Here is a 57,671-nt window from a genome sequence, read left to right as displayed (position 1 = left end):
ACATCAAATAACTATCAACCCCATGCACTAAGGAGGCATATAAAATACTTAAACATAGGTGAAGGTATTGATATCCGTTCATTAAATGAGTCGTACATTTATAATGTGTTGAACGCTAGTCGAGAAGCTAATGTTGGTGATGTCGATATATTGAAATCTCTGCAAAAGCTTACAGGTCTTACAACTAATAGCTTGAGGTCAAAAGTAATACGCAGAGACACAACCGTCCTTGCTACAGTTAAAGCAATGTACGAGAATTTATGAAACTTTGTTGTTTACATATTGTAAACCTAATTTAAGTGCGCTATGGTTTACATAATGTAAACTACATAAGAAGTTTAATGCACGTTATTTCAAAAAAACCGTTTGAAGATGCCGCGAATAAATACCCAAAGTATGCAAAGGCAATCATGCAAGCTTATGACCTATTAAGAAGGGTTGAATGCAAAACACCAGAGGAATTGAAAGCGTATTTTAGTAGCTTAGATAATTTCAAATATAAAGATAAATGGCACGTGATCGATATTTCAGGTAATAACATTCGCTTAATGGCATTCATTGAGTTTAGAGCTGGTAAGATGTTTGTTAAACATGTAGTTAACCACCCTGATTACGATAAATTATGCGAACGATATGCAAAAGGTGATTTATGAATTTACAACGAATTGAAGAAGGATTAAGCCATATAGCAGCGGAAGCGAGTTTCATTTTAAGGATTAACAACGAAGATGAACATGCTCAAGCATTAGAGCTTATGGAGCAGCTTATTGAAGATTATGATCTGCATGAGCCATTGATTGATATGTTATGTATTAGTATTGAAAAGTATGAAGATACAGCCGAAGAATTCAAAGACTTTAATGATAAATTAAAGCAATTGAATTCAGGCGTTGCGGCCTTATCTGTTCTAATGGATCAGCACAAACTTAACACGACTGATTTTGAAAATGAAATTGGTAAAAAAAGCCTTGTTTCTCTGATACTAAATGAAAAACGTCCGTTGAATCTTAATCATATTCGTAAGTTATCAGAACGTTTTAACGTTCCACCACAAACTTTTATTTAAGGGGAAAAGAAATGGAGTTGTACTCTCTGAAAAAGGATAAATTTATTGAGAAAACCATCATCTATAAATAAAGCTAAAGCTTGGATAGACGTATGTAAAGAAGAGTTCGGAAAAGGCACTAAAGCTGGAATGCAGCAAGTAGGAAAAGAGCTTTTTAAAAAAGGTGTTACTAAAGTGTTTTTGAGTGATGATTAATCACTCAAGACTAATAGAGGGAAAATACCAGTATGATCCTTTATTACTTTAAATGAGCGCTATTATTGCGTTTATTTTGTTTTAGTATGACACCTTATTCGGCCTCACCTTTATGAAATATACCGACAACCAGCTCTTTATTAATTGAAGCGATTTATTTATCACAATAGTCGCTTTTTTTTGTGGTAACACTATTACCTGTTAACCCTGTTAAATGATGATTGTTAATACAAATAGATCAGGTTAGAGTGCTCCCACGGTAACTATAATTGGATGGATATTATGAAAACAATTGGTCTTTTAGGTGGTATGAGTTGGGAAAGTACTGTTGGCTATTATCGAGCGATTAATGAAGGTATTAAAGACTCGTTAGGGGGCTTGCATTCAGCCAAAATTGCCATGTATAGCGTAGATTTTGATACAATAGAGCAATTACAACATAGTGGTGACTGGGAAGAGACGGCCAAAATACTCTGCACAGCTGCAATGAATGTGCAACTCGCAGGTGCTGATTTTTTACTTATCTGCACAAATACCATGCATAAAGTCGCTCCCCAAATAGAAAATACCCTTAATATTCCGTTGCTGCATATTGCTGACGCCACAGCAGAAGTGCTTGTGACCAAGGGAATTAAAAAGGTTGGGTTATTAGGTACCGCTTTTACCATGGAGCAAGACTTCTACAAAGGTCGACTCAAGGACAAATATGGCCTAACAGTTCTAGTGCCTGATCAAACAGATCGTGAAATTGTACATAGTGTGATTTATCAGGAGCTGTGTTTAGGGCAATCAATTCCGTCTTCAAAAATTGAATTCTTAAGGATTATTGAGTCATTAGCTAATCAAGGCGCTGAAGCTGTTATTCTTGGCTGTACTGAAATAGGTATGTTAGTAGAACAAGCCGATACAAATATAACGCTTTTAGATACAACTTATATTCATGCCCAAAAAGCTGTCGAGTGGGCTATCTAACACATAACAATTAACCATAAACTAAAGCTAAGTTACTCGTTCAATAATAGCGACACCTTGTCTGTAACCTAAACCTCCATTACCGTGAACTAGACCAACGCTTTCTTTTTCATTTGTTAAGCGTTGGTGCATCACTATCAAGGCGTTTAATGCTGGGTTATTCCATGCAGCTCTTGCTAAGTTCATTCCACCGGTAAGGGTGATAGTATGTTTAGCGAGAAAACTAGACATTTCATCTAAAGTATCAACAAGCCCACTAACTAATAAAAATGCCATAGGCACTACCGGGTAGCAAGTATACGCTTCGAGTAGTGCTTCACCATTTTTGAACAAGTGCGCAAAGTCAATTTTCGCTTGATTACAAGCCTGATGATACGCTTGATGTAAATGTTGGTATCGAGCAATTTCATCAATATAGTGTGCTCCGTCGCCTTCGATACGACCAAGCCCAACTGCTGATACCTTTACCCACTGGCTTTTATCAACGTCTAGTTGCTCGGCAATATCGGCACTGGTTAATATTAATTTTCCGCTAAAGTCGACCATAGGGTTGGCGCAATCAACCCCTCTAAATAACTCGGTTATTGAATTATACCAGCGTGATTCTGGTAATAACTCTGGATGAAATTGTTCAGCCATCGTTTTTTTATAGCTTGTTATATAGTTTTCAAATAAGGCGTTAGCGATGCTTTTAAATTGTTGAGCTGATATGCCATTGTTTTCACTAAAAGTACGCGCTAAATCAGTGTAGGCTTGCGTTAATGGGTATTCTTGACCATACACTGCCATTTTTTCTAACCGTTGTGCGCGATTGTAGGCTGTTTTTATATGATCTTCGCCTGCTATGATCACCGCAGGGCTGCCATTTTCGATTAATTGTTTGGCTTTAGCTAATGCTTCTATTGGTGCGCAACCACTTCTGAAATGGTACTTTGCTTCCGGGCTATGCCAATCTACCTGTAATGGATCTATTATCAACTGCTGAGGCTTTATCCCCTTAGCTAGAAGCTTTGATTCGAGTAATAAAACCTGTTTTAGGCTCCCTACCCCATCTTCTGTTTTGGCTGCGCCAATAATGTATGCTGATCGATCTTTCATTAGCGGTTCATTCCAATTTATTTAATAAACGACAGTTTAAACTATAATGAGTGAAAAATAATCCCTCATTGCCACAGAAATGCCAACCTAAATGGAGTGAGTTAACTAAACTTTTTCAGACTGAAGTCCAACCTACATCTACTGATGATAATCTTACTTTGTCAGGCTGAAGTCTAACCTACATCTACTGATGATAATCTTGCTTTGTCAGACTGAAGTCTAACCTACATCTACTGATGATAATCTTGCTTTGTCAGACTGAAGTCTAACCTACATTGACTGATGATAATCTTGCTTTGTCAGACTGAAGTCTAACCTACATTTACTGATGATAATCTTACTTTGTCGGACTGAAGTCTAACCTACATTGGGTGATGATAACTTTGCTGTGTCGGACGAAGTCCAATCTACATTGACTGAGGTTCAATTTATAAGGACGGGTGTAAACTTTTGAGAGGATAAAAAAACGCCCTGTTACATACTATAACAGGGCGTTGATAATTAAGTTCACTAAACCTAGTGGATACTTTGAAAGTATTAACCTTTCTTTTTAGTCGCTTGAATAACGCGTAGTTGCGCTACCGCACGAGCTAATTCAGCAGCAACAGCAGCATAGTCAACATCAGTGCCATGGGCATTCATGTTTTCTTCAGCGCGCTGTTTTGCTTCTAAAGCGGCTTGTTCATCTAAATCATGACCGCGTGTTGCTACATCAGCAAGCACAGTTACATGATTAGGTTGAACTTCTAGCATACCACCTGAAAGATAAATAACTTCTTCGCTACCATCTTTTCTAGTAATCAGTGCCATACCAGGTTTTAGTGAGGTCAGTAAAGGTGCGTGACCAGGCATAATACCTAACTCACCTTCACTACCTGTGATCTGTAATGATTTAATGCTACCAGAAAATAAGCTCTCTTCTGCACTAACCACATCCAGATTTACAGTTAATAATGCCATTTGACTCGACCTCTATAATTGTAAGCACTTTATTTGATAACAAGGTGCTTACCAGATGATTACATCTTGTTAGCTTTCTCTACGGCTTCTTCAATAGAACCAACCATGTAGAATGCTTGTTCAGGCATATCATCATGTTCGCCAGCTAAAATACCTTTAAAGCCTGCGATGGTGTCTTTTAATGAAACATATTTACCTGGAGAACCAGTAAATACTTCAGCAACGAAGAACGGTTGAGATAAGAAACGTTGAATCTTACGTGCGCGAGATACTGTTTGCTTATCTTCTTCAGAAAGCTCATCCATACCTAAGATAGCAATGATATCTTTAAGTTCTTTATAACGTTGTAATACTGTTTGAACACCACGAGCAACTTCATAATGTTCAGTACCAACCACTAATGGGTCAAGCTGACGTGAAGTTGAATCTAGTGGGTCAATCGCTGGGTAAATACCTAGCTCAGCAATAGAACGTGAAAGTACAACAGTTGCATCTAAGTGAGCAAAGGTTGTTGCTGGACTTGGATCGGTCAAATCATCCGCAGGTACGTATACCGCTTGGATTGAAGTGATTGAACCTTTATTAGTTGAAGTAATACGCTCTTGTAATACACCCATTTCTTCAGCAAGTGTTGGTTGATAACCAACCGCTGATGGCATACGACCAAGTAGTGCAGATACTTCAGTACCCGCAAGTGTGTAACGGTAGATGTTATCTACGAAAAATAGTACGTCACGACCTTCGTCACGGAATTTTTCAGCCATAGTCAAACCTGTCATCGCAACACGAAGACGGTTTCCTGGAGGCTCGTTCATCTGACCGTATACTAACGATACTTTATCAAGTACGTTAGAATCGTTCATTTCATGATAGAAATCGTTACCTTCACGTGTACGCTCACCAACACCAGCAAATACTGAGTAACCACTGTGCTCGATAGCGATGTTACGGATAAGTTCCATCATGTTTACAGTTTTACCAACACCAGCACCACCGAATAGACCAACTTTACCACCCTTAGCGAATGGACAAACTAAATCGATTACTTTGATACCTGTTTCTAACAACTCGTTAGACATGGCTTGTTCTGCGTAAGCTGGCGCTTCGCGGTGAATAGACCAACGGTCTTTTTCGCCAATTGGGCCTGCTTCATCAATAGGGTCACCCAAAACGTTCATGATGCGACCTAAAGTCTCAACACCAACTGGAACTTGGATTGCATTCCCTGTATTTACTACATTCAGTCCACGACGCAAACCGTCTGAGGTACCCATTGCGATAGTACGCACAACGCCGCCACCAAGCTGCTGTTGTACTTCTAGTACTAAACCGTCAAGGTCACCTTCGGTTATGTTTAGTGCGTCATATACCTGAGGTACGGCATCTTGTGGAAATTCAACATCCACAACTGCGCCAATGATTTGGACGACTTTACCTGTACTCATGTTTATTCCTCTTAATTTAAGTTTACTGACTATCCAGTAAACTCTAAGTTAAATTACGAAATTTCTTATTTTTACTAATTAGTAAAAGTAATTACTCTTTAACCTACCGCAGCAGCACCGGCAACAATTTCACCCAACTCTTGAGTGATTGCTGCTTGACGCGCTTTGTTAAATACCAATTGTAAATCATCAATTAATTCGCCAGCATTATCTGTTGCGGCTTTCATTGCGATCATACGTGCAGCTTGCTCACAAGCTAGGTTTTCAACAACACCTTGGTATACCTGCGATTCAACATAACGAACTAATAATTGATCTAACAATACGTTAGCATCAGGTTCGTAGATGTAATCCCAACGATGTTTAATTTCTTCATCGTCAGATTTAGGTAAAGGTAACATTTGATCAACTGTTGGTTGTTGTGTCATGGTATTTACAAACTTGTTGTAAACCACAAACAACTTATCAATTTCACCGTCATCATAAGCTTTAAGCATAACCTGTACGCTACCAACTAAGTCAGTAACAGAAGGGTTATCACCTAAACCAGATATTTGTGCAGTTACTTTAGCGCCCATGTTATTGAAAAATGAGGTAGCTTTTGAGCCAACTACCGCAAATTCAACTTCAGCATCTTCTGACTGCCATTTAGCAGCATCAGCAAGCACTTTCTTAAATAAGTTAATATTTAAGCCACCACACAAACCACGGTCTGTTGATACAACAATATAGCCAACACGCTTAACTTGGCGTTCTTCCATATAAGGATGACGATATTCCAAGTTACCAAGCGCGATATGACCGATCACATTTCGTATATTTGTCGCATATGGACGAGAGGCTGCCATACTATCTTGCGCTCTGCGCATTTTAGAGGCGGCAACCATTTCCATAGCGTTTGTGATCTTTTGAGTGTTTTGAACACTCGCAATCTTGGTTTTTATTTCTTTACCAACGGCCATGACTCTTTCTCCGAAAAGGTTACTTAATTAAAAACGTCTTACCAAGTTTGTGTCGACTTGAATGATTCAAGTGCTGACGTTAAACTTGCTTCGATGTCTTTATCGTAGTTACCAGATTCGTCAATAGTAGCCATCAACTCAGCTTGGTTACTGTTCATATAGGTTTGCAACGCATCTTCAAAATCATTGATTTTGTTAATTTCTACGTCGTTAAGGAAACCTTTTTCAGCTGCAAATAAAGAGACAGCTGTTTCAGCAACAGATAACGGGCTGTATTGTTTTTGCTTCATTAATTCAGTTACACGTTGTCCATGCTCTAATTGAGCACGAGTCGCGTCATCTAAATCTGAGGCAAACTGGGCGAAAGCCGCTAATTCACGATATTGAGCTAAAGCTAGACGAATACCACCACCTAATTTCTTGATGATTTTCGTTTGCGCTGCACCACCAACACGAGATACTGATAAACCAGCATTTACTGCAGGACGAATACCTGAGTTGAATAAATCAGACTCTAGGAATATTTGACCATCAGTAATTGAAATTACGTTCGTTGGTACGAATGCAGATACATCACCTGCTTGCGTTTCAATGATCGGTAGTGCTGTTAATGAACCAGTTTTACCTTTCACTTCACCGTTGGTGAATTTTTCAACGTATGCTTCGTTAACACGAGCAGCACGTTCTAATAAACGACTGTGAAGATAGAAAACATCACCAGGATAAGCTTCACGACCTGGCGGACGACGAAGTAGTAATGAAATTTGACGGTAAGCAACAGCTTGCTTAGACAAATCATCATATACGATCAACGCATCTTCACCGCGGTCACGGAAGTATTCACCCATTGAACAACCAGAATATGGTGCTAGGTATTGTAGTGCTGCTGCTTCAGAAGCAGACGCTACTACTACAATAGTATTTGATAACGCGCCGTGCTCTTCTAAGCTACGTACTACGTTAGCAACTGTTGACGCTTTTTGGCCAATAGCTACATAAATACTTTTGATACCTGTGTTCTTTTGGTTAATGATGGCGTCAAGTGCAATCGCTGATTTACCGATTTGACGGTCACCAATGATTAATTCACGTTGGCCACGACCAATTGGAATCATAGAGTCAATTGACTTAATACCTGTTTGTACAGGTTGGTCAACAGATTTACGTTCGATAACACCCGGTGCAACAACTTCTACAGGAGAGAAGCCATCATTATCAATTGGGCCTTTGCCATCAATTGGTTCACCTAAGGTGTTAACTACGCGACCTAATAAGCCACGACCTACAGGTACTTCCAAAATACGGCCAGTACCTTTAACTTTTTGTCCTTCGGCTAAATCAGCGTAAGGACCCATAACTACCGCACCGACCGAATCACGGTCAAGGTTTAACGCGATAGCATAACGACTACCAGGAAGTTCGATCATTTCACCTTGCATTACATCGGCAAGGCCATTAATTCGAATGATACCATCTGTTACAGAAACGATAGTACCTTCGTTACGAGCTTCGCTGACAACGTCAAACTGTTCAATACGACTCTTGATCAGTTCAGCGATTTCAGTGGAATTCAGTTGCATGCTCTGTTCCCTTATCTAAGATTGTAGTGTTGTTGCTAAACGGCTCAATTTACCTTGTACAGAGCCATCAATTACCATGTCACCAGCTTGTATTATCAAACCAGAAACAATTTTTTTATCAACAGTACAATTAAGCTTTACTTTACGTGCCAAGCGCTTTTCAAGCGCGGCGCTTAATGTTTTTGTCTGTGCTACTTTTAATTTAACAGCAGAGGTAACATCCACAGTGATTTCTTGTTCATATTCCGCTTTTAATGCGATAAATTGTTCAAGCACTTGTGGTAGCACCAACAAACGTTCGTTTTCTGCCATAATTTTTAAAAAATTTTGGCCTTCACTGTCTACTTGCTCACCACAAACATTTAAAAATAATGCTTGTGATTTTTCAGCTGAAGTACCACCAGAAATAAAATCTATAATGGTTTCATCTTTAGCAACTTCTGCAGCAAAAGATAACTGGTTAAGCCAATTATCTAATGCGCCAGCTTCAACAGCACTCTTTTCTAGAGCGAAATCAAACGCAGCTTTAGCGTAAGGACGAGCGACAGTTGTCAATTCAGACATAGCTCTTTCCTCTTAAAGTTCAGCGACGAGTTTATCTAAAATGTCGCTATGTGCAGCGGCATCTATTGAACGCTCAAGAATTTTCTCAGCACCAACAACAGCTAGAACAGCCACTTGTTGGCGAAGTTCTTCTTTAGCGCGATTACGTTCAGTTTCTATTTCTGCATGACCTGTAGCTAAGATTCTTTCTTTCTCAACTTGTGCCTTACTTGCAGCTTCTTCAACTATTTTAGCTTCATGCTTTTTAGCAGCATCAACAATAGATGCAGCTTCAAGTTTAGCTTCTTTAAGTTGAGCGGTAGCTTTTTCTTGAGCAAGCTCAAGATCTTTAGCAGCACGGTCTGAAGCAGCAAGTCCGTCAGCAATAGTTGCTTGACGAGCTTCGATGGCAGCCATAATAGGTGGCCATACAAACTTCATACAGAAAATTACAAATACGACAAACGCAATTAATTGGCCAATAATCGTGGCATTAATATTCATTTGTGTACCTCCTAATCAATTATTCGTTTAAAAAATAAAGTGGGTAAATTAACCAATTTTAACGAATAAGATGTATAAGCCCATAGCTACACCGATCATCGCGATAGCATCAATAAGACCCGCTACGATGAACATTTTAACTTGTAGTTGTGGTGCTAATTCTGGTTGACGAGCAGCAGATTCTAAGAATTTACCACCTAATAGACCAAAACCAATAGCTGTACCTAAAGCACCAAAGCCAATAAGTAGCGCCGCAGCAATATACATTAAGCCAATGTTTTCCATTTTTATCTCCGATTGTTTAAAGTTAAAGTTTAAAAATTAATAAATATTTCGGGCTTCCTGCCCTAAACCCTTCGGGGCCGGCTAATGCCGTTCTAACTTATTCCCGAAAAGTTAGTGATCTTCGTGAGCTAAACTAAGGTATACAATAGTTAGCATCATAAAAATAAACGCTTGTAATGGGATTACCAATAAGTGGAAGGCAGCCCAAATAAAGTGTACTGGCAACTGGAAGAATCCAAGAGTTGCAATAAGTAAGAATATCAACTCACCCGCATATAAGTTACCAAATAAACGTAACGATAATGCTAAAGGACGAGCCAATAAAGTTACTACTTCAAGTAAAAAGTTTACTGGATAAAGTGACCAATGACCGAAAGGCTGTGTTGTTAGCTCTTTCATAAATCCGCCAACACCTTTTACTTTGATTGAATAATAGATGATAAGGAAGAATACGCCACCTGCCAATGCAAATGTTAAGTTAGGATCTGTCGTTGGTACTGGTTTCATATAGATATGAGCCATTTCTACACCAGACACTAGGCTAATTAACCAAGGTAATAAGTCAACTGGCACCCAATCCATGGCGTTCATTAAGAAGATCCAAACAAACACAGTAAGTGATAATGGAGCAATTAACGCGTTTTTACCATGAAAGGTCCCTTTAACACTGTCATCTACAAATTCCATGATCATTTCAACTGCACATTGCAGTTTACCTGGCACGCCAGTGGTTGCAGATTTAGCGACCGTTCTAAAAATATAAAGAAATACCAAGCCTAAAAACACCGACCAACCTAACGTATCAAGGTTCCAGCTCCAAAAGCCTTCACCAACAGTTAAATTGGTTAAATGATGTTTAATATATTCTTGGCTGGTTAATTCAGCAGCTGCAGACATATTAATGTTCCTAATGATTAAAGTTTAAATTAAATTTTGAATTCTTTTCATTTACTGATGTTTAAATAAATAGGGCGTTACTAAAGGTAACCATAATGCGCCACTAAACATCATAAAAAATGGTATTGGCAGCACCGCAACAAACTTAAAGGTCAGTGCTAATAATATTGCCATGATAGCCATTTTGAATTTTACACCACTAAAAAAGGAATCAACCACTTTTTTAGAGGATTGTGCCCCAGCATATCTAAATGCTTTTAAGGCAAAAAACATATTGGGTATTATCACAATAATGCCACCCGCAAATGTTGACTTTGCGTGCGTAACACCCCAAATTAAATAAGTTATTAACGTCGAAATTAACACTATAAAAAGGGTAAATAATATTTGCGAAAATGCAAATTTTCGCCCTACTTTTGTTAATTTATTATTCATTATTTATAGTTAAAAAATCATCACTCGTTACTTTTGCTTTAAATACGAATAAAATCGTAGGCTAGCGAGTTTTTTAAAGTGAAAACTTTAACGCTAAAAAGTTTGCGCAAGTATACCCATTTTGTCTTTTTTTGCAAGAAAATAGGGCAGTGAACGCCCCTTATTTGTGCGAATATCTGATATTTATTTGATAAATACAACTAAAGGACTAGACGGTTTAACTTCAAATTTAACAGCGGCATAAAATCACAGTTGTTTTGTGATCAACACCTCGGATGTGTGTTGTTGAATATAATGAATAATAAAAAGTCACAAAAGACTTATTTGGTCATTATTTTCAGTGCAGTTTGCTCGTTGAATTGTTAACGGCCGCCTACAGGTTTGTAACAGCCGTTTAAATAATGATTATTATTAAATTTGCTTCTGAAAGGTTGCTTATTTAATTTTTGCTAAAAAGCTTTCTAATTCGGTTAAATTAGCATAAGAAACAACTAATTTCCCTTTGCCTTTTTTATTGTGGTTTACAGCAACTTTAAGGCCAAGCTTATTCGAAAGGTCTTGCTCAAGAGAAACGCTCGCTTGATCTTTTTCTTTGACGACTTTTTCTTCACTCGGATTTTGCATCTTTTTAATTAACGCTTCGGTTTCTCTTACCGTTAACTCTTTCGCTGATATCGTCCTAGCTGCTTCGGCCTGTAATGAATCATCAAGTGCTAATAATGCTCGCGCATGACCCATTTCAATATCACCATTTTCTAAAAAGGTTTTAACTTCGCCGTTTAAGTTATTTAAACGTAATAGGTTAGTGACTGTGGTTCTCGATTTACCAACCGCTAAGGCAACTTCTTGATGGGTTAAATCAAATTCATGTAACAGTCTTTCTAAGGCAATGGCTTCTTCCATTGCGTTTAAATCTTCACGTTGAATATTTTCAATTAAGGCAATAGCGACTGCTGATTCATCAGGAACATCTTTAATCAAGCAAGGTACTTCAGTTAATTGAGCCAATTGAGCTGCACGCCAACGACGTTCACCGGCAATAATTTCATATTGACCTTCTTCTGCTAGCGGTCTAACCACAATAGGTTGAATAATACCTTGTGATTGTATCGACAGAGACAGTTCCTCTAACGCTGCATCTGACATATCTTTTCGCGGTTGATACTTACCCGGCGACAAGTTGTTGATTGCTAATTTATTTAAATCACCGTCTTTTGGCTTTGTATTAGCATTTTCTTTTTCGGTATTATCCGCAGGTTTGTGCGCTTGGGGTGTCAGAAGGGCATCAAGACCTCTGCCTAAACCTCTTTTTTTTGCTGGGCTCATAATATTCCTTGGCTTATTGTGCAGTGTCTTGAGACGGCGTTGTTAATTGTTCTTTGCTTTGATCGGTTTTAGCCGATTTTTCTATGCTATTTTTGCGTAAAACCTCACCAGCTAACGCTAAATACGCTTTTGCCCCAGTTGATGATTTATCATAATACATTGCCGGAGAGCCAAAACTAGGCGCTTCAGCTAATCGAACATTACGAGGAATTACACTGCGATAAACTTTATCACCAAAGTGACGTTTTAATTGCTCAGATACATCATTGGCTAAACGATTACGAGGATCGTACATGGTACGTAAAATCCCTTCTATATGTAAGGTGCCATTAACCACAGAAGTGAGTTTAGATATGGTATCCATTAAAGCGGTTAAGCCTTCCAAAGCATAATACTCACATTGCATTGGCACTAAAACAGAATCAGCCGCTGTCATCGCATTAACTGTTAACATATTGAGTGAAGGAGGGCAGTCAATAATAATAAAATCGTAATAATTTTTTACCGGCGCAAGGGCTGTTTTTAATCGTTGCTCGCGGGCAAAAACTTCCATTAATTTAATTTCAGCAGCGGTAACATCTGTATTTGCAGCAATTAAATCATATAAACCTGACGTTTCACTTTGAACAACCTCGGCTACAGATTTTTCTTCAATTAGTAATTCATAACAAGTGGCCGGTACTTCATATTTGTCAACACCACTAGCCATTGTGGCGTTGCCTTGAGGATCTAAATCTATTAGTAAAACTTTACGTTTGGTCGCGGCTAATGAGGCGGCCAAATTAACAGCCGTTGTTGTTTTACCAACACCACCTTTTTGATTTGCAACAGCTATTATTTTTCCCACAAGCGCCTCTATTATTATTTATATTTTATTAAGCTAATTTTTTTAATATAAGCACATGACGTTCACCTACTAATTCGGGTACTTTTACTTCATGGCTTGATACTAAACTTATATTTTCTGGTAATTGTGTTAGTTCTTCTGTTGGGTATTGCCCTTTTAACGCAAAAAATTGTCCATGCTCACAAGTAATTAAATGTGAACACCAACTCACCATATCACTAAGCGATGAAAAAGCTCTACTTAAAACACCATCAAAAGGCCTGTCACTTTGGTATTCATCAACTCGAGATTTTACCGGCTCAACATTAGTCAGCTTTAGCTGAAAAACCACTTGTCTCAAAAAAGTAATACGTTTTCCTAAACTATCTAATAATACAAAACTTCGTTCAGGATACAAAATAGCCAGTGGAATACCAGGTAACCCAGGACCAGTTCCAACATCAATAAAGTGAGTCCCTTGTAAGTGTTCACCTACCATCAAACTATCCATAATATGCTTTACTAGCATTTCATGGGGATCTCGTACCGAGGTTAAATTATAGGCTTTATTCCATTTATGCAATAATTCTACATATTGAACCAACAATTGTACTTGGTTTTCAGATATTTGTAGTGATGTTTTAGCGATTAAACCTTGTAAATTTGAAGTTAATGTCATTTTTATTCTTTATCTTAATGAAAAATAGGTGTTTTACGCGGTTTTTTTACTAAGCAAGCCGTGTTTTTTTAAGTACACCAATAATAACGAAATTGCTGCAGGAGTAATACCAGAAATTCTAGAGGCTTTTCCAATGGTTTCTGGGCGAGCGTCTTCAAGTTTTGCGACTACTTCGTTTGATAATCCTGAGAGTTTTTTATAATCGAACTCTAGTGGAATTACGGTATCTTCATTGCGCTTTTTCTTTGCAATTTCATCTATTTGTCGGTCAATATAACCCGCATATTTTGTTTGAATTTCTATTTGTTCAGCCGCTTGCGAATCTGTGATTGCAGGACCTAAACCTTCGATTTTCATTAAGTCTTGATAGCGTACTTCAGGACGACGAATAAGCTCTTCAAGGCTAGCCTCTTTGCTCATGGGTGTTTTAAGCAGTTTATTCACTTGCTCGACATTATTTTGATCTTTTTGTACCCATGTATCTTTTAAGCGTTGACGTTCTACTTCAATATTTTCCATTTTTTCATTAAAACGTTGCCAGCGTTGATCATCTACTAATCCAACTTGTCTGCCTTTTTCTGTTAAACGGATATCAGCATTATCTTCACGTAATAATAAACGATATTCAGCACGAGAAGTAAACATTCGATACGGCTCTTTTGTTCCTAATGTGGCTAAATCATCTATCAATACCCCCATGTAGGCTTGATCTCGACCTAAGGTAAACTCTGCTAAACCTTTAACACGACAAGCGGCATTAGTTGCTGCAATAAGTCCTTGTGCACCGGCTTCTTCATAACCTGTAGTACCATTTATTTGTCCCGCAAAATATAGATTTTCAACAAATTTACTTTCTAATGATTGTTTTAAATCTCTTGGATCAAAATAATCATACTCAATGGCATAACCAGGGCGAGTAATAAAAGCATTTTCAAAACCTTTAATTGATCTAACTAAATTCAGCTGTACATCAAAAGGTAAACTGGTTGAAATACCATTTGGATAAATTTCATGGCTGGTTAATCCTTCAGGTTCAACAAATATTTGATGCGATGTTTTATCGGCAAAACGGGTTATTTTATCTTCGATAGAAGGGCAGTACCGCGGACCAACACCTTCAATAACGCCAGTATACATAGGTGATCTGTCTAAACCATCACGAATATGTTGATGGGTTTGCTCATTGGTATGCGTGATGAAACAAGATACTTGTTTTGGATGATCTTGCTGTGAACCCATAAATGAGAATACTGGTCTTGGATCGTCGCCTGGTTGCTCTTCCATCACAGAAAAGTCTAATGATCTTGCATCTAATCGAGGTGGTGTTCCTGTTTTTAAACGATCTATCCTAAAGGGCATATCTCGCATTTTAGCTGCAAGATTTAAACTCGCAGGATCACCTGCACGACCGCCTTGATAGTTATTTAAACCAATATGAATTTGACCCGCAAGGAAAGTACCTACGGTTAGTACCACGGTTTTGCCTTTAAATTTCAACCCCATTTGAGTAGACACGCCAACGACACGATCATTTTCTAGGATCAGATCATCACAAGGCTGTTGAAAAATAGTTAGGTTTTCTTGGTTTTCTAAAAATTGACGGACATAAGATCGATACAAAACACGATCGGCTTGAGCTCTAGTAGCCCTAACTGCTGGGCCCTTGCTGGCATTAAGGGTTCTAAATTGAATCGCACTATGATCAATTGCTGTTGCCATTAATCCGCCTAAGGCATCTATTTCTTTCACTAGATGTCCTTTGCCAATGCCACCTATAGCGGGGTTACAAGACATTTGTCCTAGGGTATCAATGTTGTGTGTAAGCAGCAGCGTTTTACAACCCATTCGTGCTGATGCTAATGCAGCCTCAGTGCCTGCATGACCACCACCAACAACGATTACATCATAAAACTCTTGATACCACATAAATTTTTAGCCTTAGTAAAAAATATTAATTAACGCAAAATTGCATTAATAAAAATTGGAGACATATTTTAGCGCTTTTTTGTCACGAGGGAAATGATCAAATGAGTAAAAAGATCGAAGCTCGATCTCTCTAATATATAAAAAGATCTTTATAAAGATCTTGTTATTATTACTTATTAAGGGCTTTGTTTTCTGTGAGTAAGTACTTTTTTATATAATATTACAATAAGTTAGTTAAATGATAACTATGTGATCAAACTTTGATCAAAGCTATTTAAAGCGGTGATCAAAGTACTTAGTTATACACAGGAGAAATTACTAACAAAGATAACTACTGAATAATAATAGTAAATTAATAGCTTGTTCATACTTTTATTCACAATGCGGTTTTATTTTAATGGTTTTTGTGTATAACTTATGTGTAAGTGTTTATAAAAGATCTTTGTTTTCATTTAGCCAACACTGAGCAAGATCTTCTGGATCTATATCTTGACTCATATCTAAGGTTTTTATTGATACTAGTTCCTCACAACCTTTTGATAACATGACTTTATTTATATCGTAGCCTGCTTTACAGAAAGTGTCGTAGCTTGAATCACCTATAGCTATGATCATAAAATTTATTGAGGATAGATCTTGTTCACAGTTGGTAAGATCACTAACAAATTTTTGGATATTATCAGGAAATTCACCGGCGCCATGGGTTGAGGTGCAAATCAACCAAGTGCTAGCTATTTCGTTTTTTTGTGAAAAACTTGCATTTAGGATCGATGAAAAGTTTGGTTTTAAGTGTAATTCAACCTGGTGATTGAGTACTTTTAGTTGTTCCTCACATGCTTCGCCAACGTATTCTGTTGCGCCAAGCATACTGCCAACAATTATTTGAAATGAACTCATATTATACCTTGCTAGTCGTTATAGATTATTGCTTATAAATTAATAAAAGCATTGTATTCGTTAGTGTCATTACTGTCATTGATATATTTATTAATTGCTCTTTATAAGTGCATTGGCTGAATTAACTTTGTGCATATTTTAATTACTCAGGGGTTATATAATTTTTTTAAAATAAATTAACCTTAATAATCAATTGTTTGATGTTTGTTTAACATGATATGTAACTTGGTATCATTTTTGCGATTACTTAACATATAAATGTAAGTTACATGTATGTTAGGCCAAATTAATGAGTAAAAAAGAGTTACTGGAAAAGCAAAACGTTATTGTTGTAGGTAATGGTATGGTGGGTCATCACTTTATTGAGCAACTAAATAAAATCAATAACAGTAATTTTGATATTGCTACTTTTAGTGAAGAATCTCGCCTTGCTTATAATAGAGTAATGTTAACCAGCTATTTTACTGGTAGTAGCGCCGATGATTTAGCATTAACAACAGCACAAAATTATGATAATCAAGGGGTTAAATATTACCTTGATGAAGAAGTTGTTTCGATTAATCGTGATGCTAAAACGCTGACGACAAAATCAGCTAAAGCGCTAAGTTATGACAAGCTGGTTTTAGCTACAGGGTCATTTCCTTTTGTTCCACCTGTGCCCGGTAATGATCAAGAACATATTCATGTGTATCGCACTATTGATGATTTGGATGCAATCGCTGGTTCTGCAACATCATCTCAAGTTGGTGTTGTTATTGGTGGTGGTTTATTAGGATTAGAAGCTGCAAATGCTATTAAGCAGCTAGGGCTTGAAACCCATGTAGTCGAGTTTGCTCCGCGCTTAATGGCGGTACAATTAGATCAGGAAGGGGGAGACCTATTACGTGAAAAAATATCGGCACTAGATGTAACGGTCCATACACAAAAGAACACATCGGAAATCGTAAAAGGAGAAAGCTGCCGCTATCGCATGAACTTTGCCGATGGTTCATTTTTAGAAGCCGATATTATTGTTTTTTCAGCGGGGATTAGGCCGCAAGATAATTTAGCTCGCCAATGTGGGTTAACTATTGGAGAGCGTGGTGGCATTGTTATTAATGATCAGTGTTTAACCAGTGATGAATCTATTTATGCTATTGGTGAGTGTGCATTATGGGATAACAAGATATTTGGCTTGGTTGCACCAGGTTATGCTATGGCTAAAGCAGCAGTTAGTCACTTAACTAACCTAGGCAGTAAAAAATTTACTGGTGCTGATATGAGTACTAAATTAAAGCTTTTAGGTGTTGAGGTGGGCAGTATTGGTGATGCTCATGGTAATACACCTGATTCACAAAGTTATAGTTTCGTTGACTCAGTGGCTGGTACATATAAAAAAATTGTTGTCAGTGGGGATGGTAAAACTTTATTAGGGGCAGTTTTGGTAGGCGATACCAGTGACTATAGCCAATGGTTACCCTTAGTGTTAAATAAAACGCAATTAAAACAGCCTCCGGAATTTTTACTATTGCCCCAAACCGAAGGGGCAAGCACATCAACACTTGATGATTTAACGGACAACGCGCAGTTATGTGCTTGCTATGACGTTACCAAATCAACATTTTGTCAAGCAATTGAGCAAGGCGCACACGATATTACCGCGATAAAATCATGCACTAATGCAGGTACTGGCTGTGGTGGTTGTATTCCCTTACTAACGCAAGTATTAAGCCATGAATTAGCAACAAAAACGGTTAATGCTAACAATAATAAAAGCACTACTGATACCAGTAATACTTTTTATATTTTTCCTAACACACCTGATGGTGACTTAACCCCCCAACATTTAATTTATATTGGTGAATTAGCTGAGCAATATAATTTGTTTACCAAAATATCGGTGGCAAAGCGCATTGACTTGCTTGGATTGCAGTCAAATCAACTCGCAGTAATTAAACAAAAAGTGGCTGAAGTGGGTTTAGCCGCTACCGATGTTATCAATCAAAATTAATTGGTTGTTATTTTTCTGTCATTGAGGTGATAAATCCTTAGCAGCATAGCGTAAAAACATTTTTTAAATTTATAAAAGGCAAAGTAATGAAAATTATAACTCTGAGTAAAGAGATTAATAGCAGATATTATTCAATAGATGGAGGAGAAACCCTATGAGTTCATCAAAGTTCAGCTTGTTTTCATTGAGTGAAAATATGAAAGTGCTGCATTACAGTTGGGTCGCCTTCTTTATCACTTTTGTTGTCTGGTTTAACCATGCACCTTTGCTTGGTTTAATCGCACAATCGCTAGACTTAAGTGCAGAGGAAATTAAAACCCTATTGATATTGAATGTTGCTTTAACGATACCAGCGCGAATATTTATTGGTATGGCAACAGATCAATACGGACCGAGAAAAACCTTCAGTGTTTTATTATTACTGTGTTCAATTCCTTGTGCCATGTTTGCCTTGAGTGATAGTTTTGAACAACTTGCCTTAGCCCGTTTTCTATTAGGCTTTATTGGCGCAGGTTTTGTCATAGGTATTCGATTAGTTAGTGAATGGTTTCCTGCAAACCAACTTGGTACGGCAGAAGGTATTTATGGTGGTTGGGGTAATTTCGGCTCTGCAGCAGCTGCCATTGCACTTCCAGCATTAGCTTTATTATTTGGTGGCGATGATGGCTGGCGTTATGCTGTTGGTTTAACAGCTATTATTAGTTTTGTTTATTCATTTATTTTTTATTTTGGCGTGCGTGATACGCCAAAAGGGGCTACTTATTTCAAACCTAAGAGCTCTAAGGCAATGGAAGTGACCAGTGTTGGTGATTTCTTTTTACTGTTAGTAATGAAGATACCTTTATTTGGTGCACTAGCGTTATTAAACTGGAAATTATCCCCTGAAGGGGTGAGTTTAATCAACGAAAACATGACATTAGTAATATATATAGGTTTGGTGGCTTGGTTTGTTTATGAGGTATTTAGCGCTTATCAAGTTAACAAAGATATTTTTAACACCCCTGTTGATCCTATTCATCAATATTCTTTTAAACAAGTTGCAGTGTTAAATGTTTTATATTTTGCCACCTTTGGTAGTGAACTAGCGGTCGTGTCAATGTTGCCGTTATTTTTTAGTGAAACGTTTGATTTAAATATTGTATATGCGGGCTTGTTAGCATCAAGTTATGCTTTTATGAATTTAATGTCTCGTCCTTTAGGGGGTTGGATAAGCGATAAATATGGCCGTAAAAAAACCTTAATGATTTTAACAACAGGGCTAAGTTTGGGTTATGCAACCATGGCATCTATCACTGGAGATTGGCCACTTGTTTTAGCGGTAGTTGCTGCTATGAGTTGTTCTTTCTTTGTGCAAGCAGGTGAGGGCGCTGTGTTTGCAGCTGTTCCACTTATTAAGCGTCGCTTAACCGGGCAAATAGCTGGTATGACAGGTGCTTATGGTAATGTTGGTGCAGTTTGTTATTTAACCGTACTATCTTTTGTCAGTTATTCACTATTTTTCTGGGTGATTGCTTTTAGTGCTTTTGTTGGCTTAATGATGTTATTTTTCATGAAAGAGCCTAAAGGCAGTATGGCAGAAATAATGCCAGATGGTAGTGTAGAATTAATATCGGTGGATTAACCCTTGACCAACACTCAGCAACTAGACTCATTACAAGATTGTTCACACAAGAACCATAACGACTGTCTTGTTATCTCTTTTGGTGGTTATTCCACCAAAGGCGATAAAAGTGAAAATCAAGATGCCTTCGCGCTAAAAATGGCTGATGGTATTGATCTAGAAATTAAAGGACATGCGGCCGTTATTGCCGATGGTTTATCTAGCGCTAATTGTGCGGCGCAAGCAAGTCAAATGAGTGTTTGTCACTTTATTGAAGAATATTTAGCTACACCAGAAACATGGTCAGTGAAGAAATCCGCAGCTAAAGTGATTTCTTCACTGAATAAATGGCTTTATTCTAGGCAGTTAATAGCAGATGAAAAAGGCTTATCTGAGCAATGGTTTAGTACTTTTTCAGCGATAGTACTCAAAGGAGATCGAGGATATGTATTTCATGTAGGTGATTGCCAAATTGTTAAAATAAATGATGATGGCTATCAAGCTTTAACAAAAGATCATGCCACAGTCTCGGGTACTTTAACCCGTGCTTTAGGCGCTGATTCTCATATTGAAGTTGACTACAAAACAACTTCTTTAGCACCTCAAGATATATTAATGCTAAGTTGTGATGGAGTTCACCATTTCGTTAAACCTAAGCAAATTAAACAAATACTGAAAGAAAATAGTAATTTAGAACAGGCCAGTAAAGTTATTTGCCAATTAGCCAGTGAGCAAGGATCTCAAGATAATTTAACCTGCTTATTAATTAACGTTGAGCAATTACCGCAACAAGCCTTTAGCCAATTAGTGTTTACCCGGCTACAACAAGTAATCCCGCCAGCATTGCGTCCTGGTAGTAAATTAGATCATTTTGAAATAATTGATGTTTTGCATCAAACAAGTCGATCTCATGTTTATTTAGCACGAGATTTACTTGTTAAAAAGTTGGTCGTCATTAAGGCTCCTTCAGTTAATTTTACTGATGATAATGATTACCTCAGTAGTTTTATTAGAGAAGGTTGGATCGGTGATAAACTCACTCATCCGGCCATCATGAAAATATACCCTAGACTAGCTACTAGTAAATTTTTATATCATGTCTGTGAGTATATTGAAGGACAAACATTATCAGCCTGGATTAGAGATAATCCTAATCCTTCTTTAATTAAAGTAAGGGATATTTTAGAACAGCTTATCAAAGCATTGCGGGTATTGCAGCGCCAAGACATTATTCATTGTGATATTAAAGGCGATAACTTTATTATTGATAGTGATGGACGTATTAAGCTAATTGATTTTGGCAGCTGCTTTGCTGGTGCCATTATGGATAACACGGTTGGGTTGGCATCGGACAAATTTAGTTTTAATCAAGGTACATTGAATTTTAGCGCTCCAGAACTATTTTATGGACAAGCAAATAATCATCAAAGTGAGTTATACTCTTTAGCAGTACTTGTTTATCAAATGCTTACTAACCGCCTGCCTTATAAAGAAATAAATCAATTAGATGACGCTCCCAAGCATTTCGCTTTATGGCGTTATCATCCTATAAAAACCTTCCGAAAAGATTTACCTAATTATTTGGATAGGGTTTTGTCAAAAGCCTTAGCAGCCAATCCAACCAATAGATTTGAACATTATTCAGAATTTATTGCTGAATTTAATATTAAAGATAAAAACCAATTAAATGTACAAGGCAATTTACCTTTGCTAGAGCGTGACCCGGTCAAGTTCTGGCAAGGAATGAGTGGTGTTTTATTCTTTATATTACTTAGTGTCTTGTTCTTTAAGTAAAAAAGTTAAATTGGCTGAAACACTTGCACAATAAACTTTCATTGTTTGCACAATAGCAGTTCATTGAGCTACTCTCAATGTTTATCTTTTTGAAAAGTGGTTATTAAACAGTTGGTTATATTGTTGTTGATACTGGCGCAGCTGTTGCAACACAGCTTATGTGCTAGATAATGTGTTTTTTGTAGGGGGTAATTTATTGCCCGTTTGTCGGATTAAAATCCAACCTACATTGGATAATTTAGGGGGATTATTTAACCCTGTCAACGAAGAGTAATAAATATGACCGATAAAGAACTACCTGCAACAGTAGCTAAAAAACTTCTTAATAATGATATTAATACAACCTGCCCTTATTGTGGGGTAGGTTGTGGTATTACTGTTTCTCGTAGCTCAAGTCAGTCTGCCTATCCTGTCGTTATAAATGGTGATAAACACCATAGAGCAAACTTTGGAAAATTATGCATTAAAGGTAAAAACTTAGCTGAAACTTTAGATAATAATAATCGCCTTAAAGCGCCACAAATCTATAATAAGGTGCAGAAATGGTCGCGTGCCCTTGATTTTGTTGCTAGTAAAATAAATAAAAGTATTGAACAACACGGTAAAGAGTCTGTTGGCTTTTATGTTTCAGGACAATTACTAACAGAAGATTACTATGTGGCTAATAAGTTAATGAAGGGCTTTATTGGTAGTGGTAACATCGATACAAATTCTCGTTTATGTATGTCATCTGCTGTTTCTGCGCATAAACGAGCTTTTGGTGAAGATATCGTACCGATGAGTTATTCCGATATCACTAAGGCTGATTTAATTGTGTTAGTTGGATCCAATCTTGCGTGGTGTCACCCTGTTCTTTATCAACAAATTCGTGAAGAAAAATCACGAAGGCCAGCACTGACACTAGTAGTTATCGATCCAAGAGAAACAGCATCTACAGAATTAGCTGATTTGCACCTGCCCATTAAAGCGGGCCAAGATATTACCCTATTTAATGGATTATTAAACTATTTGCATCAACACGGCTATATTAATACCGCCTTGTTGACCTCGGTAGATAAGTCGGGATTAGCACAAGCGCTCATAAATGCAGCGCAAGATAGCCAGTTACTTGCTGCTACGGGCATACCTAAGCATGCTATTGAGCAGTTTTATCAATTATTTGCTAACAATAGTAAGGTTGTTACGCTATTTTCTCAGGGCATCAATCAGTCGAAGCAAGGAACTGATCAAGTCAATGGGATTATTAATTGTCACTTAGTGACTAACAAAATTGGCCAACTTGGCAGTGGTATATTTTCAATAACCGGTCAACCAAATGCAATGGGTGGACGTGAAGTTGGCGCATTAGCAAATACTTTAGCCAGTCATATCGAGTTTACTGACACTCACTTGCATGCTGCACTAGCGACATTTTGGCAAACCAATAATTTGGCTAAGAGTGAAGGCTATAAAGCCGTAGATTTGTTTGATGCCGTTGAATCAGGAAAAATAAAGGTGCTGTGGATAATGGCGACTAACCCTTTAGTGAGTATGCCTGGTCATGAAAAAATCAAGCAAGCACTAAAAAAATGCCCTTTGGTCATTGTCAGTGACTGTGTCGCCAGCAATGACACTCTAAATTATGCAGATGTGATCCTGCCAGCCCAAACTTGGGGAGAAAAGTCGGGCACTGTGACAAATTCAGAACGAAGAATCTCTAGACAGCGTTCATTTTTATCGCCGTTCGGGCAAGCAAAACCTGATTGGTGGATTATTAGTGAAGTAGCAAAAAGAATGGGCTTTTGTTCACAATTTTCTTATGAATCAGTTGATAAAATATTTGCAGAGCATGCTCGGTTATCGGGTTTAAATAATAAGGGCAATCGTGCATTTGATATTTCAGCATTTGGTGCAATTACAGCACAACAATATCAACGTCTACAACCAGTACAATGGCCACAGCCTGAAGGGCGTGCTATTAGGATAAGTGATCAAAGCTTTTTTGCTGATGGTCATTATTATCATAAAAATAATCAAGCTAAAGTGATCGCGATTAAAAGTGATGTCCAAGAAAGTAATCCAGATATATTTACCTTAAATACAGGTAGAAATAGAGATCAGTGGCATACGCAAACACGAACCGGTAAATCAGCCTTATTATCACAACGTCACCCTGAGCCAGAAGTTGAAATTAATCAAGCCGATGCTGAACGACTAAAAATATCTAATGGACAGTTAGTGAATTTGGAAGCAGGTGATAATCAAATCAAAACACAATTTTTGCTACGAGCAAGGATAACTAATACTCAACGTCAAAAAGAGTTGTTTATTGCCATTCATTGGTCTGCGAGTAACTTTAATCAAGGTTGTGTGAGTAAATTTGTAAAAGCAACCACTGATGCAATTTCTGGACAACCTGCATTTAAACATAGCAAAGTAACACTTAAACCTTGGCAAACTAACAGTGAAGCTATGTTAGTTGTAAAAAACCTGATTAATGAAAACTTAGCAACTTATCAGGTAGCACAAAAAATTACCGGAGGTTATTGTTATTACTTGGCGAGTGAAGAAACACCTTTAGCTTTTTTTGAGCGTCTTAACCGTTTTGTTAAAACTCATCCTCAGCAGTTATATATACAACAGCAAAACATGGTACTCAATGCCAGCGATCCGGTTAAAAAGTATTTTAGAAAGAGTTATTTTGTTCAAGGAGAAATGCAGGCAACCATTTTAGTTGCATCACATAAAGATGACTTACCTCAAGGCTGGATCAGCCAAATATTCACGTTTACAAATAGTAATGAAGGTAAGTTAAATGTACTTTCTGCTGATAGTAAGCGTTTACAATCAAAAAGAACCTTTTGTCACTGTTTAAATATAGATTTCAATGATATTGAACAGGCTATTGCCTCAGGAACTGTTACGGTTGACAGTATCAGAGCTAAAACTAATGCGGGCAATGGTTGTGGTAGTTGTATTGGCGATATTATGCTTAAACTTAAACAGTGTGGTGTTTGATATATATCCAAGCCACCTCAATATGCTCGTTTCAGGATCGTTGGGGTATTATAACAAAGAGACTTAAACTATTAAGATGAACTTTACCTTTAGAGCGCGCTAGAATCATGCGGTTGGTTTTATTTAATGAAGTTCATCTCCATTATTCCTAAAATAATAGGCTCTGATATTTTTGTTAGCTGATACTCCTGAGATGAATAAATAGCGCCCGCTTTATTACCAAGTGCTATTTCGACATGCTCAGGCTTACTATCATGAAGGAGTAATACTATTTTTTTATCAAGGCTAACACAATCAATGGTGATAGCATCAGCTTGCATACCTTGTTTACGTAGTGTTTTATCCATTATACCCATTAAAGTATCAAGGTTATCATGTTTGTTGTAGAACAAGTCATTAGCTCTAGCTACAACCTCAGATAGCTTACTTAGTTTATTTTTCATTTAATCCCTTATTTTCCGATACAAAAAGAGCTGAAAATTTTGCTTAATAGATCGTCACTAGTGAATTCACCGGTGATTTGATCTAATTCCAACTGACAAAGGCGTAGCTCTTCTGCCAAAATTTCACCCGCAACATAAGACTCTAGTTGTTCTAGCCCTGTCAATAAATGTTGATGCGTGTTGTCTAAAGCCGTTAAATGACGTCTTCTAGCCATAAAACCACCTTCAGTACTACCTTGATAGCCCATAATTGCTTTTAAGTGCTCTTTTAGGCTGTTAACGCCTGCTCCGGTTTTAGCTGATAGTGTTACAACCGTGTGCTTTTGTTGAGCGTTGTCAGTAAATTCAGCCAATCCAATCTGGCTGTCATTTTTATCATTAACTAGAGCTTGATTAAGATCCGCTTTGTTCCTTATTAACGTAAGGCCAATATTGCTAGGAAGTTTCTCGAAGAACTCAGGGTAGTAATCTTTAATTTCTTGTTCATCTTCTAGTACACTATGGTTTTCACTGGCATCAACCATCAGTAATACCCGATCTGCTTTAGCTATTTCTTGCCATGCCCGTTCAATGCCTATTTGTTCTACTTTATCATCACTTTCACGCAAACCTGCAGTGTCAATAATATGCAAAGGCATACCATCAATATGCACTTGCTCAGTGAGCACATCTCGAGTTGTGCCAGCGATATCGGTCACTATGGCGCTTTCTTTGCCACTTAATGCATTTAATAAGCTTGATTTTCCAGCATTTGGTCGACCGGCAATAACCACACGCATACCTTCTCGGATAATACAGCCCTGTTGTGCTTGCTTGCGTACGTTTTCAACTTGGTCAATGATGGTTTTCAGATCGGTTACTATTTTTTTATCGGCAAGAAAGTCTATTTCTTCTTCAGGAAAGTCTATAGCTGCTTCAACATACATGCGCAGATGAATAACACTGGCTACCATGTCGTTTACTAATCTTGAAAAATCGCCTTGAAGAGAGTGCAGGGCAGAGCGAGCTGCTTGCTCTGAACTTGAATTAATTAAATCGGCAATTGCTTCTGCTTGGGTTAAGTCAAGTTTGTCATTTAAAAAAGCTTGTTCACTGAACTCGCCTGGCTTAGCCATTACTACCTTAGGTTGTGCCAGAATTGCTTTCAACAACATGTCTAAAATAATCGGTCCACCATGACCTTGGAATTCTATGACATCTTCACCGGTAAAAGAGTTTGGTGCTTTAAAAAACAATGCTATCCCTTGGTCTAACACAGTATTATTGGCATCTGAAAAAGGTAAATATTCAGCCATTCTAACCGCAGGAACTTTACCTAAAATAGCCTTAGCAACATTACTTGCTTCTGGTCCTGAAACTCTAATAATGCCAACGCCACCACGTCCGGGAGCTGTGGCTTGGGCGGCAATAGTGCCTTGTTTTGAAAAAGAAGTCATGAGGTGTTTATCAGTAAATTAAAGAAAAATAGACAATGCTGCACATTTTACTTTATTTCGTTGCAACTAACAAAAAAGCGATTTCTTATTGAAGAAATCGCTTTTATGATGATTTTTTGTAAGGGCTGAGGTTTATTTACCTTTAGCCAATTTTTGTTTTTCAATGCCACTGAAAATAATTTTCATTTGTACAATAGAAATCATGTTACTAACAAACCAATAAAGTACTAATCCTGATGGGAACCATGCCATAAATATTGAGAATACCACTGGCATGTATTGCATAATTTTCTGCTGCATAGGATCTTGAATGGTCATTGGTTGCATCTTTTGCATTACATACATACTAATACCCATTAATATCGGTAATACAAAGAAAGGGTCCATTGCTGATAAATCTTGAATCCAGAAAACAAAGGGTGCATGGCGCAACTCAACACTCTCTAAAAACACCCAGTACAATGCTAAGAAAATTGGCATTTGCAACAGCAACGGTAAACAACCACCTGCAGGGTTTACTTTTTCTTTTCGATACATTTCCATGGTTGCTTGTGACATTTTCTGTCTGTCATCACCAAAACGTTCTTTTAGCTGTGCCATTTTAGGTGCAAGTTCACGCATTTTAGCCATAGAGGTATACTGCGCTTTAGTCAGTGGATACATACCGCCTTTTACAATTAGGGTAATAATAATAATTGCTACCCCCCAGTTAGTAACAAAACTTTGAATTTTTAGCAGTAACCAGAATAAAGGTTGGCTAATCATAAACAAGAAGCCGTAATCAATGGTTAAGTCTAAATTTGGTGCTATTTTTTCCAACACTTCTTGGTCTTTCGGGCCAACATAAAATATCGCAGCAGTACTCCCTTGCTGCCCAGCATCAATGGTAATAGCTGGCGCTTTAAAACCAACTACAGCTTCTTGGTTGTTACTAAAGCTTGTATAAAGTTGATTGTTATCTTTAGCACCAGGCACCCATGCAGAAACAAAATAATGCTCAAGCATGGCAACCCAACCACCTGGTGTGGTTTTATTTAGGTTTGCTTCGGCAATATCATCAAAATCATATTTCTCGTAACGATCTTCAGAAGTTGAAAAAGCAGCGCCCCGATACGTTGGTAACATTCCTGATGAAGTATCAGTAAGTGTTGACTGTTTAAGTTGGCCATACATTTGTACAGAAACAGTATTAGCACTATTATTATTGATTATATATTCAATACCAACGCTGTAGCTGTTGGCATTAAAAGTAAAACGCTTAGTTACATTTAACCCGTTGGGGTCTTCGAAGGTTAAATCCACCGTCAGGTTGTCACCATTAAGTTGGTAGCTGCTTTGTGGGCTAGTATAAATAGGGCGACCTTTTATTACTCGGTCTATGCCGTTGGCACCGGTTAAACCAGATTGAGCAACATACTTCTGGTTGCCGTTTTGCATGACAGTATATGGAATACCATTGCCTTGCTCAGTATCAAATTTCAGCAGCTTAGCTTCAACAATATCACCACCTTGGGTGTTAATTTTTAATGCTAATGTATCAGTTGTTACGCCGATTAATTTAGCGCCAGACGCTAGTGTATTTGCAATGGGGGTTGATGAATCAGTAGGTTCAGGAACAAAGTCTGCTCCAGCAGTTTGTTCTAACGTATTACTTTGACTGGTCGTTGGTTGTTCAACTGCTGGTGCATTTTCAAGTTGCCACTGACTAAATAATAAGTAAGTAACCACCATAAGCGCAATAAAAAGCAGACTGCGTTGAGATTCCATAAGATTCATTTCTCTTGTTTTTGAGTTGGCATGAGGTATTCACCTCTTGCATAAAATTAATAGCAAGGCATTTTAGACTACGTTAAGCATCAAACCAACTCTCTTTTAGTCTTAGAGTATAAAAATTGATCTGTTTTTAGCTTTACTTGCTCTTATTCGCTGTTATTTTGGAGGAACTGGGTCATCCCCACCCTCATTGAGTGGGTGACACTTGACAATACGTTTGCTTGCTAACCAACCACCTTTAATAACGCCAAATCGTTCAATTGCTTGTTTAGCATAACAGGAGCAAGTTGGCTGAAATCGGCAATTTGATCCTAATACAGGGCTAAGAAAGCGCTGATAGCCTGTAATTAATGAGATTGCTAATTTTTGTGGCGCTGAATTATTTTTCGCCATATTTTTGCTAATTCTTTATTAATTTCTTTATTATCGAGTTGATCAATCCCTGATTTTACCATAACAACCATATCTATAGCGGGTAATTCATGTTGATTTAATCGAAAACTTTCTCTAATAATTCTTTTGATGCGATTACGTTGAACGGCCAGTTTTACTCGCTTTTTAGCGATAGCTAAGCCAAGTCGATTAGATTTATTTGAGTCATTTGACAAATTTGTCGGAACAATAAGGATAGTAAAGTGGCGAGAGCCAAATCTGATGGGTTTGGTGAAAACATATTGAAATTGACCGGGAGTCAACAAACGTGACTCCCGATTAAATTCATAAGTAACCTTGTTGGTTACCATCTTAATTCTATTTCTTAGTAGAAAAAGAGTTAAGATTAAGCGCTAAGTCTAGCACGACCTTTAGCACGGCGACGTGCTATAACAGCACGGCCATTTTTAGTTGCCATACGTGCACGGAATCCGTGGTTACGCTTACGCTTTAATACGCTAGGTTGAAATGTTCTTTTCATTACGCTAATCCGTCGGTTGTTGTTGCCCTGACAAAAAAGCCAATTGAGCATACAGGTCTAAAAAATGAGGCCGAATTCTAAAACTTACTCAGCTTATTGTCAATGGCTTATCGTTTATTTTTTACAAAAGATCCGACAATGATCCTTTTGATCGCCGTTGTTTTAACCACGACTTAACAATAATGGCACGATATATCCACAGGTTTGTATCATTTATTGGTTTTCATCAGCGATATATCGCTATAAACAAATATACTAAGCAGCTTTTTTTAGTATTTATTTAATCTAAATAGTTATCAATAACCCATTTTAACAATGGTTTAGCTATTTATTTTGATTTTTATTAATAATACTTGTCTGACAACATTGCACTTGTGGATAAGTATAGAGATAATAGCGCTACATAATAAAAATTTTGCTTGTGCAACTTCGTTAGATCATTTTTGCTTGTTTTTCTTCTTGCGATGATCTCTTTCTCATGATTATTTTTCTGCTTCCCAAAATAAGGAAACATTAAGGCAGTCTGAATTATTATCACAAGTAGACATAATCTTTTCTTTTGGAGTTTTTGTTGGAACATTCCCTTTGGCAGCGATGCCTTTCTGTTCTTCAAGAAGAATTGCCGGCACAGCAATTTAGTATGTGGATTCGTCCACTACAGTGTGTTGTTACAGATAATATATTGACACTCTATGCACCTAATCGTTTTGTGCTTGATTGGGTGCGGGATAAATATGTCAATAGAATTAACGAATTGATCACCATGACAGACGGTGAAGATGCTTATCTTCTTCGTTTTGATGTTGGCAGTAAGCCAATTTCTACTTCGGGTCAATCTTCTACTGTTGCAGCTTCGGCTAACTTTAGTAAAAACGCTAATTCTGTCCCCGTTACTGACAACGAGACTAATTTACCGAAAAAAGCAAACGTTCGTGTTAAATATACTTTTGATAATTTTGTTGAAGGTAAATCAAACCAACTTGCTCGTGCGGCAGCGTCGCAAGTAGCTGATAATCCAGGTGCTGCATATAACCCTTTATTTATTTATGGAGCGACTGGTCTAGGTAAAACACACTTACTGCATGCGGTAGGTAATGGTATTTTACAAAACAATCCAAATGCTAAAATAGCCTATATGCACTCTGAGCGCTTTGTTCAAGACATGGTTAAAGCCCTTCAAAATAATAGCATGGAAAAATTTAAACAGTATTATCGTAGTGTTGACGCTTTACTTATTGATGATATTCAATTCTTTGCTGGCAAAGACAGAACACAGGAAGAGTTTTTCCATACTTTTAATGCCTTACTTGAAGGCAATCAACAAATTATTTTAACCAGTGATCGTTATCCAAAAGAAGTTGCAGTTGAAGATCGATTAAAATCCCGTTTTGGTTGGGGTTTAACTATTGCTATTGAGCCACCAGAACTTGAAACCCGTGTTGCCATTCTCAAAAGAAAAGCACAAGAAAGTAATATTAACCTTGCTGACGAAGTTGCTTTTTTTATTGCCAAACGTTTACGCTCAAATGTTCGTGAATTAGAAGGTGCGCTCAATCGAGTGATCGCTAATGCAAACTTTACTGGCAGAGCCATCACCATTGATTTTGTTCGTGAAGCATTACGAGATTTATTAGCACTGCAAGATAAGCTTGTTACTATTGATAATATTCAAAGAACTGTTGCAGAATACTATAAGATTAAGGTGTCAGATTTACTCTCTAAACGAAGAAATCGATCTGTTGCTAGACCTAGACAGCTTGCAATGGCATTATCTAAAGAGCTAACGAATCATAGTTTGCCTGAAATTGGCGATGCATTTGGTGGAAGAGATCATACAACGGTATTACATGCCTGTCGTAAAGTTAAGTCGCTACGAGAGGAATTACATGATATTAAAGAAGATTATTCTAACTTGATTAGAACACTTTCCTCTTAACCGAGGATTTTTTGTTGTATCACCATATTCGTTTATCATGTTACATTTACATAATAATAAAATTGTTCAAAGCAGGGACATAGATGAAATTTTCACTTAATAGAGAATTATTACTTAAGCCATTATTGCTAGTTTCAGGTGCTGTTGAGCGTAAAAGTACCTTACCTATTTTAGGAAATATCCTTTTCGATATTAATGGTCAATCTCTAACATTAACTGCAACAGATCTCGAACTTGAAATGGTTGCTTATGCGGATATTGAAAATCATGGCGAAGCGGGTAAAACCACAATACCTGCGCGTAAACTGCTCGATATATGTAAAAGCTTACCAGAGAATGCAATTATTAACTTTGATGTTGAAGCTGATAATGTCACGTTAAGTTCTGGCCGTAGTAAATATTCTTTATCTACTTTATCAGCTGATGATTTTCCAAATATTGAAGAATGGAAAGGCGATGTTGAGTTTAAATTGCTTAAGTCTGAGTTACTTAGATTGATTGAAAGTACTCATTTTTCTATGGCAAATCAAGATGTTAGGTACTACCTTAATGGAATGTCTATAGAAAGTGAAGGCAAAGAAATACGTTCAGTTGCCACAGACGGTCACCGTTTGGCTATTTGCAAAATTACTAATGAATCACTTACTTTACCTGCTAGACAAGTTATTGTTCCTCGTAAAGGTATCTTAGAAATAATCCGATTACTCGCTCCTGTAGATGAACAGGTTCAAGTTTATCTAGGCTCCAATCATATTCGTATTATTGATGCTGAATTCTCCTTTACTAGCAAACTGGTAGATGGTCGTTTCCCTGATTATCGTCGAGTGTTACCTCGCAATGGTGATAAGATTTTTGTCACCAACAAAGAAGAGTTAAGGCAGGTATTATCCCGCGCCTCTATTCTATCTAATGAAAAGTTTAAAGGCGTTCGATTAAATTTTCTTAATTCTTTACTGCGGATTACAGCTAATAACCCTGAACAAGAGCAAGCAGAAGAAGAGTTAGAAATCGATTTCCCTTATGACGAGTTAGAAATTGGCTTCAATGTCAGTTACGTCTTAGATGTGTTAAACGCTATTAAAGACGAAGACGTGAAGTTTACACTTGCTGATGCTAATTCAAGTGTTGTCATTGAAGGTGCAAACACAGGCGAAGCGCTTTACGTTGTTATGCCGATGCGCTTATAGTTACGCTGGTTTTAATTCTTTCTAAATGAGTGTTACTAGGTTAATCACCCATAGTTTTCGTAATTTATGTAGCGCATCTGTTGATCTTCACGGTGAGTTAAATTTTATTATTGGTGAGAATGGCAGTGGTAAAAGCAGTGTTTTAGAAGCTCTGTTTTTTATCGGTCATGGCAAATCATTTAGAACTAGTAGAGTTGATGATATTGTTTGCCACGACAGTAAAGATTTTGTTGTAAGTATTAAAGATGAAAATAATAGACAGTTTGGTTTAAGTAGGGATGTTAGTAAAGGCACAACACTTATCAAAATTGATGGTGAGCGCCATAATCGATTGTCCGACTTGGCTCAGCATATCGCTATTCAAATTGTAACGCCCGAAAGCTTTAAACTGTTTTTTGGAGGTCCCAAAGAGAGAAGGCGCTTTGTTGATCTGGGCATGTTTCACGTGAAACATAGTTTTCCTCAACAGTGGAAAAAGTTTTCGAGAATTCTTAAGCAAAGAAATGCTTGCTTAAAGGTTTGCAATAACTCAAGCGATTGGAATTCTGTATTTAGATATTGGACCGAACAATTTTGTAAATCTTCTGTTGAAGTTGCCGAAATAAGGCAAGAGTATGTTGCAAATTTGACGATAGAATTAGATCTTTGGTTAGCTATTTTACTGCCAAATATAGAAAGCAGGGTAAGAGTGCAATATCTCCAAGGCTGGCCATTAACCAGTAATTTAGATGATGCCCTTGCCAATAATAAATCACGTGAAATGAATTATGGGCACTCCCTATATGGTGCTCATAAATTCGATGTTAAGTTTTTATTAGATAAACGACCCATAGAAACTCAACTTTCACGTGGTCAACAAAAGTTGTTTTTACTCGCTTTAACTTTTGCACAAGCAAAGCTTATTGAAAGAGTTGAGCGAGTAAAACCAATTGTATTAATTGATGATGTTGGTGCGGAACTTGATAACAAATCACGAAGTGCTTTATCGAAAGCTCTCTCATCGATTAAATGTCAGGTGGTAATAACCGCTATAGAACGATCAGTGATCTCGCCATTTTTGCAACAGTTATCTTGCGAAGGTGATTATGACGATGTTAATGATATTCCAGGCAAGTTAGTGCAACAACCAGTAGAATATTATAAAATGTTTCACGTGGAACATGGTGAAATATCAGAAATATATCTAAATGATTCTGAATGTAAAATTCAGAAAGTGTAATTGAATAGGCTAAAACTATGACAGTAGAAAATGAATATGATTCGGCGAGTATTAAAGTACTTAAAGGCTTAGATGCGGTTCGTAAAAGACCGGGCATGTATATTGGTGATACTGATGATGGTACAGGTTTACATCATATGGTCTTTGAGGTTTTAGATAACTCCATAGATGAAGCCTTAGCTGGGCATTGTAGTGATATTATCGTTACAATCCATTTAGATGGCTCTGTATCAGTTAAAGATGATGGCCGAGGGATTCCTACAGAACTTCACCCCGAAGAAGGTGTGTCAGCAGCTGAAGTTATTATGACAGTTTTACATGCTGGTGGTAAGTTTGGTGGTGAAGATTCAGGTTACAAGGTATCTGGTGGTCTGCATGGGGTCGGTATTTCAGTTGTAAATGCCTTGAGTAGTAAACTTAAACTAAATATTCGTCGTGAAGGTAAACTTTATGAACAGTTCTATTCCATTGGTATTCCAGATGAACCTTTAAAGGTTGTTGGTGAAAGTGATAAAACAGGAACCGAAGTTAGGTTTTGGCCAAGTGAAGAAACCTTCTCAGATGTGCTATTTCACTATGACTTATTAGTAAAAAGAATTCGTGAATTATCATTCTTGAACTCAGGCGTATCAATTAAATTAATTGATGAACGAGAAGAGGGAAAAGAAGACCACTTTAAATTTGATGGTGGTATTCAGGCTTTTGTAGATTATTTAAATACTAACAAAACCCCAGTAAATGAAGAAATATTCTATTTCGATTTAGAAAGAGACGATGGCATAATTGTTGAAGTTGCAATGCAGTGGAATGACGGCTTCCAAGAAAACATACATTGTTTTACTAATAATATTCCACAGCGAGATGGTGGTACTCACTTAAGCGGTTTTAGAACAGCACTTACTCGAACCTTAAATAGCTATATGGTTAAAGAAGGTTTAAATAAAACCAAGAAGGGTGGAAGTACCGAAACAAGCGCATCTGGTGATGATGCACGTGAAGGATTAACAGCAGTAATTTCGGTTAAAGTTCCAGATCCTAAATTCTCATCTCAAACTAAAGATAAGCTAGTATCATCTGAGGTTAAAACTGCCGTTGAACAAGCGATGGGTGAAAAACTAGGTGAATACCTATTAGAAAAGCCCGCTGTTGCTCGCACCATTATTATGAAAATTGTTGATGCTGCAAGAGCCCGTGAAGCGGCTCGTAAAGCGCGTGAAATGACACGTCGTAAAGGGGCACTAGATATTGCGGGTTTACCGGGTAAGCTAGCTGACTGTCAAGAAAAGGACCCCGCTCTTTCAGAAATCTACATTGTGGAAGGGGACTCTGCTGGCGGATCGGCCAAGCAGGGAAGGAATCGCAAGAACCAAGCAATTTTACCGTTAAAAGGTAAAATCCTTAACGTAGAAAAAGCAAGATTTGACAAAATGATATCATCACAAGAAGTTGGTACCTTAATCACAGCATTAGGTTGTGGTATTGGTCGTGATGAATATAATCCAGAAAAGCTACGTTATCACAGTATCATCATTATGACCGATGCTGATGTTGATGGTTCACACATACGTACATTGTTATTGACGTTTTTCTATCGCCAAATGCCTGAAATAATGGAGCGAGGCCATATCTTCATTGCGCAGCCTCCTTTATATAAAGTAAAAAAAGGCAAACAAGAGCGTTACATTAAAGATGATGAAGCGTTAACAGAATACTTAACCACATTAGCACTAGATAATGCCTCAATTCATGTTAATGAAGATGCACCAGCAATTTCAGGCTTAGCTTTAGAGCAATTGGTGAATCAGTACCGTAAAGGTATGGAAACCATTAAGCGCATAGCAAGGCAAATCCCAGCAGACATTTTAGAAAAAATGATCTATAGCCAAAATATTACAAAAGCAGACTTTACTGATAAAAATAAGGTAGAAGTTTGGGCTAAAGATTTAATTACCCAACTGAATGAACAAGATGGTAATGGCTCTATATATTCTATCAGTGTTGAACATAACACCGAACGTAATATTTACTATCCGAAGTTTAATGTGCGTATGCATGGTATAGATAAGAGTTATAGCTGTAGCTATGAGTTTATCCACTCTAATGAATTTGCTATAATCACGTCGTTAAATGATGCGATTAACGGCCTGATGGAAGAGGGAGCTTATGTTAAGCGTGGAGAGAAAACCAAGCCAGTGACGAGTTTTGAAGATGCGCTTAATTGGTTAATGGCTGAATCTAAACGAGGTCAATATATCCAACGCTATAAAGGTTTGGGTGAGATGAATCCTGAACAGCTTTGGGAAACTACTATGGATCCAGAAACACGTAGGATGTTGCAGGTGACAATTGAAGATGCTATTGCCGCTGATCAATTATTTAATACCTTAATGGGTGATCATGTTGAGCCGCGTAGAAAATTCATAGAAGATAACGCGTTAAAAGTTGAAAATCTAGATTTCTAATCTGGGTAAATACAATTTTTACAGCAAATAACATTATATATGCTCGGTCATCATAACCGAGCATTTTACTTTCTAAATAATACACCAATTGTGTGTGTTTATACTCTAAACAAAAGTGAACTTGAAAACACATGACTAGTTTTAATTGTAATACATTTCAAGGCCTTATCTTGCAATTGCAAGACTATTGGTCACGTCAAGGTTGCGTAATCGTACAACCGTTAGACTTAGAAGTAGGGGCTGGAACATTCCACCCAATGACATTTTTACGCTCGATTGGTCCAGAGCCAATTAGCAGTGCCTATGTTCAGCCTTGTCGACGTCCGACAGATGGTCGTTATGGTGAGAATCCAAACCGTTTACAACATTACTATCAATTTCAAGTGATGTTAAAGCCGTCTCCTAAAAACATTCAAGAGTTGTATCTTAACTCACTGAAAGAACTAGGGATTGATCCATTAGTTCATGATATACGATTTGTTGAAGACAACTGGGAATCACCAACATTAGGTGCTTGGGGTTTAGGTTGGGAGATTTGGCTAAATGGTATGGAAATAACACAGTTTACCTACTTCCAACAAGTAGGGGGATTAGAGTGTACTCCTGTGACGGGCGAAATTACCTATGGCTTAGAGCGCTTAGCTATGTATATTCAAAATGTCGATAGTATTTATGACTTAGTTTGGGCAGATGGCCCTATGGGCAAAGTGTATTATGGTGATGTTTTTCATCAAAATGAAGTAGAGCAGTCAACTTACAACTTTGAACATGCCGATGTTGATGCATTATTTGCACAATTTGACCAATGTGAAAAAGATAGCCAAAAACTTATTGCCGCTAACTTGCCGTTACCGGCCTATGAACAAGTGATGAAAGCTTCACATGCCTTTAATTTACTTGATGCACGTCACGCTATTTCTGTGACAGAACGTCAACGCTATATTCTACGTGTACGTACTTTGTCGAAAGCGTGTGCCGAAGCTTATTACGCAAAACGTGAAGAATTAGGCTTTCCTTTGTGTACCAATGGTGAGCGCGATAACACAGTACAGTCAGCAAAAACTAAAGGAGAAAAATAATGAGCAGTGAAACTCTCCTTATCGAATTAGGCACAGAAGAATTACCCCCTAAATCACTTAAAACATTAGCGACCGCGTTCTTCGAAAATATGAAAAACCAGCTAGACAGTGCCGATTTAGCTTATAGCGATATTAAATGGTTTGCTACACCACGTCGATTAGCGGTACAAGTTACAGGCTTGGTTGCTAAGCAACAGGATAAAATTGTAGAAAAACGGGGTCCTGCGGTAAATGTCGCCTTTAATGAACAAGGTCAAGCGAGCAAGGCGGCTGAAGGATGGGCTCGTTCAAACGGTATTAGTGTTGAACAGGCCGAGCGATTAATCACACCTAAAGGTGAGTGGTTACTCTATAAAGCAACTGTGGCAGGTAAGAAAATAAGCGAACTGGTACCCGCCATGGTCTCAAATGCTTTAACCAAACTACCAATTGCTAAACCAATGCGATGGGGTGCTGAGCGCACGCAATTTATTCGCCCAGTACACACATTAACTATGATGTATGGTGAGCAAGTAATAGCAGGTTCGGCATTAGGTGTTGATTCTAGTAACCAAGTTCAAGGGCATAGGTTCCATCACCAGGGTTTAATTACCCTCAACCATGCCAATGACTACCAGGCCGCATTAGCGAAAGCATTTGTAGAGGTAGATTATCAAGCGCGCCAAGATAAGATTGTTGCACAAATTAAGCAAGTATCGACAGAAATGGATACGGTGCCATTAATTGATGCTGATTTGCTAGAAGAAGTGACCTCTTTAGTTGAGTGGCCGGTAACACTCGTTGGTACTTTTGATGCTGAATTCCTAAATGTACCGGCAGAGCCGTTGATTTATTCAATGAAAGATCACCAAAAATATTTCCCTGTCACTACTAAAGCTGGTGAACTGGTGAATAAGTTTATTTTTGTCAGTAATATTGAGTCTAAAGATCCAGAAAAAGTTATTTTTGGTAATGAGAAGGTCATTCGCCCACGATTAGCTGATGCTGAGTTTTTCTTTAAAACTGATCAGAAGCAAACGCTAGAATCGCGCTTATCGACTCTAGCAAACGTGCTGTTTCAAAAACAACTGGGTACGTTAAAAGAGAAATCTGAACGTATTGCCCAGTTAAGTAAGGTTATTGCCGGACAATTAGGTGAAAATACTGATGATGCTTACCGTGCGGGTTTATTAAGTAAAACCGATCTCATGTCAGACATGGTGTTAGAATTTCCACAGGTGCAAGGCACCATGGGCAAGTACTATGCTACCAATGACGGTGAAAGCCCAGCAATAGCACAAGCATTAGAAGATCAATATCGACCAAGATATGCCGGTGATAGTTTACCTGAAGCTAATATTGGTTGTGCGGTTGCTATTAGTGATAAAATTGACACCTTAGTGGGTATCTTTGGTATAAATCAGCCGCCTAAGGGCGATAAAGACCCGTTTGCACTGCGAAGAGCAGCTATTGGTGTCATACGTATTATCATCGAAAAACAGCTTGATTTAGACCTTGCTACGCTTATTAGCGAAAGTATTGCCTTATTTGGAGGCGTAGATGGTGACAAGTTAACGAATGCTAATACCGCTGAAAATGTACTTGATTTTGTTATGGGTCGTTTCCGCGCCTTTTATCAAGAGCAGGGTATTGCAGTAGATGTTATTCAAGCGGTACTAGCTAAAAAACCAAGTGCGCCATTAGATTTTGATAAACGCATTAAAGCGGTGAGTTATTTTGGCCAATTGCCTGAAGCAGAGACCTTAGCTGCAGCCAATAAGCGCGTAGGTAATATTTTAGCTAAATTTGACGGGCAACTGTATGACCAGTTTAAAGTCGAACTTGCATCTGAACAAGCAGAAAAAGAACTAGCAACAGTGTTTACTGTGGTTAAATCTAAGGTAACACCGCTAATGGTAGTAAAAGATTATCAAGCGGCGTTAACAGAGCTTGCGCAATTAAAAGCACCCATAGATACATTTTTTGATAATGTTATGGTAATGAGTGATGATGAAGCAGTAAAAATAAATCGCTTAACTTTACTCAATGAAATACGCAATAGCTTCTTTGCGATTGCCGATATTTCACAATTATAAAAAATGACAAAGATAAGGTAAACGATAAAGGGCATCAAAAGATGCCCTTTTTATTAGGCAAAAATCAAATAGAATAAATGTCTTTAAAAAACCTGTTCTTTCTAGGTAAGTAATAATTATCATAATCAAAAGAGAAGGCAATAGCGGTTGCTTTACCTTTTAGTTCATGGCGAGGTACAAAGCCATAAACACGTGAGTCAGCGCTATTACGGCGATTATCACCAAGAACAAGGTAGTGGTTGTCTGGCACAGTTATGGGTCCAAAACTACTCAGCACATTACTACTAGTATTATCGATACGAACGGTATGGCTAATAGTATCAACTTGCTCGGTAGCAAATAACTCCTCAGCATTACTTTTGGCTACCTGATAGCGAAGCGCTTTACCATTGATGTAAAGTTTGTCTTTGCGCATGGTAATCACATCCCCGGGTAAGCCAATCATACGTTTAATTAAACGATTGTCAGCGGCATCGGATTCAAATACTACAATTTCTCCTCGCTGTGGCTCAGCTGTAGTCAATAGCGAATATTGACTAAAGGGTAGCTTGAGATCATAGGCCATTTTATTGACGATAACACGATCACCAATTTGAATAGTTGGCTGCATAGAGGCAGTCGGAACGGTATACCAATCGGCAACGGCGCTGCGAAAAACAGACATTAGTAGGATGAAAATAATGAATAATTTATTGTTGTGCCAAAATTTGTTGATAAGACGCATAAATACCTTTCCTTAATGTGAAATACCCATTTTTAGAGTGAAGATAACAGCAGAAGTTCCAGCGCTACATATTAAGTTACAACTAATAATTTCAAAACTGAAAAACAAGATACATGAGCCTTGAGCTAGATCAATTACACGAGAAAATATCGGAGTAAAGTAAAGATGAATAGAGGATATATATAAAGACAGAAACGGCACCTAGGAGAAAAAATTATGACCTTACAAAAACATGATCTTCATCACGAATTTCCAGAGTTTGACAAAGAAATTCACCACTTAAAAATGAATGATAACCATTTTGCACGATTGTTTAATGACTATCATGAAGTGAACCAAGAAGTTCACCGTATTGAGCAAGGGGTGGAAAATACCAGCGATGAATACATTGAACAAAGAAAAAAACAACGTTTAAAATTAAAAGATGAGCTTTTTGTTATGTTGAAGAAAGTAGATTTACCTGCATAAACGATAGCCATGTCAATATAGTAAGAAGAGCTAATGTGTAAAATTAGTTCTTCTTAATCACATATAAAAAAGGTTTAGTCTCAACTTGTTGAGCAAGTAATTGATGCTCCATAAATCGGCAAAAGCTTGGTATGTCACGGGTAGTTGAGGGATCGTCACATTTTACTAAAATAGTATCACCTACCGAGATTTTTCTAATGTGTAAGCGAACCATCATTACTGGCTCTGGGCAACGCAAGCCTATAGCATCAAGGGTATGATCAGTTTGATTAAAAATATTACTTGGCATAATTAATTATAAGTTAGCGTAAATTAATGGGCGAATTTATTTGATAACAACCATTATACGTTATTTTTATTTAGGCTGTCTTGCTCTATACTTAAGTGGTTCACCTATGTTTTGAGGAAAGCCTAATCAATGCTAACTAGTTTAGTGTCAAAAGTATTACTAACACTGACCCTGGTTAGTTTTAGTACCAACCTATATGCGAGTAAACCACTCAAGTTATCGGTAGATAAAACCCAACAGAAGAATTTTATTAAGGCAGAGAGGTTAGCGTTAAAAAGCCATTCTGCACAATATCAAATATTGTATAATCAACTGCATTATTACCCATTACAGCCTTACTTAGATCAGAAACGACTGATGCATACTATGCGTTTGTCAGATGCAGAGGAAATAACACAATTTTTAAAAAAATATCAAGGCTCCCCATTGGATTGGCCATTGAGAAAAAAATGGCTGAATTATCTAGCCCAAAAAAAACAAACTGTATTGTTTCTAGAAGCTTATCAGCCGACGGCTAATGCAAAGTTAGTTTGCCATAAGTTACGCTTTGATTTGTTATCAGGCATGCCAGAAAGTGTTGTTTTACCAGAGGTAACAAAACTATGGACGGTTGGGAAGTCACAAGATAAAACCTGTGATCCTCTCTTTGAACGTTGGCAAAAAGCGGGCTACCGAACAAATGATATCGTATGGCAACGGGTTGGGTTAGCGGCTGATGGTGGTAAACACACATTGATTCCATATTTAACTAAGCTCCTACCGCCTGAACAGCGTTACTTAGCGAAGTTGTGGCATAAGGTGCGCCGTGATCCAGCAAAAGTGAGTAAGTTAAAATATTTCCCTAATAAGTCGATAAGAGAAACAGAAATACTAACCTATGGTTTAAAAAGACTAATATGGCGTTACCCAGATACAGCGATTCGAAGTTACATTAATGCCAAGAAAAAATTTAGTTTTACCACAGAGCAACAACGGCAAATTACTGAAAAATTTGCTTTAGCACTTTCATCAAAAAATCATCATGCAGCGCAATTATGGCTGGATAAGCTTGATATTCACTCATTAAGCAAAAGCATGTTACAAAAACGGTTGTCACAAGCTTTACAGCAACAAGATTGGCAGCGGTTAATTGTGGAAATAAAACAATTGCCAACCACTTACAAAGAAGAATTAAAGTGGAAGTATTGGTATGCCCGGGCATTAATAGCAACGGGAGCTAAAGAACGAGGGAATTACTTGCTACAGCAACTGGCTAATGAGCGTCATTATTATGGTTTTTTAGCTGCCAGTTATCTGCGTGCGCCTGCTAATTTAAAACATAAACCACTAACGTTTACTTTGGCAGAAAAACAAAAGGTATTGAGCTTACCCGCAGCCAAAAGAGCTTTTGAATTCTATGCATTAGGGCGATATTTAGCAGCACGGTCTGAGTGGAATTATTTAATGACTCAACTCTCGCACCGTGAAAAACTCATTGTGGCGAAAGTGGCAAATGAAAATCAATGGTTTGATAGAACAATCTTCACTTTGGCAAAGGCGGGCTATTTAGATGATGTTGACTTGCGCTTTCCAAAGGCATTTGATGATGAAATTAACCGTTATGCTAGTAAACAAAAAATAGCACCATCATGGGCTTTTGCTATTGCTAGAAGAGAAAGCTCATTTATGACAGATGCTCATTCACCTGTTGGAGCCAGAGGGTTAATGCAGCTAATGCCTAAAACAGCAAAAAACTTGAAGCGAGGAAAGTTTAAAAGTAGGTCACTACTCAATGCTGACCATAATATTCAACTGGGCACCAAATATCTAAAAATTTTATTAGATAAGAATAATGGTAACCAAGTATTAGCTACAGCCTCTTATAATGCGGGGCCGTATCGGGTTAAACGTTGGCTAAAGAACAGCAAAGCATTGCCTGCTGATATTTGGATTGAAACCATACCATTTAAAGAAACCAGAAACTATGTGAAAAGTGTTTTAGCTTATCAAGAAATATATCAGCATCAACCGGGGAAGGTGAGTGAGCTGTTTGATAAAGTGATCAATATGAGTATAGGTGGATAGCCATGTTATTTGTAAATAAAGCTGCACAACAGACTGAAGACTATAGCTTAGCGCTCTGGTGTGGTCGGAAAGGGCCTGTGTTATGATAGGGAAAAATTTAACGGAGGGTTATAATGAGTAATTTAATCAATAAGCTAAAAGAAGAATATCCAGCACATATCGACTGCTTGCAAAAGCGAACTAAAGCAGCATTGTCCCGTGAAAATATCGAAGGGGTGGTTATTCATTCAGGGCAAGAGATTAAAGCTTTTCTTGACGATAACACCTATCCATTTAGAGTTAACCCTCATTTTAAACACTGGTTACCTTTGATCGCTTCGCCTAATTGCTGGCTTATCGTTAATGGCGAAGATAAACCAACGTTAATCTATTATCAACCGGTTGATTTTTGGCATAAAATAACCCCTTTAGATGAAAGTTACTGGGGGGAGTTTTTTACCATTAAAATATTAAAGCAAGCCAGTGATGTTGATAAACTACTGCCTTATGATAAAACAGGTCTTGCTTATATTGGCAGTCATATTGAAGTAGCTACTGCATTAGGCTTTGAGGTTATTAACCCTGAACCGTTACTGAATTATTTTCATTATCATCGTGCTTATAAAACAGCGTATGAACAGAGTTGTTTACGCCAATCCAATACGTTAGCAGTAAAGGCCCATCAAGCGGCAAAAGCGGCTTTTTATATGGGGAACTCAGAGTATGATATTCAAAATGCTTATTTAAATGCTATTGGTTATACCAACAATGAAACACCTTATGCCAATATTGTCGCGCTAAATAAGCATTGTTCTATTTTGCATTATATGGCGTTTGAAACAATTGCGCCGCAAGCACACAGTTCTTTTCTAATTGATGCCGGCGCTAATTTTAATGGCTATGCTGCCGATATCACTCGTACTTACTCATTTAAGCAAGATAGATTCGCTGAATTAATTGCTCGTATGAATCAATTAATGTTAAGCGCTGTTGATGCGTTAAAACCCGGTACAAGCTATAGCGATGTTCATATTGCCACCTATAAAGAAATAGCCAAAGTGTTGGCCGAGTTTGATTTTATCAAGGTTAGTGCTGATACTGCTGTCGAGTCAGGTATTGTTAGTGCCTTTTTTCCTCATGGTCTAGGGCATCATTTAGGGCTGCAAGTCCATGATGTTGGGGGTTTTATGGCTGATGAGCGAGGAACGCATATTAATGCACCAGAGCAGCACCCATTTTTACGTACTTCGAGAGTGATAGAGGCAGGGCAAGCGTTTACTGTTGAGCCGGGTCTGTATTTTATAGACTCACTATTACAAGGCGTTAAAGATTCAAGTCATAGCGATCAAGTTAATTGGAATAATGTTGACAAGATGCGGGCATTTGGCGGTATACGTATAGAGGATAATATTATTGTGCATCAGTCGCATAATGAAAATATGACGCGAGATTCCGGTTTAGATTAAACATATCAATGACAAAATCCTATAAAATTGCGATTAACGAGGTTGAGCATGAAACGGTGGTTAATCGCAGTCGCTTTATTTGCTATTTAAGCCCATGTAAAAGTATTGAAGAAGCAAAAAACGAAGTAAAAAAACATCAGCTAGCACACCCACAAGCAAGCCATCACTGTTATGCATTTTTAACTAAGGCTGCAGATGATAGCTTAGGCTATGGTTATTCTGATGATGGCGAACCAAGTGGCACCGCAGGTAAACCTATGTTAGCTGTGTTACAAGGAGGGGGCATTGGTGAAGTTTGCGCTGTGGTTGTTAGATATTTTGGTGGAACCAAACTCGGAACCGGAGGGTTACAGCGGGCTTATGGGGATAGTGTTCGCCAGGCATTAGTGTTTTTACAGTCGAAAACAAAAATAGCTATGGCGGCGAAAACCGTAGCATGTCAATATAACCAAGTTAATGATGTAATGCATATAATTAGCCAAGCCCAAGGGCAGGTATTAGAGCAAACATATCAACAACAAGTACAATTTAGTTTGCTGATACCACTAACTAAATTAGGCGAGGTTGAATACCAATTAAAGACAATATCGGCAGGCAAGTTAACATTGGAGCCTGTTGATTAAGTCGATATTTGAACGCACACTCGAACAGAGAAAATAAATGATACCATCAACCTTCTAACAACTAAAAATAACCTTAATGCAATATAGAAATATTATTAGAATCTTAGGTTTGTTAGTGGCCCTTCTTAGTGTCACTATGCTACCGCCTGCCATTGTTTCTATGATTTACCGTGATGGAGGAGGGGTTCCTTTTTTACTTGGTTTCTTGTGGTGTCTGTGTACTGGCTTTTTAGCTTGGTACCCAAATCGAGCAGAAAAAACGGATCTAAGAGCCCGCGAGGGTTTTTTAATTGTTGTGCTATTTTGGGTAGTGCTCGCTAGCTTCTCTGCTATTCCATTGATTTTATTAGAAGAACCTTCATTATCGATAACCGATGCATTTTTTGAGTCCTTTTCTGGTTTAACCACCACAGGTGCAACAATCTTAAAGCATATTGAGGGCTTACCCCATGCAATGTTGTGGTACCGTCAACAATTACAGTGGTTGGGAGGTATGGGGATTATCGTTCTCGCCGTAGCGGTATTACCCATGTTGGGTATTGGTGGTATGCAGTTATATCGGGCGGAAACACCGGGCCCAGTTAAAGATTCAAAAATGACACCACGCATTGCCGATACAGCAAAGCATTTATGGTATATTTATCTATCACTCACTATTGCTTGTGCAACCGCATATTGGTTAGCGGGTATGACAGGCTTTGATGCTATTTGTCATGCGTTCTCTACCATTGCTATTGGTGGTTTTTCGACTCATGATGCCAGTATGGGCTATTTTAATAGTCCAACGATCAATTTGGTGTGTGTGTTCTTCTTGGTGATTGCAGGTGTTAACTTTGCTTTGCACTATGCGGTAGTACAAAGTAAATCCGTCAGAAATTACTTTTACGATCCAGAGTTTAAAGTGTTTATTGCTATTCAAATCGTTTTAACTTTAATTTGTTTTAGCGTTTTGATGAGCTCTGGTACATATCAAGACGCAGATAAGGCGTTTGATCAGGCACTGTTTCAATCGGTTTCAATTAGTACAACCGCAGGTTTTGCGACAACCTCATTTGCTGATTGGCCAACGCTCCTACCAGTATTGCTTATTTTTTCCAGTTTTATTGGTGGCTGTGCCGGTAGCACTGGTGGTGGTATGAAAGTGGTAAGGGTGTTGTTGCTTTATTTGCAGGGCTTGCGAGAGCTTAATAAATTGGTACACCCTAAAGCCATATTTAGTATAAAAGTGGGTAGAAAGGTGTTACCCGATCGGGTGGTTGAAGCTGTGTGGGGTTTCTTCTCTGCTTATGCTGCGGTATTTGTTGTTTGCATGTTGTTACTGTTAGCAACAGGTATGGATGATATCACCGCCTTTACTGCTGTTGCTGCAGCTATCAACAACTTGGGCCCCGGCTTAGGTGAGGTTGCGGCAAACTTTTCAGATATTGGTGATACCAGTAAATGGGTGTTAATTGTTGCCATGCTATTTGGTCGATTAGAAATTTTTACCTTGTTGGTGCTATTTACTCCAGCCTTTTGGAGAACTTAATTTTAATGCTAAACAGCTGAATATAAGTATTAAAAATATATGGCGCTAACTTGGAATAGACGTTCAACATCACAAATATAGCGCTTATTGACTAAGAACAGAATGACATGATCTTCTTCTATAATAAGGGTATTAGAGTGAGCAATTAATACTTCTGAACCACGAACAATTGCGCCAATGGTGGTACCTGGAGGTAACTTGATGTTTTTAATCTCACGGCCAACAACTTTTGATGACTTATCATCTCCTTTTGCTACTATTTCGATCGCTTCAGCAGCACCACCACGTAAACTATATACATTGTCGATAGCTCCGCGCCTAACATGGGTTAATAGGGCAGAAATGGTTGCTTGTTGAGGTGAAATGGCAATGTCAATTGCTCCGCCATGGACTAACTCAATGTAGGCATCTCGTTGTATAAGTACCATGGTTTTTCGCACGCCTAGCTTTTTCGCTAGTAGTGATGACATGATATTGGCTTCATCATCGTTGGTGACGGCAATAAAAACATCAAATTGTTCAATGTTTTCTTCTGTCAATAATTCTAGATCAGAAGAGTCACCGTTAAACACTAAGGTATTATTTAATTCTGATGTCAGTTGTTCAGCACGCTCAGGTGAGCGCTCTATTAACTTAACCTGGTGATTATTTTCTAATATACGAGCTAAACCTGCTCCTATATTACCGCCTCCAACGATCATAATACGCTTGTAAGCTGGCTCAAGTTTTTGCAGTTCATTCATTACCGCACGGATATGAATGCTGGCGGCAATAAAAAACACTTCATCATCAGCTTCAATAACGGTAGTACCCAAGGGGCGAATAGGTTTGCCATTGCGATAAATAGCAGCCACGCGGGTATCAACATTAGGGATATGATCTCTTAAAGTTGATAATGCATGACCAACTAGTAAGCCACCATAATAGGCTTTAACTGCGACCAAGCTGACGCGACCTTGAGCAAACTCTAATACCTGCAACGCACCAGGGTAGTCAATTAGTCGAGCAATATCTCGGGTTACTAATTCTTCTGGCGCAATAACATGATCAATTGGGATATGATGTTTGTGAAATAATTGTTCTGCATGTTTTAATATTTGATTAGAGCGAATACGGGCAATTTTTTTATGGGTATTGAACAATGACGAAGATATTTGACAAGTGATCATATTGGTTGCGTCATCAGACGTAACAGCTATGACCATGTCAGCATCTTCAGCACCAGCATTTTTTAATACATCCGGATGGCAACCTTGTCCTGTAACAACCTTTAAATCCATTTTATCTTGAAGTTCACGTAATTTATCACCGTCAACATCAATAACCGATATTTCGTTGTTTTCACCAACAAGGTTTTCCGCTAATGTGCCACCTACTTGGCCAGCACCCACTATGATTATTTTCATTTGCTATTCTTGTTTTCAAACGGGGTTTATGGTTTTTTTACGTCTTTATTTTTAATAGTTTAGCGTAATAGAAACCATCCATATTGCTTACGCCAGGTAATAATTGCCAGCCGATAGCATCGTTTTCTTTTGCAGCTGTATTGTCAATAGAAAGCAACCTTGCATCAGTATTGTTATCGATAAAGTGCGTTATTTGCTCGCTATTCTCTTCTGGTAAAATACTACAGGTAGCATAAAGTAAAGTACCACCGGGTTTGAGTAAAGACCATGTTTCTTTTAATATTTGTTGTTGTAAAAGTACTAATGCATCAATATCGGTGGCTTTGCGTAACCATTTTATATCAGGATGGCGGCGAATGACTCCCGTGCCAGAGCAAGGGGCATCCAACAAAATTCGGTCAAAAAGTTGACCTTGAAACCATGTGTCAGCATTGGCAGCATCAGCGGCAATGACATTAGCGGATAACCCTAAACGTGCCAAATTTTCTTCTACTCTAAGTAAACGGCTGGCTTCAATATCAATGGCAGTCATAGCGCTAATGTTGGGGGTTAGTTCTAAAATATGACAAGTTTTCCCTCCTGGGGCTGCACAGCAATCGAGTACAACATCGCCAGGTTCGCATGCCAATAAGCGAGCAGCTTGTTGAGCTGCGCCATCTTGTACTGACACCCAACCTTGAGAAAAGCCGGGTAGTTTGCTGACATCACAGGGGCGCTTTAATTCAATGGCTTGAGTCAAAGGTTCAACGGAGTGAACAGTAATTTCAGCCTTTGACAGTAATGCTTGATAGCTTTCACTGCTATGATGTTGTTGGTTTGCTCTGAGCCACATTGGTGGCTTTTGCTGGTTAGCGCTGAGGATTTGTTGCCAATTATCAGGGTAAGCCAGTTGTACTTTTTTTATAAACCAGCCAGGGTGATTATATTTTATCGCGTCAGAAAGTAATTCGGCTTTGCTGTCAGTATTTTTATCCTGACTTGCACGTACATAATTACGTAACACGCCATTAATCAAAGATTTCATATGGCGGTTTTTTAATGCTCCAGTAGCGGCCACAGTTTCACTGACAGCGGCATGATCAGGAATACGCATATATTTAATTTGGTAAACACCGACTAATAATAAAAAGTGAAAGACACGTTGCTTCCCTGTAAGTGGTTTTTGCATCAAACCACGAACGTCATGCTCTAACTCAGGTAAATAGCGTAATACGCCGTAACAGATCTCTTGCAATAAGCCTTTATCTTTTATTGCTACTTTATCTTGTTGTTTAGGTAGCTCTTCACCAAGGCTTCTGCCTTGTTCTATAACGCTGTAACAACATCTTGCAGCTAATGCTCGTATGTTGACTGTTTTTTGAGGTGCAGGTGCTGTCATCTAGTTTATTTCACCATTGATAGACGCTCCCACTGTAAACCAGTTACCGCGGCTGTTTAATATATCTTGAACGGGCAGAGGCTTTTTATTGGGTAACTGCAAAACCTCTAAGCAAATAGCACCGGTTTTAGTTGCTACAACAATACCGTGCTTATCACTGGCGATGATAGTACCGGCGGGCTCCGTTGTTGTATGTGGCTGAATAGTGGCTTGCCAGATACGAATCCTATGCTGCTTTACTTTTTCAGTACAACCTTGCGAAAAAGTAAATTGTGCCACAGGCCATGGATTGTAAGCTCGAACTTTTCTATCAAGCTCATCAGCGGTTAACAGCCAATTCATTTCTGCTTCGCTTTTATCTAATTTATGGGCATAAGTTGCTAAGGTATTATCTTGACGGGTCGCTTTATGCTCATTGCTTGACATTAACGTCAATGTATCAATTAAAGCCTTTGGACCAAGCTGTGCTAGTTTTTCATAAAGACTAGCACTCGTATCAGTTTTTTCTATGGCACACTCTGCGGTTAAAATCATGTCGCCAGTATCCAAGCCTTTATCCATTTGCATTATGGTGACACCCGTTTTTTTGTCTCCAGCTTCTAATGAACGTTGAATTGGAGCTGCACCTCGCCACTTGGGTAATAGTGAACCATGCACATTGATGCAGCCTAAACGAGGTGTGTTTAATATAACCTCGGGTAATAATAAGCCATAGGCAACAACAACCATTACATCAGCATTATATTGTGCGAGTATCTGTTGCTCATTGACTGCTTTGAAATTAATTGGCTGTTCAACAGTTAAATTATGTTCAAGCGCTAGCATCTTAGTAGCGCAAGCGGTGAGTTTTTTTCCTCGACCGGCAGGTTTATCGGGAGGGCAATAAACAGCAACAATGTTATGTTGGCTTTTAATAAGTGCAGCTAAATGCTGTGCGGCAAAGTCGGGTGTACCTGCAAAGATAATATTTAATGGCTGTAACAAAAGGTTGTTCCTGTTTACTAGGTGTTGGCTTGGTTTAAGCGTGCTTCTTTTTCAAGTTTGGCCTTAATGCGCTGGCGTTTAAGTGGCGATAAGTAATCGACAAATAACACACCATTTGTATGATCAAGTTCATGTTGAATACAAATACTCAACAAACCCTCACCTTCAAGCGTAAATTCTTCACCGTTTTTGTTCAATGCTTTAACAGTGCAGTTAGTATGTCGATCCACTTTTGCATAAATGCCTGGAACAGATAAACAGCCTTCTTCGTTGATTAAGGTTTCTTCACCTTTAGCAATAATTTCTGGGTTGATTAACACGATAGGTTGATCACCGTTTTCTGAAACATCCATTACGACAATTCGCTGATGTATATCAACTTGGGTGGCAGCTAAGCCGACACCTTTCTCAGCATACATGGTTGCAAACATGTCATCAATAATGGATAAAGTAGCATCGGTAATTTCACTTACAGGGCTAGCCTTTGTTTTTAAACGAGGATCTGGAAAACGTAGTACAGTTAAAATAGTCATAATCTTATAAATGTTTGATAAAAGAGTTAGCGATAATTCTTTTAGAGTGTTATGTTTGACATTATAGCAACTAATAATACAGTATTTCTATAAAAGCATGAAAAACCATCAAAAAGGAACGAACCACATGCTAAAAAAAATAATATTAACACTCTCCTTGTGCACATTGTCATTAATTACCTTCGCAGAACAATTGAAAATTAACGATAATGCACCTAAAACTTATGTTGTTGTCAAAGGCGACACCCTTTGGGATATATCCGCAGTTTTTTTGAAACAGCCTTGGCTTTGGCCTAAGCTTTGGCGCTTAAATCCGGAAATTAATAACCCCCATTTAATTTATCCTGGTGATGTTATCAGCCTAGTTTTTGATGAAAATGGTGAGCCCATGCTAACCTTGAAGCCAGCTAAGGTTAAGCCTAGCCTTAAATGGTCTCCAAAAATTCGCCAACAAAATAAAGCAGACACATCAATAAAATTATTACCTTTAGAGGTGGTAGCTCCTTTTATTAAATATGATCATTTATTTAGCGCTGAGCAGCTTGAACAATTACCTCATATTATTGGTAGTGATGAAGGATACCGTTCAAGTACCAATGGTTTTAAAGTATATGTTAATCAAGACTTAGTATTATCAAAAACCTATGCAATATATAACAAAGGTGAAGAAATTATTGACCCTGAAACCAAAAAGTCTTTGGGTTTTTATGTTGATCTAGTCGCTACAGGGCAGGCAGTTAACGAGGGGAATATTGATCAAAAAGAACCAGCCACGTTGAAAGTGAGCACAGCAAAACGTGAGATACGCTCAGGTGACTATGTTGTTCCTGTGCATGAAGGACAAATGTTTCCTTCTGTTTTTACAATGAAAGCGGTTGATAAATCCTTTAGAGGCTCTATTATCAAAGCTGCAAGCGATGGGCGAGAGTTCGGCAAGTTGGAGGTAGTCATGATCAATCGAGGCCTTGAACATAAAGTCAGTGTTGGTGATGTGATGTCTATTAAACGATTGAGCCCTGCTGTGGTGGAAACCAGTACAGGCCCTAAATACACCATGGAAGCTTCACGTTGGAATCGATTACTGACACCTGAAGGTTCAGACTATAAAATGCCAGAGGAGCCTTTAGGTGAGCTGATGGTATTTAAGGTATATCAACAAGCAAGTATGGCGTTGATATTAAGAACAGAAAAACCAGCTAGACTACACGATATACTAGCCGCTCCAGAATAAAAAGTGATTAACTAATCTTAAGGAAGAGATAAGTGCAAAAAAGTAATACACATTACTGGTTAGCCTTGAAGCTTGTTCCTCGGTTAGCTGTTCATAAAAAATTAGCGTTGGTCGACTCTTTTGGGTTGTCAGCGCTTTTTTCTTTAGCAAAAGCTTCGTGTTCACCCTTAACCTCAGCAAATAATTTGACCGCTAAGCAACTTGCAGCATTTCATCACCCAGATTGGGCCTTAATTGATGAGATTATTGTATCTAGTAACGCGTGTTCAAGCCAAATTATCACATTTGATGATGAACACTACCCAAAGCAGTTAAAACAACTTTATGATCCACCATTAGTTTTATTTGTTAAAGGTAACTTGGAATTACTTAACAAGGTGCAGGTTGCTATTGTTGGTAGCCGCTCAGCAAGTGTTGATGGTCGAGAAACCGCATTTTTCATTGCTCAACAATTAGCAGAACAAGGAGTTGTGGTAACCAGTGGTTTAGCGCTAGGTATAGATGCCTCTGCTCATAAGGGAGCACTAACTACTACTGTAGGTACTATTGCTGTGGTAGCAACTGGCTTAGATAAAGTGTACCCTGCCAGACATAAACCGCTAGCAAAACAGATAGAGGCCAAGCAGGGCCTTATTGTGAGTGAATTCTTACCAGGCACATCACCCAAAGCAGGTCACTTTCCTAAACGAAATCGTATTATCAGTGGTCTTAGTAAGGGAGTATTAGTGGTTGAGGCTACTTTCAAAAGTGGGTCGTTGATCACGGCTCGCTGTGCACTCGAGCAAAACCGTGATGTGTTCGCGGTTCCTAGTAGTATTAATAACCCACAGGCTAAAGGTTGTCACTGGTTAATTAAGCAAGGGGCTAAACTTGTAGAGCAAGCGGCCGATATAATAGAAGAGCTAAGCATTGATGAGCAAAGTGAGCTACACTTAAATCATGAACAACAAACACTTAAAACAAGCTCGGCGATAAAAGATAAAAAAAACACGAATAAGGACTTGTGTGTTGATGTATTGTTGGCTAGTGTGGGATTTGAAATTACGCCTGTAGACAAAGTAGTTTCTCGCAGTAAGCTTCCAATAGAGGAAGTATTAACTCGGCTAACATTGTTAGAGCTTAATGGTTTGGTGGTGGGGGTGCCGGGAGGTTACCTAAAGCTACCTCAATAATTCTCATCGATATAAGGGGTTTGTGATGTTTGATATCTTAATGTATCTTTTTGAAAATTATATTCACAGTGAAGCTGAGGTTATGGTTGATCATGACATCTTAACTGATGAACTTACTCGTGCAGGATTTCATCAAGATGAAATATACAAAGCACTAAACTGGTTAGAAAAATTGAGTGCACTGCAAGATACGGATACCTATCCCTATTTAACGCGAGTAGGAAATAAATCATTTCGTGTGTATACCGATGAAGAAATGCAAGTACTTGACACTCAAAGTAGAGGTTTTATTTTGTTTTTAGAACAAGTTAATGTGCTTGATTTCATTACACGTGAAATGGTAATAGACCGAGTAATGGAGTTGGACACCAACCATTTCTCTATGGACGATCTCAAATGGGTTATCTTAATGGTGTTATTTAATGTCCCCGGTCAAGAAAATGCTTATTCTCAAATGGAGGATCTCATTTTTGATGAGCAAGAAGGGCCATTACATTAATTTTTTGCTTTAAATTGGTAACTTAGCTTTTTTAATAGAGTCATTTTATTTGGCTATGGTTTTTTCAGTAAAAGTTGTGGCATAATATGTCACAACTTTACTCGTAATTGTCGTCAACTCATGTCAAATCCGCTTGATCACAACAAAGATAAACCTCTATTTTCCCGCCATGAGCATGCGTTAGAGAAAGCGTATGAAGTTTGTCCTGAGTGTAGTTCCGAGCTAATGATTAAGCATGGTAAAGCAGGTGCATTTTTTAGCTGTGCTAACTATCCCAATTGTCAATATACTCGTTCAGTGGTTGAACATGAGCGGGTAGCAGATACGGTATTACCAGGCAGTAGTTGTCCCTTATGTGGGTATGAGCTCGCAGTAAAAGAAGGCCGTTATGGAATGTTCATTGGTTGTACTAATTATCCTCAATGTCATCATATAGAAGACGAACAACAGCATGCGCAAGTAGGAGTGGCTTGTCCTTCCTGTGCAAGCAAAGGGCGGGTCGGCCAATTAAAAGAAAAAACAAATCGCTATGGAAAAATTTTTTATTCTTGCGATCAGTATCCTAAATGCAAATACGTATTAAACCACCAACCGATTGAACAACTATGCCCTAGCTGTAAATGGCCTGTGCTAATTAAACGCACCATGGCCAGCGGTGAGGTATTAAGCTGCCCTCAAAAGCAGTGTGACTATAAACAGAAAACGCTATAATTTATTAACCCTAAATTAACTATAACTTTAAACCTTAAGTAAGAGAAAATATTATGACTTCACCATTTGTTGCAATTTTAATGGGCTCAGACTCAGATCTTCCTGTAATGCAGGCTACTATTGATATTTTAAAGCAGTTCGATATAGCACATGAAGTTCGTGTACGTTCAGCTCACAGAACTCCTGACGCAGCTAAAGCTTTTGTTAAAGATGCTGAAGAACGCGGTTGTAAAGTCTTTATATGTGCTGCTGGCTTAGCTGCTCATTTAGCTGGTGCTGTTGCTGGTATGACGACTCGTCCAGTTATTGGTGTTCCTGTCGATAATGGCCCATTACAAGGTCATGATGCTTTACTTTCTACTGTCATGATGCCTGGTGGTATTCCAGTAGCTACGGTAGCTATAGGTAAAGCTGGCGCTAAAAATGCAGGTTATTTGGCTGCGCAAATTTTAGGTGTGGCGGATCAAAATATGGCTGATAAAGTAAAAGCAGAACGTGCTGCAAATGCTAAAGCATTGTTAGCAAAAGATGATGCTATGCAAGCTAAACTGGGTTAATCGGTTTAAGTATTATTAATGAGTAAAATTTCAACTATCACAAAAGCTGCTGAGATCTTTGCTCAAGGCGGAATTATCGCTTATCCAACCGAGGCTGTATTTGGCCTCGGTTGTGACCCTGATAATGAAAAAGCCATTGAAAAACTACTCTCAATAAAACAAAGACCGGCCGATAAAGGGTTGATATTGTTGGCAACCGATTATTCGCAACTCTTGCCCTATGTTAATGATAATGCACTTAGCGATACACAACGAGTTCAAGTGTTATCTCGTTGGCCTAATGCTATTACGCAAGTATTGCCGGCAAATAATATTTCGCCATTGCTCTGTGGAAAATTTGACTCGATTGCGGTACGCATTACAGACCATAAAGATGTTGTCTCATTAATCCAGCAGACTAATAAAGCCATCGTATCGACGAGTGCTAATTTAGCTGGACAGAAACCAGCCACCACATGGCAGGAAGTGGAGCAACAACTTAACGATAAAGTTGACTATATTATTAGGGGCGAAACATCCGGGTTAACAAAGCCATCAACGATTATCAATGGTTTAACCGGCGCAGTACTGCGTAATTAATAAAAAACGTTAGATAAACGACCCACAACTTAACTATAAGGCTACTTTTATGGATAAATATCTTGTTTTCGGTAACCCAATTAAACAATCTCGCTCACCTTATATTCACCAGTCGTTTGCAACCACAACCAATCAAGAGCTCAATTATCAAAGTCAGCTTGCTGAACCAGATGAATTTGCTACTGCAGTTCTTCAGTTTATTGCTAACGGGGGTAAAGGTGCGAATGTTACAGCACCGTTTAAAGAGCAAGCTTTAGTTTTATCAGATGAAGTGACAGAGCGTGCTAGATTGGCTGGCGCTGTCAATACTCTAACTTTTGACAATGGTAAAATTTATGGCGACAACACAGACGGTGAAGGTTTAGTACAAGATTTATTGCGTAATAAGGTTCAATTAGCAAATAGCAACATATTGTTGCTGGGTGCAGGTGGTGCAGCAAAAGGTGTGATTCTGCCTTTACTAGCCCAACATCCTTCCAGCATTGTGATTGCCAATAGAACCCTTAGTAAAGCACAAGCACTTATCGAGCAATTTAATGATTCTAGACTCAGTGTCTGTGGATTTGAACAAACATCAGCAAAAACTTATGATCTGATTATTAATGCCACATCAGCGAGTCTATCAGGAAAACTACCAACAATATCTTCTTCGCTGATAACTGAAAATACGGTTTGTTATGATATGGTGTATGGCAAGGCACTAACACCGTTTTTAGCTTGGGCAAAAGCTCAGGGAGCAAGCAAAGTTATTGATGGGTTGGGCATGTTAGTTGGGCAGGCAGCAGAAAGTTTTAGAGTTTGGCGTGGTGTTAAACCAGAAGTTGAAACCGTTATTGAACAATTACAAGCAACACTAGCGCAGGAGTAACGGTTTGAATCAAGCGATCTTGTTTAATGATGATTTGCAGTTTGATAAGCAGCAAGACGCGTGGCGTTTTACTGCTTTGTTATCAGGACAGCTCATTAATGTCTACTTTCATTCATTACAACTAAAATTATTAACGAAGATTGATACTTGCACTAAATTTGACTTAGAGGAGATAGTTGAACTTTGGCTAGAAAATAATGATCTAGATGGTAATGAGATACACATTAACATGCGTTAATTATAGTTGAAGCATATAATCATTTTTCAAATCTACATAATTTAAGGCAGACTGTTTAAGAAAAGCAACTTCATCTTTCGTTAAACATCGTACTTGGTTAACAGGATTACCAACATATAAATAACCGCTAACCAGCGTTTTATTTGGCGGAACCAAAGAGCCTGCGCCAATAAAAACGTCATCTTCAATAACGGCACCATCCATTATAATTGCTCCCATACCCACTAGAATACGATCGCCTAATATACATCCATGCAACATACACTTGTGACCTATCGTCACATCTGAACCAATACTTAGTGGATAGCCATCAGGGTTTCGTTCACTTTTGCGAGTAACATGTAGGACAGTGCCATCTTGTACATTAGTGCGAAGACCAATACTTATGTGGTTTACATCACCACGAGCTGCAACCAATGGCCATATACTAACATCCTCTGCTAAGGTGATATCACCAACAATAACAGCAGAAGGGTCAATATAATTACTGCTGTTCAACTTTGGAGAAATGCCTTGGTAAGGGCGGATGTTATTAGAGATGTGATTTGTACTCATAGAGATACCCAATAAGTTTATGCGAATAAATTAGTTAAAGAAAAAGAATAGCATGTTCTCGTACATGGTGCTAAAAATCGAACGTATTGTTGGTATAAACACCAATTACGACAAGGCTTGTATGAATAACGAGCGTTTAAAAATAAAGATAAGCTTTTTTTAAAATAAGTGTTGACCTTACCAATAAAATCTCTACAATGCGCTCCAGTTCCAAGGGGTTGAGGCAAAAAGCTCAATCAACTGGCTGTTTTGATAAGTTATCTACTTTCATTTAATGACTATTAGCTAACTTAACGTTTTAAAATAAAGCTTTCAAATT

Annotated in this window: 55 protein-coding genes; 27 read left to right on the top strand and 28 right to left on the bottom strand. The window is 38.1% G+C overall.

Translation table 11 applies throughout. The features are described from left to right. Window positions 1–341 precede the first annotated feature (341 nt). The 4 genes from ABXG98_RS04555 (at window position 342) to ABXG98_RS04540 (ending at window position 2,233) form a co-directional block, all read left to right on the top strand. Entirely contained in the window at window positions 342–653 is a 312-nt protein-coding gene (locus ABXG98_RS04555; protein ID WP_353537515.1) for a type II toxin-antitoxin system HigB family toxin, read from the top strand. Then, entirely contained in the window at window positions 650–1,066 is a 417-nt protein-coding gene (locus tag ABXG98_RS04550; RefSeq protein ID WP_353537514.1) for a helix-turn-helix domain-containing protein, read from the top strand. Before ABXG98_RS04555 ends, ABXG98_RS04550 begins: the two co-directional genes overlap by 4 nt. Before the next feature lie 45 nt (window positions 1,067–1,111). Next, on the top strand, window positions 1,112–1,261 hold the full coding sequence (locus tag ABXG98_RS04545; protein WP_353537513.1) for a hypothetical protein: 150 nt from the start codon (window positions 1,112–1,114) through the stop codon (window positions 1,259–1,261). 282 nt (window positions 1,262–1,543) lie between these two features. Beyond that, window positions 1,544–2,233, top strand: a complete 690-nt coding sequence (locus ABXG98_RS04540) for an aspartate/glutamate racemase family protein (protein ID WP_353537512.1) — start codon at window positions 1,544–1,546, stop codon at window positions 2,231–2,233. 27 nt (window positions 2,234–2,260) lie between these two features. Here ABXG98_RS04540 and ABXG98_RS04535 read toward each other — a convergent pair whose 3' ends face one another. From ABXG98_RS04535 to ABXG98_RS04465, 15 genes are all read right to left on the bottom strand, one after another. Continuing rightward, entirely contained in the window at window positions 2,261–3,331 is a 1,071-nt protein-coding gene (locus ABXG98_RS04535) for a hypothetical protein (protein ID WP_353537511.1), read from the bottom strand. A gap of 537 nt (window positions 3,332–3,868) precedes the next feature. Continuing rightward, complete coding sequence (locus ABXG98_RS04530; RefSeq protein WP_353537510.1) at window positions 3,869–4,291, bottom strand: F0F1 ATP synthase subunit epsilon; 423 nt, start codon at window positions 4,289–4,291, stop codon at window positions 3,869–3,871. Between the two features lie 59 nt (window positions 4,292–4,350). Continuing rightward, window positions 4,351–5,736 (bottom strand): F0F1 ATP synthase subunit beta, encoded by a 1,386-nt coding sequence (gene atpD / locus ABXG98_RS04525; RefSeq protein ID WP_353537509.1) that lies wholly within the window; start codon window positions 5,734–5,736, stop codon window positions 4,351–4,353. 98 nt (window positions 5,737–5,834) lie between these two features. Next, entirely contained in the window at window positions 5,835–6,698 is an 864-nt protein-coding gene (gene atpG / locus ABXG98_RS04520; RefSeq protein ID WP_353537508.1) for a F0F1 ATP synthase subunit gamma, read from the bottom strand. 38 nt (window positions 6,699–6,736) lie between these two features. Beyond that, window positions 6,737–8,278, bottom strand: coding sequence for a F0F1 ATP synthase subunit alpha (atpA, locus tag ABXG98_RS04515; RefSeq protein WP_353537507.1), 1,542 nt, complete (start codon window positions 8,276–8,278; stop codon window positions 6,737–6,739). 15 nt (window positions 8,279–8,293) lie between these two features. Beyond that, window positions 8,294–8,842, bottom strand: coding sequence for a F0F1 ATP synthase subunit delta (gene atpH, locus ABXG98_RS04510; protein WP_353537506.1), 549 nt, complete (start codon window positions 8,840–8,842; stop codon window positions 8,294–8,296). 12 nt (window positions 8,843–8,854) lie between these two features. Next, on the bottom strand, window positions 8,855–9,325 hold the full coding sequence (gene atpF, locus ABXG98_RS04505; RefSeq protein WP_353537505.1) for a F0F1 ATP synthase subunit B: 471 nt from the start codon (window positions 9,323–9,325) through the stop codon (window positions 8,855–8,857). A 48-nt stretch (window positions 9,326–9,373) separates the two neighbouring features. Beyond that, window positions 9,374–9,610, bottom strand: coding sequence for a F0F1 ATP synthase subunit C (atpE, locus tag ABXG98_RS04500; protein WP_019030153.1), 237 nt, complete (start codon window positions 9,608–9,610; stop codon window positions 9,374–9,376). A 111-nt stretch (window positions 9,611–9,721) separates the two neighbouring features. Further along, the gene (gene atpB / locus ABXG98_RS04495) at window positions 9,722–10,507 is read right to left on the bottom strand and encodes a F0F1 ATP synthase subunit A (RefSeq protein WP_353537504.1); all 786 of its coding nucleotides are present in this window, start codon (window positions 10,505–10,507) and stop codon (window positions 9,722–9,724) included. A 51-nt stretch (window positions 10,508–10,558) separates the two neighbouring features. Further along, window positions 10,559–10,942, bottom strand: coding sequence for an ATP synthase subunit I (locus ABXG98_RS04490; RefSeq protein WP_353537503.1), 384 nt, complete (start codon window positions 10,940–10,942; stop codon window positions 10,559–10,561). 435 nt (window positions 10,943–11,377) lie between these two features. Beyond that, entirely contained in the window at window positions 11,378–12,268 is an 891-nt protein-coding gene (locus ABXG98_RS04485; RefSeq protein WP_353537502.1) for a ParB/RepB/Spo0J family partition protein, read from the bottom strand. A gap of 13 nt (window positions 12,269–12,281) precedes the next feature. Next, window positions 12,282–13,115 (bottom strand): ParA family protein, encoded by an 834-nt coding sequence (locus ABXG98_RS04480; RefSeq protein WP_353537501.1) that lies wholly within the window; start codon window positions 13,113–13,115, stop codon window positions 12,282–12,284. A 28-nt stretch (window positions 13,116–13,143) separates the two neighbouring features. Further along, complete coding sequence (rsmG, locus tag ABXG98_RS04475; protein ID WP_353537500.1) at window positions 13,144–13,773, bottom strand: 16S rRNA (guanine(527)-N(7))-methyltransferase RsmG; 630 nt, start codon at window positions 13,771–13,773, stop codon at window positions 13,144–13,146. A 33-nt stretch (window positions 13,774–13,806) separates the two neighbouring features. Beyond that, entirely contained in the window at window positions 13,807–15,699 is a 1,893-nt protein-coding gene (mnmG, locus tag ABXG98_RS04470; RefSeq protein WP_353537499.1) for a tRNA uridine-5-carboxymethylaminomethyl(34) synthesis enzyme MnmG, read from the bottom strand. Between the two features lie 429 nt (window positions 15,700–16,128). After that, window positions 16,129–16,596: a flavodoxin domain-containing protein gene (locus ABXG98_RS04465; RefSeq protein ID WP_353537498.1), complete on the bottom strand. Its 468-nt coding sequence runs from the start codon at window positions 16,594–16,596 to the stop codon at window positions 16,129–16,131. Window positions 16,597–16,885: 289 nt separating this feature from the next. On the opposite strand from ABXG98_RS04465, the gene nirB reads away from it, so the two are divergent. The 4 genes from nirB (at window position 16,886) to ABXG98_RS04445 (ending at window position 24,977) form a co-directional block, all read left to right on the top strand. Continuing rightward, window positions 16,886–18,586: a nitrite reductase large subunit NirB gene (gene nirB / locus ABXG98_RS04460; protein WP_353537497.1), complete on the top strand. Its 1,701-nt coding sequence runs from the start codon at window positions 16,886–16,888 to the stop codon at window positions 18,584–18,586. 154 nt (window positions 18,587–18,740) lie between these two features. Then, window positions 18,741–20,207: a NarK family nitrate/nitrite MFS transporter gene (locus ABXG98_RS04455; protein WP_353537496.1), complete on the top strand. Its 1,467-nt coding sequence runs from the start codon at window positions 18,741–18,743 to the stop codon at window positions 20,205–20,207. 3 nt (window positions 20,208–20,210) lie between these two features. After that, the gene (locus ABXG98_RS04450; RefSeq protein WP_353537495.1) at window positions 20,211–21,980 is read left to right on the top strand and encodes a bifunctional protein-serine/threonine kinase/phosphatase; all 1,770 of its coding nucleotides are present in this window, start codon (window positions 20,211–20,213) and stop codon (window positions 21,978–21,980) included. A gap of 279 nt (window positions 21,981–22,259) precedes the next feature. Beyond that, window positions 22,260–24,977 (top strand): molybdopterin-dependent oxidoreductase, encoded by a 2,718-nt coding sequence (locus ABXG98_RS04445; protein ID WP_353537494.1) that lies wholly within the window; start codon window positions 22,260–22,262, stop codon window positions 24,975–24,977. A 119-nt stretch (window positions 24,978–25,096) separates the two neighbouring features. Here the strand turns inward: ABXG98_RS04445 and ABXG98_RS04440 are convergent, their stop codons facing one another. The 6 genes from ABXG98_RS04440 to rpmH all read right to left on the bottom strand — a co-directional run bounded on the left by ABXG98_RS04440 (window position 25,097) and on the right by rpmH (window position 29,542). Further along, window positions 25,097–25,420 carry a hypothetical protein gene (locus ABXG98_RS04440; RefSeq protein WP_353537493.1) on the bottom strand — a complete coding sequence of 108 codons (324 nt, stop codon included), beginning with the start codon at window positions 25,418–25,420 and terminating at the stop codon, window positions 25,097–25,099. Window positions 25,421–25,428: 8 nt separating this feature from the next. Beyond that, complete coding sequence (gene mnmE, locus ABXG98_RS04435) at window positions 25,429–26,856, bottom strand: tRNA uridine-5-carboxymethylaminomethyl(34) synthesis GTPase MnmE (RefSeq protein WP_353537492.1); 1,428 nt, start codon at window positions 26,854–26,856, stop codon at window positions 25,429–25,431. Between the two features lie 132 nt (window positions 26,857–26,988). Further along, on the bottom strand, window positions 26,989–28,623 hold the full coding sequence (gene yidC / locus ABXG98_RS04430) for a membrane protein insertase YidC (protein ID WP_353537491.1): 1,635 nt from the start codon (window positions 28,621–28,623) through the stop codon (window positions 26,989–26,991). Between the two features lie 162 nt (window positions 28,624–28,785). Continuing rightward, window positions 28,786–29,022, bottom strand: coding sequence for a membrane protein insertion efficiency factor YidD (yidD, locus tag ABXG98_RS04425; protein ID WP_353537490.1), 237 nt, complete (start codon window positions 29,020–29,022; stop codon window positions 28,786–28,788). After that, entirely contained in the window at window positions 28,989–29,372 is a 384-nt protein-coding gene (gene rnpA, locus ABXG98_RS04420; RefSeq protein ID WP_353537489.1) for a ribonuclease P protein component, read from the bottom strand. Before rnpA ends, yidD begins: the two co-directional genes overlap by 34 nt. 35 nt (window positions 29,373–29,407) lie before the next feature. Continuing rightward, the gene (gene rpmH, locus ABXG98_RS04415) at window positions 29,408–29,542 is read right to left on the bottom strand and encodes a 50S ribosomal protein L34 (RefSeq protein WP_011045771.1); all 135 of its coding nucleotides are present in this window, start codon (window positions 29,540–29,542) and stop codon (window positions 29,408–29,410) included. A 571-nt stretch (window positions 29,543–30,113) separates the two neighbouring features. On the opposite strand from rpmH, the gene dnaA reads away from it, so the two are divergent. From dnaA to glyS, 6 genes are all read left to right on the top strand, one after another. Then, window positions 30,114–31,478, top strand: coding sequence for a chromosomal replication initiator protein DnaA (dnaA, locus tag ABXG98_RS04410; protein WP_353537488.1), 1,365 nt, complete (start codon window positions 30,114–30,116; stop codon window positions 31,476–31,478). Between the two features lie 83 nt (window positions 31,479–31,561). Continuing rightward, window positions 31,562–32,665, top strand: coding sequence for a DNA polymerase III subunit beta (gene dnaN / locus ABXG98_RS04405; RefSeq protein WP_353537487.1), 1,104 nt, complete (start codon window positions 31,562–31,564; stop codon window positions 32,663–32,665). 25 nt (window positions 32,666–32,690) lie between these two features. Continuing rightward, on the top strand, window positions 32,691–33,884 hold the full coding sequence (gene recF / locus ABXG98_RS04400; protein ID WP_353537486.1) for a DNA replication/repair protein RecF: 1,194 nt from the start codon (window positions 32,691–32,693) through the stop codon (window positions 33,882–33,884). Window positions 33,885–33,901: 17 nt separating this feature from the next. Continuing rightward, window positions 33,902–36,346, top strand: a complete 2,445-nt coding sequence (gene gyrB, locus ABXG98_RS04395) for a DNA topoisomerase (ATP-hydrolyzing) subunit B (RefSeq protein WP_353537485.1) — start codon at window positions 33,902–33,904, stop codon at window positions 36,344–36,346. Between the two features lie 131 nt (window positions 36,347–36,477). Beyond that, window positions 36,478–37,425, top strand: a complete 948-nt coding sequence (gene glyQ / locus ABXG98_RS04390) for a glycine--tRNA ligase subunit alpha (RefSeq protein WP_353537484.1) — start codon at window positions 36,478–36,480, stop codon at window positions 37,423–37,425. Beyond that, the gene (gene glyS, locus ABXG98_RS04385) at window positions 37,425–39,500 is read left to right on the top strand and encodes a glycine--tRNA ligase subunit beta (RefSeq protein ID WP_353537483.1); all 2,076 of its coding nucleotides are present in this window, start codon (window positions 37,425–37,427) and stop codon (window positions 39,498–39,500) included. Before glyQ ends, glyS begins: the two co-directional genes overlap by 1 nt. A gap of 64 nt (window positions 39,501–39,564) precedes the next feature. Here glyS and lepB read toward each other — a convergent pair whose 3' ends face one another. Beyond that, window positions 39,565–40,224 carry a signal peptidase I gene (lepB, locus tag ABXG98_RS04380; RefSeq protein ID WP_353537482.1) on the bottom strand — a complete coding sequence of 220 codons (660 nt, stop codon included), beginning with the start codon at window positions 40,222–40,224 and terminating at the stop codon, window positions 39,565–39,567. Window positions 40,225–40,440: 216 nt separating this feature from the next. Here lepB and ABXG98_RS04375 point away from each other — a divergent pair, with 216 nt between their 5' ends. Further along, on the top strand, window positions 40,441–40,692 hold the full coding sequence (locus ABXG98_RS04375) for an HP1242/YdcH family protein (protein ID WP_353537481.1): 252 nt from the start codon (window positions 40,441–40,443) through the stop codon (window positions 40,690–40,692). Window positions 40,693–40,735: 43 nt separating this feature from the next. Here ABXG98_RS04375 and tusA read toward each other — a convergent pair whose 3' ends face one another. Beyond that, window positions 40,736–40,981 carry a sulfurtransferase TusA gene (gene tusA, locus ABXG98_RS04370; protein ID WP_353537480.1) on the bottom strand — a complete coding sequence of 82 codons (246 nt, stop codon included), beginning with the start codon at window positions 40,979–40,981 and terminating at the stop codon, window positions 40,736–40,738. A gap of 129 nt (window positions 40,982–41,110) precedes the next feature. Between tusA and ABXG98_RS04365 the strand changes: the two genes are divergently transcribed. The 4 genes from ABXG98_RS04365 to ABXG98_RS04350 all read left to right on the top strand — a co-directional run bounded on the left by ABXG98_RS04365 (window position 41,111) and on the right by ABXG98_RS04350 (window position 46,641). Beyond that, window positions 41,111–43,045 carry a transglycosylase SLT domain-containing protein gene (locus ABXG98_RS04365; protein ID WP_353537479.1) on the top strand — a complete coding sequence of 645 codons (1,935 nt, stop codon included), beginning with the start codon at window positions 41,111–41,113 and terminating at the stop codon, window positions 43,043–43,045. A gap of 113 nt (window positions 43,046–43,158) precedes the next feature. Then, complete coding sequence (gene pepQ, locus ABXG98_RS04360; RefSeq protein WP_353537478.1) at window positions 43,159–44,490, top strand: Xaa-Pro dipeptidase; 1,332 nt, start codon at window positions 43,159–43,161, stop codon at window positions 44,488–44,490. Window positions 44,491–44,498: 8 nt separating this feature from the next. Next, the gene (locus ABXG98_RS04355) at window positions 44,499–45,113 is read left to right on the top strand and encodes a YigZ family protein (RefSeq protein WP_353537477.1); all 615 of its coding nucleotides are present in this window, start codon (window positions 44,499–44,501) and stop codon (window positions 45,111–45,113) included. Window positions 45,114–45,189: 76 nt separating this feature from the next. Then, on the top strand, window positions 45,190–46,641 hold the full coding sequence (locus ABXG98_RS04350; protein ID WP_353537476.1) for a TrkH family potassium uptake protein: 1,452 nt from the start codon (window positions 45,190–45,192) through the stop codon (window positions 46,639–46,641). A gap of 29 nt (window positions 46,642–46,670) precedes the next feature. Here the strand turns inward: ABXG98_RS04350 and trkA are convergent, their stop codons facing one another. The 4 genes from trkA to def are packed head-to-tail and all read right to left on the bottom strand — an operon-like array spanning window position 46,671 to window position 50,942. Next, window positions 46,671–48,047: a Trk system potassium transporter TrkA gene (gene trkA / locus ABXG98_RS04345; protein ID WP_353537475.1), complete on the bottom strand. Its 1,377-nt coding sequence runs from the start codon at window positions 48,045–48,047 to the stop codon at window positions 46,671–46,673. Between the two features lie 37 nt (window positions 48,048–48,084). Beyond that, window positions 48,085–49,425 carry a 16S rRNA (cytosine(967)-C(5))-methyltransferase RsmB gene (gene rsmB / locus ABXG98_RS04340; RefSeq protein ID WP_353537474.1) on the bottom strand — a complete coding sequence of 447 codons (1,341 nt, stop codon included), beginning with the start codon at window positions 49,423–49,425 and terminating at the stop codon, window positions 48,085–48,087. Beyond that, on the bottom strand, window positions 49,426–50,409 hold the full coding sequence (gene fmt, locus ABXG98_RS04335; protein WP_353537473.1) for a methionyl-tRNA formyltransferase: 984 nt from the start codon (window positions 50,407–50,409) through the stop codon (window positions 49,426–49,428). Window positions 50,410–50,426: 17 nt separating this feature from the next. Further along, entirely contained in the window at window positions 50,427–50,942 is a 516-nt protein-coding gene (gene def / locus ABXG98_RS04330) for a peptide deformylase (protein ID WP_353537472.1), read from the bottom strand. Window positions 50,943–51,069: 127 nt separating this feature from the next. Here def and ABXG98_RS04325 point away from each other — a divergent pair, with 127 nt between their 5' ends. The 8 genes from ABXG98_RS04325 (at window position 51,070) to ABXG98_RS04290 (ending at window position 56,797) form a co-directional block, all read left to right on the top strand. Then, a complete protein-coding gene (locus ABXG98_RS04325; RefSeq protein ID WP_353537471.1) occupies window positions 51,070–52,173 on the top strand; it encodes a LysM peptidoglycan-binding domain-containing protein in 1,104 nt (367 codons plus the stop codon). Between the two features lie 32 nt (window positions 52,174–52,205). Further along, window positions 52,206–53,345: a DNA-processing protein DprA gene (dprA, locus tag ABXG98_RS04320; protein ID WP_353537470.1), complete on the top strand. Its 1,140-nt coding sequence runs from the start codon at window positions 52,206–52,208 to the stop codon at window positions 53,343–53,345. Between the two features lie 25 nt (window positions 53,346–53,370). Further along, window positions 53,371–53,844 carry a DUF494 family protein gene (locus ABXG98_RS04315; protein ID WP_353537469.1) on the top strand — a complete coding sequence of 158 codons (474 nt, stop codon included), beginning with the start codon at window positions 53,371–53,373 and terminating at the stop codon, window positions 53,842–53,844. A 120-nt stretch (window positions 53,845–53,964) separates the two neighbouring features. Continuing rightward, window positions 53,965–54,555 (top strand): DNA topoisomerase family protein, encoded by a 591-nt coding sequence (locus tag ABXG98_RS04310; protein WP_353537468.1) that lies wholly within the window; start codon window positions 53,965–53,967, stop codon window positions 54,553–54,555. A 53-nt stretch (window positions 54,556–54,608) separates the two neighbouring features. Next, window positions 54,609–55,112 (top strand): 5-(carboxyamino)imidazole ribonucleotide mutase, encoded by a 504-nt coding sequence (purE, locus tag ABXG98_RS04305; protein WP_353537467.1) that lies wholly within the window; start codon window positions 54,609–54,611, stop codon window positions 55,110–55,112. 27 nt (window positions 55,113–55,139) lie between these two features. After that, on the top strand, window positions 55,140–55,691 hold the full coding sequence (gene tsaC / locus ABXG98_RS04300) for an L-threonylcarbamoyladenylate synthase type 1 TsaC (protein ID WP_502901542.1): 552 nt from the start codon (window positions 55,140–55,142) through the stop codon (window positions 55,689–55,691). A 49-nt stretch (window positions 55,692–55,740) separates the two neighbouring features. Then, window positions 55,741–56,559 carry a shikimate dehydrogenase gene (gene aroE / locus ABXG98_RS04295; RefSeq protein ID WP_353537465.1) on the top strand — a complete coding sequence of 273 codons (819 nt, stop codon included), beginning with the start codon at window positions 55,741–55,743 and terminating at the stop codon, window positions 56,557–56,559. A 4-nt stretch (window positions 56,560–56,563) separates the two neighbouring features. Next, window positions 56,564–56,797, top strand: a complete 234-nt coding sequence (locus ABXG98_RS04290; RefSeq protein WP_353537464.1) for a hypothetical protein — start codon at window positions 56,564–56,566, stop codon at window positions 56,795–56,797. On the opposite strand, the gene ABXG98_RS04285 is transcribed toward ABXG98_RS04290, so the two are convergent. Beyond that, window positions 56,798–57,352 (bottom strand): gamma carbonic anhydrase family protein, encoded by a 555-nt coding sequence (locus ABXG98_RS04285; protein ID WP_353537463.1) that lies wholly within the window; start codon window positions 57,350–57,352, stop codon window positions 56,798–56,800. Window positions 57,353–57,671: the final 319 nt, after the last annotated feature.

Source organism: Colwellia sp. KU-HH00111, assembly GCF_040362745.1.
In the GTDB taxonomy this organism is placed as follows: domain Bacteria; phylum Pseudomonadota; class Gammaproteobacteria; order Enterobacterales; family Alteromonadaceae; genus Colwellia.
The sequence above is the reverse complement of the archived record's forward strand: the minus strand, read 5'-3'. Positions and strand labels throughout refer to the sequence as shown.

Coding starts and splice junctions, on each gene's coding strand:
- ABXG98_RS04555 (WP_353537515.1), top strand. CDS start 342: ATGCACGTTATTTCAAAAAAACCGTTTGAAGATGCCGCGAATAAATAC.
- ABXG98_RS04550 (WP_353537514.1), top strand. CDS start 650: ATGAATTTACAACGAATTGAAGAAGGATTAAGCCATATAGCAGCGGAA.
- ABXG98_RS04540 (WP_353537512.1), top strand. CDS start 1,544: ATGAAAACAATTGGTCTTTTAGGTGGTATGAGTTGGGAAAGTACTGTT.
- ABXG98_RS04535 (WP_353537511.1), bottom strand. CDS start 3,331: ATGAAAGATCGATCAGCATACATTATTGGCGCAGCCAAAACAGAAGAT.
- ABXG98_RS04530 (WP_353537510.1), bottom strand. CDS start 4,291: ATGGCATTATTAACTGTAAATCTGGATGTGGTTAGTGCAGAAGAGAGC.
- atpD (WP_353537509.1), bottom strand. CDS start 5,736: ATGAGTACAGGTAAAGTCGTCCAAATCATTGGCGCAGTTGTGGATGTT.
- atpG (WP_353537508.1), bottom strand. CDS start 6,698: ATGGCCGTTGGTAAAGAAATAAAAACCAAGATTGCGAGTGTTCAAAAC.
- atpA (WP_353537507.1), bottom strand. CDS start 8,278: ATGCAACTGAATTCCACTGAAATCGCTGAACTGATCAAGAGTCGTATT.
- atpH (WP_353537506.1), bottom strand. CDS start 8,842: ATGTCTGAATTGACAACTGTCGCTCGTCCTTACGCTAAAGCTGCGTTT.
- atpF (WP_353537505.1), bottom strand. CDS start 9,325: ATGAATATTAATGCCACGATTATTGGCCAATTAATTGCGTTTGTCGTA.
- atpE (WP_019030153.1), bottom strand. CDS start 9,610: ATGGAAAACATTGGCTTAATGTATATTGCTGCGGCGCTACTTATTGGC.
- atpB (WP_353537504.1), bottom strand. CDS start 10,507: ATGTCTGCAGCTGCTGAATTAACCAGCCAAGAATATATTAAACATCAT.
- ABXG98_RS04490 (WP_353537503.1), bottom strand. CDS start 10,942: ATGAATAATAAATTAACAAAAGTAGGGCGAAAATTTGCATTTTCGCAA.
- ABXG98_RS04485 (WP_353537502.1), bottom strand. CDS start 12,268: ATGAGCCCAGCAAAAAAAAGAGGTTTAGGCAGAGGTCTTGATGCCCTT.
- rsmG (WP_353537500.1), bottom strand. CDS start 13,773: ATGACATTAACTTCAAATTTACAAGGTTTAATCGCTAAAACATCACTA.
- mnmG (WP_353537499.1), bottom strand. CDS start 15,699: ATGTGGTATCAAGAGTTTTATGATGTAATCGTTGTTGGTGGTGGTCAT.
- ABXG98_RS04465 (WP_353537498.1), bottom strand. CDS start 16,596: ATGAGTTCATTTCAAATAATTGTTGGCAGTATGCTTGGCGCAACAGAA.
- nirB (WP_353537497.1), top strand. CDS start 16,886: ATGAGTAAAAAAGAGTTACTGGAAAAGCAAAACGTTATTGTTGTAGGT.
- ABXG98_RS04455 (WP_353537496.1), top strand. CDS start 18,741: ATGAGTTCATCAAAGTTCAGCTTGTTTTCATTGAGTGAAAATATGAAA.
- ABXG98_RS04445 (WP_353537494.1), top strand. CDS start 22,260: ATGACCGATAAAGAACTACCTGCAACAGTAGCTAAAAAACTTCTTAAT.
- ABXG98_RS04440 (WP_353537493.1), bottom strand. CDS start 25,420: ATGAAAAATAAACTAAGTAAGCTATCTGAGGTTGTAGCTAGAGCTAAT.
- mnmE (WP_353537492.1), bottom strand. CDS start 26,856: ATGACTTCTTTTTCAAAACAAGGCACTATTGCCGCCCAAGCCACAGCT.
- yidC (WP_353537491.1), bottom strand. CDS start 28,623: ATGGAATCTCAACGCAGTCTGCTTTTTATTGCGCTTATGGTGGTTACT.
- yidD (WP_353537490.1), bottom strand. CDS start 29,022: ATGGCGAAAAATAATTCAGCGCCACAAAAATTAGCAATCTCATTAATT.
- rnpA (WP_353537489.1), bottom strand. CDS start 29,372: ATGGTAACCAACAAGGTTACTTATGAATTTAATCGGGAGTCACGTTTG.
- rpmH (WP_011045771.1), bottom strand. CDS start 29,542: ATGAAAAGAACATTTCAACCTAGCGTATTAAAGCGTAAGCGTAACCAC.
- dnaN (WP_353537487.1), top strand. CDS start 31,562: ATGAAATTTTCACTTAATAGAGAATTATTACTTAAGCCATTATTGCTA.
- recF (WP_353537486.1), top strand. CDS start 32,691: ATGAGTGTTACTAGGTTAATCACCCATAGTTTTCGTAATTTATGTAGC.
- gyrB (WP_353537485.1), top strand. CDS start 33,902: ATGACAGTAGAAAATGAATATGATTCGGCGAGTATTAAAGTACTTAAA.
- glyQ (WP_353537484.1), top strand. CDS start 36,478: ATGACTAGTTTTAATTGTAATACATTTCAAGGCCTTATCTTGCAATTG.
- glyS (WP_353537483.1), top strand. CDS start 37,425: ATGAGCAGTGAAACTCTCCTTATCGAATTAGGCACAGAAGAATTACCC.
- lepB (WP_353537482.1), bottom strand. CDS start 40,224: ATGCGTCTTATCAACAAATTTTGGCACAACAATAAATTATTCATTATT.
- ABXG98_RS04375 (WP_353537481.1), top strand. CDS start 40,441: ATGACCTTACAAAAACATGATCTTCATCACGAATTTCCAGAGTTTGAC.
- tusA (WP_353537480.1), bottom strand. CDS start 40,981: ATGCCAAGTAATATTTTTAATCAAACTGATCATACCCTTGATGCTATA.
- ABXG98_RS04365 (WP_353537479.1), top strand. CDS start 41,111: ATGCTAACTAGTTTAGTGTCAAAAGTATTACTAACACTGACCCTGGTT.
- pepQ (WP_353537478.1), top strand. CDS start 43,159: ATGAGTAATTTAATCAATAAGCTAAAAGAAGAATATCCAGCACATATC.
- ABXG98_RS04355 (WP_353537477.1), top strand. CDS start 44,499: ATGACAAAATCCTATAAAATTGCGATTAACGAGGTTGAGCATGAAACG.
- ABXG98_RS04350 (WP_353537476.1), top strand. CDS start 45,190: ATGCAATATAGAAATATTATTAGAATCTTAGGTTTGTTAGTGGCCCTT.
- trkA (WP_353537475.1), bottom strand. CDS start 48,047: ATGAAAATAATCATAGTGGGTGCTGGCCAAGTAGGTGGCACATTAGCG.
- rsmB (WP_353537474.1), bottom strand. CDS start 49,425: ATGACAGCACCTGCACCTCAAAAAACAGTCAACATACGAGCATTAGCT.
- def (WP_353537472.1), bottom strand. CDS start 50,942: ATGACTATTTTAACTGTACTACGTTTTCCAGATCCTCGTTTAAAAACA.
- ABXG98_RS04325 (WP_353537471.1), top strand. CDS start 51,070: ATGCTAAAAAAAATAATATTAACACTCTCCTTGTGCACATTGTCATTA.
- ABXG98_RS04315 (WP_353537469.1), top strand. CDS start 53,371: ATGTTTGATATCTTAATGTATCTTTTTGAAAATTATATTCACAGTGAA.
- ABXG98_RS04310 (WP_353537468.1), top strand. CDS start 53,965: ATGTCAAATCCGCTTGATCACAACAAAGATAAACCTCTATTTTCCCGC.
- purE (WP_353537467.1), top strand. CDS start 54,609: ATGACTTCACCATTTGTTGCAATTTTAATGGGCTCAGACTCAGATCTT.
- aroE (WP_353537465.1), top strand. CDS start 55,741: ATGGATAAATATCTTGTTTTCGGTAACCCAATTAAACAATCTCGCTCA.
- ABXG98_RS04285 (WP_353537463.1), bottom strand. CDS start 57,352: ATGAGTACAAATCACATCTCTAATAACATCCGCCCTTACCAAGGCATT.